The sequence below is a fragment of the Clostridium acetobutylicum ATCC 824 genome (genome assembly GCF_000008765.1).
GTDB classification, from domain to species: domain Bacteria; phylum Bacillota; class Clostridia; order Clostridiales; family Clostridiaceae; genus Clostridium_S; species Clostridium_S acetobutylicum.
In genome coordinates this window covers 1,380,589-1,438,259 of the sequence record NC_003030.1, presented here as the reverse complement: position 1 = coordinate 1,438,259, position 57,671 = coordinate 1,380,589, and the positions used below count along the sequence as shown (strand labels likewise).

The window sequence follows — 57,671 nt, the reverse complement described above, 5'->3', positions numbered from 1 at the left end:
TTCCTTAGCAACCTTCACCATATACTCACCAAGCTTATGCCTTGGGTTATGCATTCCAGGAGTATCTACAAAGACAATTTGATATTCCTCACCTGTAAGTATTGTTTGTATATTATTTCTAGTAGTTTGTGGCTTTGAGGAAACTATAGATAATTTCTCCCCCATAATATGATTAAGTAAAGTAGATTTTCCAACATTCGGTCTTCCAATTATTGTTACAAATCCTGATTTAAACATAAGTCCTCCTTAATTTGAGTGTTTTAACTCTCCTGTATTCTATTAATTAATATTATTTCCATACACCTTTAACTAAATTCGCCCATAAAAGACTTTTTACTTTTTTTCCTAGTGAAACAGTTTGAATAACAAAAGTGTAGCTAAAAATCCAAAAACCGCACCACATACAACTTCAAGTGAAGAGTGTACTTTTGAATCCACCCTGCTCTGTGCAACTATTACAGCTAAAAAGTAGCTTAGTATTATAACTACAGGCTGAGGTGATATCAATGTTATTATTGTTGCTAATGAAAAAGCTATGGTGCTATGACCACTTGGCATTCCTCCTCTTAAAGGAGTTCCTTCTCCAAAAATAGCCTTTATTATAAGAGTAAGTATACATACTATCACCAAAATAACAAATATCATATACGGATTTGAATTTTTTATCTTATATATAACATGGTTTGTAACTGGCTCAAGCTTATCCCAAAATACAATAAATCCAACTATAACAGCATTAATAGCTGTTACCACAACAGCTCCTGCCGCTACATCCTTTGCAATTTTAGCCAGAGGATGGTAATAGTTGGATGTTAAATCTATCGTGGCTTCTATAGCCGTATTCATGAGTTCAGCACTTATTACCATTGTTATTGTTATTGTTATAATTAAAAGTTCTACTCTTGTCAAATTTGTAAAAAAACACATAGTAAGTATTACAAGAGCCGCAATCAAATCAATTCTAACATTTTGTTGTGTCCTAACTGCATAAATTATACCCTCAAGTGCATGATTGAAACTATCTACTAATTTTTTAGGTTTCATACTCATCATCCTATATTATTAATTTTTATCTATTTATATCAAAATGACTCAATATTTCTTCTTCTCTTTTTCTCATTTTTATTTTATCTTCATCAACCATGTGATCATATCCCATAAGGTGAAGAACGGAATGAACTGTTAAGTATGCAGCTTCTCTTAAAAACGAATGTCCATACTCTTTACTCTGCTCCTCAGCTCTTTCAAGAGATAGCGCAATATCTCCTAACACAAGATTGCCTTCATCAAAATATTCGTCTTCAAAATCACACTCTTCGTATATATCTTTAAAAACCTTCCCTTCACCATACTCAAGCATAGGAAACGAAAGCACATCTGTAACCTTATCAACTTCTCTGTTCTCTCTATTTATTTCTCTTATAGTTTCATTATCTACAAATATTACCGAAACCTCATAAGATATTTTCATACCTTCTTCTTTGAGTGCATAGTCTATAACTTCTCTTATAGTATTTTGCAAATTTTCATCTACAGTAATACTGTTCTGCCTATTATCTATGTAAATCATACTTAACTCCCTTTACTTTATTTCCTTTTTTCTTTGCTAGACTCAATTTTTTTTTGTCTCATTACACTCTTATCTGTAGGATACTCAATTCTTTGATGATATATTCCAAGAAGAGACTTTAAAAACGCTCTTCTAATTTTCTCTATATCATGAAGTGTAAGTTCACATTGATTTAATTGACCGTCACTTAATCTAGCTTCTATTATATTGTTTATCATTTCTTCTATCTTTCCTTGTGTAGGTTCCTGTATAGAACGAACAGCAGCTTCTACACTATCTGCAAGCATTATAATTGCTGTCTCCTTACTGCTAGGAATCGGACCTGGATATCTAAAATTCTCCTCTTTTATATCTTCTGGATTATCACTTGCATTTTTAAGCGTCACATAAAAATATTTTACAAGAGTTGTCCCATGATGCTGTTGTATTGTATCCTGTATAATTTGAGGTATATTATACTCCTTAGCAATATCAACGCCGTCCTTAACATGTGAAATTATTACTAGCGCGCTTAAATTAGGATTTATTTTATTATGCGGATTATTTCCTCCCACCTGATTTTCCTTAAAGAAATATGGCCTTTTTAATTTTCCTATATCATGATAATAAGCTGCCACCCTAGCTAAAAGAGCATTTCCACCTACCTCTTCAACTGCGGCCTCAGCAATATTAGCTACAATTATACTGTGGTGATAAGTTCCAGGTGCCTCCATAAGAAGCTTTTTAATTAATGGATGATTTGGATCCGATAATTCTAAAAGCTTGACATCTGTCACCACATCAAATATACTTTCAAAAATAGGAAGAAACCCTATTGTTAATATTGCAGATAATATACCAGCTATAAATGCGAAACTTGCCTTCTGTACATTATCTACCAAATTACTGCTTACAAGAAATCCAATGGAAAAAGACATCAAAGCATTCATTATAGCTATAAAAAGTGCTGCATATATAGTATCATTCCTTTGCTTCATTTTTCTAAAGCTCATGAAAGCTATAACTGAACTCATAAGTGCTAATATAGTAACTTCAATATTAAATTTACATATCAAAGATATAAAAATACAATTGAGTATGCTTTCAAACAAAGAAATTCTGCTATCCATTAATAAGATCATAAGCATAGGGGCGCACGCAAGAGGAATCAAAAATGGTGAAATTATTCCTACTGATCTTGCTAGTATAATTGATATTATATTAAGTACGCAGAGCATTATAATCTTTTTATTATCCCTATATATCTCTTTATAATATCTGTATATATAGTATATTTGTAAAAATAAAACTATTAAAACTGCCACGGCCAATGCAACATATATGTACCAACTTTGTCCATTTGAATTACTTAAAAGACCTAAATCTTCTAAAACAGAAATTTCATTTGCCGTTACAGGCTCCCCTTCTTTAACTATTATTTGATCCTTTTTTATTACCACATTTTCTACCTTTTTTGATATATCCTTTTTTATCTCCTCTGTCTTTTTAGAGTCAATAAACATATTAGGCTTTACATAGGAATTTGATATAGCTATACCAAGTTCTGTAGCATCCTTTGAAAACTTCTCTTTAGAAAATTCAGCTGCAATACTGCTCTGAGCTTTTTTTATATCTGATGATTCATCTTCCCTTATTTCTCCATTATAAGCATCTTTCAGTGTTTTAATTATAAATTGCTGAAGATCCTTTAAATCTTCTTTGTTCATAGATAATATCACACTTAAATTAGAATCATCTAAATCAGTTTTTAGAGAACTTTTAAGCTGGCTTAGTTTTGTCTTATCATCAGAATTTTCATCTTTAACTTTATTCATGATAGTAAAATCATTGTTAATATTATCTATAATATTGTTTATAATTTCTGTATTTTTGTCGTACTGTATTCCAACAGAGTTAACTGCCTGTTTCCTTCTTTCCTCTGTAGCCGCTTCATCATTTACATCTCTGGTTGCCTTAATATCATTTTTAGCAATATCGCCTTCTTTAAGCGAATACTTTCTCGTATCTACAGAAGTAAGCAATATGACGTATATTATAATAAAAGCAAACAAAAATGTCATTACCTTTATAGATTTATCCTTCTTCATCAATTGAACTATTTTCATTATAATTCACCCTTTTGCTGTGCATAGTTTAAACATTATAAATAGTATTTTAATTATCTGCTATATCTTCTTCACAGACTACTACAAGTCTTACTGTACATATATTCCCTTCTACATTTGAATCAACTATTTTATCCAATACTTTAATATTCATATCATAATTTTCCTTCATTTTATCATACATTTTGTTGGCTGTCTCTTTTACGATAGCATCTTTATCTTTTTTAACAACCTTATCATCAACTTCGTAATATGTTTCCCTTCCACCGAAGCATTTGTCATCTACTATTTTATCATATTTATTAAATTTATTTTCACTTTTTTTCAAATAAAATTTCTTATTTCCTATTCGCACATAATAATTTTGAACCTTTTTGCCTGTCCTCTTCCTTATATGTGTTGTTAGCATTACCTTAGCTATGTTCTCATTAAAAGTTTTAGCTATTATACTTCCGTCTGCATGAACCTTATATACCTTATCATCTTGTCCTGCTTCTCCCTTTATAAGAACTTGACCCTTTTTAACAACATCTCCGGCCTTGACGATTGCAGTACCTGAGGTTGTATATACTCTAAGTATTTGCCCTGATTTTTTTGCTAATACATCTCTAGCTTCATTATTGGGTTTTACATCAGGAATTTCTTGTCTTTCAACAATCTTTACCTTGAGTTTAGATCCGTAAACCCTAACTCTAGCCCACATTATATTGTTGTTTTTCTGCATCAATTTTTCTTCAATCTTGTACACATCTAGGCTGCTCTTTTTCATCCCTGGTTGTACCCCTATTTCTCTTAAATCCTGTCTAACATCATAAGGTGCTATATTCTTTTCTGTAACTATATCTATTTGCCATATAAATGTAGATAAATAAAATACACAAGCTATAAATGCAGCTATTCCAACTAAAATAGAAAGTCTATTCCTTATTCTAAAAAACAAAAAACCAGTACCATGTCTTTCTATTACTTTTATTTTTCCTTTAACCGCTTTAACTAATTTTATCGTTTTTCTATAGTTTTTTAATGCAACCTTAAACCTAATAAGGTTTGCATTAACTCTTATCATACTCATAACTTCTATTTTATTTCTCCAAAGCAAGTTTATAAATTTTTCAATGTTAGCTGTTCTCACTTCAACCACAACATAAGTATTTTTAAAGCTCTCAAATTTAAGCTTCATTTTTATCACCCCCATAAGCAATGGTTTTAAATTTTCCTCCTAAAATTATAGTGCTCCCACTTATAAAAACTATTTCAAAATTTTTGCCATCTATAGATATAGTGCCAACCTCAGTATTTACTTTTATATTTTCATCTGAAAATTCAACAATTCCTCTGTAGTTTTCAATAGTTATTTCCTCATCTCCAGTTACAGATATGTTTATTCTAGGAGTATACATTACAGCATCACTTGGAAAATCAAGCTTTCTTGCCAAAAATCTTCTAAATTTATATATTCTTTTTTTATTCATCCTCTCACCCTCAAACGCACACTTTCATACTAATTTATGAATGGAAAAAGGATTTAATTACAACAAAAAAGACCTGGATAAACCAGGTCCTTCATTTTCTTATTTATTATTTAAAAACTCTTTTACAAGTTTACTTACCAAGGAACCATCTGCGCGCCCTTTAACTTTTGACATTAAAGCCGACATGACTTTTCCCATGTCCTTCATGTTACTAGCACCAACGCTATCTGCTGCATCCTTAACTATAATTCTAATTTCATCTTCAGTCAACTGCTGAGGAAGGTAACTCATTAAAATATTAATTTCGGCATTAGCACTTTCAACTAAATCCTGCCTATTACCTTTTTCAAACTCAACTAAAGCTTCGCGTCTTTGTTTAACTTCTTTTGCTAAAACTCCAATAATATCTTCATCATTAAGTTTTACGCCATCAGTTTTTTCTACCTGCAAAATAGCAGCTTTAGCCATACTGATTACATTAGCTTTAAATTTATCTTTGCTCTTAAGAGCACATTTCCAGTCCTCTTGAAGTTTTTCTTTAAGGGACATTTACGTACCTTCTTTCAAAACTATTTAAACTTTCTTTTTCTAGCAGCCTCAGATTTTTTCTTTCTTTTTACACTAGGTTTTTCGTAATGTTCTCTCTTTCTTACTTCTGAAAGAACTCCTGCTCTAGCGCATTTTCTTTTAAATCTTCTTAAAGCACTTTCTAAGGATTCATTTTCTCCAACTTTTATTTCTGACATCTTATATCCCTCCCTCCGCTAGCACAATTCAAATTTGAAACTCAAATGCAGCTAATTGGGCTAAATAACACACCAATTATTATACACTATAAAAAGCTCTAATGTCAATATTTTCACAATAATATAAGCTTATAAAAGTGTTTTATTTTAGCCTGGTGGCCATGTAAATTTTTTCTTGCCCAATAAATGAAAATGTACGTGATGAACTGTTTGACCTGCGGCTTCACCACAGTTAGAAACAACCCTGAATCCATCTTCATCAATGCCAAGTTCTTTAGCTAATTTTGATATAACCACAAATACATGTGCTATTACTTTACTATTTTCTTCATTTATATCATTTAAACTAGATATATGTTTTTTAGGTATTACAAGTACATGCACAGGAGCGGCTGGACTTATATCGTTAAAAGCAAGCACATCTTCATCCTCATAAACTTTAGAGGATGGTATTTCACCTTTTATTATTTTGCAAAATATGCACTCATCCATGTTTTCACCCCCCTCTTACATATATTCAACATTTTGTACTTATTTCCTTTATTTATATAAAATCAACTCTCCTAATAAATGTTCATCCTGAATTTCTGTGAGCTTAACCTTAAGTATTTTTCTTGAGATGTCCTCACTTGATTTTACTACTACTTTTATATAATTAGGAGTATATCCTTCATACAAATCTTCATTTTCTTCAAGCTTTTTCTCAAATAAAACGTCCATTTCTCTGTCTAAAAATTTAGACATGAATTTTTTCTCATTTATTTTATCCAATTCAATAAGTTCTGCACTTCTTTTATCTTTTACATTTCCATTTATCTGATTTTTCATAGCTGCAGCTTTAGTTCCTTCTCTAGGAGAATACTTAAACACATGCATCTTAGCAAGCTCAATTTCTTTAAGGAAATCGTAAGTTTTTTCAAACTCTTCATCAGTTTCTCCCGGAAACCCTACTATTACATCTGTAGTTATAGATACATCACTTATGTTTTCTCTAAGTTTATAAACTATTTCCTTATATTCTTCTGCTGTGTACTTTCTGTTCATTCTTTCCAGTGTTTCTGTGCATCCACTTTGAAGTGAGAGGTGAAAATGAGGGCACATTTTTTTCATGTTTTTTATTTTACTTATTGTATCCTCGTCAAAAAAACGTGGTTCTATGGAACCTATTCTTATTCTTTCAATTCCATCAATTTGCTCTGCTTTCTCTATTATACTGATTAAGTTCCAATCACCTTTTAAATCATCCCCATAAGAGGCTATATGTATACCTGACAATATAATTTCCTTAAAACCATGCTCCGCAAGCCTTTTAATTTCTCCTATAACCTTTTCTGGATTTTTACTACATACTCCACCCCTTGCATATGGGATTAAGCAGTAGGAGCAAAATCTATTGCATCCATCTTGTATCTTAAGAAAAGCTCTAGTCTTATCTTGATATTCATCTATATTTAAATCCTCAAATTTCTTATCTGTAAATACATCTTTTACATTAACTATTTGATTTCTTTCTTCTATAAATTTATTTACATAGTGTATTATATCACCTTTGTTTTTTGTTCCTAGAACAATATCTACACCTTCAATTTCAGCAACCTTTTCTGGCTCTACTTGAGAATAGCAACCTACAGCAGCTATAACAGCATCCTTATTAGCCTTTCTGGCTCTACTTATCATCTGACGGGATTTTCTGTCACCCATATTTGTAACAGTACATGTATTTATTACGTAGGCATCTGCCTTTTCATCATTATCTACAATTTCCCATCCGGATTTTATAAACTTTTCAGCCATAGCCTCGCTTTCATAAGAGTTAACTCTGCATCCTAAAGTAATAAAAGCAACTTTCATTATATTATTCCTCCAATATCGGACAATTCATACATAACTAAGGATGTACATACAAGACCTGCAGTCTCAGTCCTTAAAATTCTAGGACCAAGAGTAATTATGTAAGCTCCAATTTTTTTCAATTCTTCTATCTCTGTTTCTTCAAATCCACCTTCAGGACCTATTACTATGGCTACATTTTTAATTTTATTTTTTTCAATGGCAGCAGCAACTTTTTTCATCCCTACTTTTTCTTGATTTTCATAGGGCACAAGTACTAAATCCATCTCCTTTAATTCCTCAATGGCAGAGTTGAAACTAGCTATGTCTTTAACTTTAGGAATTACGCTTCTCTTACTTTGCTTGGCAGCCTCAAAAGCTATTCTATTCCATCTATCAACCTTTTTTAATTCACTTTTTTCATTTTTCACAACTACTCTTTGTGTAATTAAAGGTATAATTTCCCTTATTCCAAGCTCAGTATTCTTTTGTACTATTATATCCATTTTCGCCGCTTTAGGAAATCCTTGATAAAGGTACACATTTAGCGGACTCTCATTATTTATATCAAGGTTTTCTATTATTTTAACCTTTACGTTTTCTTTATTTATTTGTTCTATTTCTCCAAGAAATTCATGACTATTACAGTCATTTATGCTAACCTTTTCTCCAACCTTAAGTCTTAGTACTTTATATATATGTTTAACGTCGTCACCATATATGTACGCAGTATTATCACATATATTCTCTGCTCCCACGAAAAATTTATGCATTAAAAAATACACTCCTTTATAATTTTGCCACTATACAAATCCATTCTCCTTGATTGTTAACTTCAATTATCTCAAATTTATTTTTCTTTAAATTTTCTATAACATCTTCCGCTCTATCTTTTATTATACCAGAAGATATAAAATATCCATCAGTCTTTAAAAATTTATTTATATCTGGTATTAAAATATTTATTACATCTGCAATAATATTGGCAACAATTATATCAGCTTTTCCTTGTACAACCTCCATTAAGTTACCATGTAATATTTCAATATTGTTTACATTGTTATACTGAATATTCTCTTTTGCTGCCTTTACTGCAACTGAATCCAAATCAACACCAAGTACTTTCTTTGCATTTAACTTTGCTGCTGCTATTGCAAGTATCCCAGATCCTGTTCCTATATCAAATACCTCTGCATCTTCATTTACATATCTTTCAAGCGCCTGAATACACATTCTTGTTGTTTCATGTGTACCAGTCCCAAATGCCATTCCTGGGTCCATATTAAGCATCAATTCATAATCTTTTGGAGTATACTCTTCCCACAAAGGCTTAACTACAATTCTAGCGCCTATTTTGGTAGGTTTATAATATTTCTTCCAGTTGTTTTCCCAATCTGTTTCATTAACTTTATTTACAAAAACCTTACCTTCGCCCTTATTTATTCCAAACTCAGAGAGTTTATCTATACTTTCTTCTATGTATTTTACGCTCTCGTCAAAGTTATGATCATCCTTATAATAAGCTTTTATAACAGCACCATCTTTAACATTGAGTAATGATTCATCAAAATAGTCCCAATCACCAGGATGCTTCTTCTTAAATTCAACGTCCTTAGAATCCTCTATAGCCACACCTTTAACAGGAGTATTATACAATATACCTGTTACAGCTTCTACAGCTTCACTGCTAGTTATAACACTGACCTCAAACCAATCTTTATCCATGAATTAAATTCCTCCAATAGAATATTTGAGAATAAATATAGGGAAACCAGGATAAACTTTAATTTACTCAAATACAATTTTTATTATAAATCATTGCACCTTAATAAATTATAATTTACCTAATTTCCCTATATAGGATTCCCATAAATAATTAAAATCCTATATATTATTCAAAAAATCTTTTAAAACCCGATTTTTTTTCTGACTTTGCTTCTCCACTTGCTTCCATAAACATCTTCAAGGCTTCCCTTTGTTTATCATTTAAAGCCTTAGGTGTATCTACTATTACCTTGACGTACTGATTTCCTCTTCCGCCGCCATTGACTCTTTGAACACCTTTTCCTTTTAATCTAAATACAGTTCCCGATTGAGTTCCTGCTGGAATAGTATATTTTACATCACCATCTATAGTAGGAACTGTCATATCAGTCCCAAGTGCGGCCTTAGGAAAGCTTATATGAGTATCGATATAAATATCAAAACCCTCTCTCTTAAACTTTTTATGAGGAGTAACCTTTATACTTATATAAAGATCCCCTGCTGGTCCTCCATTTTTTCCATGTTCACCTTGACCTCTTAAAGGAATTACATTACCTGTATCTACACCTGCTGGAATTTTAACGCTTATCTTTCTCTTCTTCCTAACATGGCCTGCACCATGACACTCATGACATGGATCAGAAATTATAGTTCCGCGTCCTCCGCATTTATCACAACTTGATTGAGTAACAAAGCTTCCGAGAGGAGTATTCCTCTGAACTCTTATAGTACCTGTTCCTCCACACTTATCACAAGTTTTAGGAGATGTGCCTTTCTTTGCGCCTGTACCACCGCATGTTTCACAGTTTTCACTTCTAGTTATATTAATAGATTTCTCTACGCCAAAAACAGCCTCTTCAAAGGTTAAACTTATGGAATATTCCATATCATTTCCTCTTTGAGGAGCATCTTTTCTAGCTCTCGAGGAGCCACCTGAAAAACCACCACCGAAAAATGAGTTAAATATATCACCTAAATCTCCAAAGTCTCCGAAACCTCCAGAGAAGTCTCCAAAACCTCCACCACCATTAAAGTCTGCAGTTCCAAATCTATCATAATTAGCCTTTTTATCAGGATCAGATAATACCTGATAAGCTTCATTTATTTCTTTAAATTTTTCTTCTGCCTCTTTATTTCCGCGGTTTTTATCAGGATGATATTTTATAGCGAGCTTTCTAAAAGCTTTCTTTATCTCATCATCACTCGCACCCTTTTCTAATCCAAGCACTTCATAATAATCTTTGTTTGCCATCCCTTTCACCACCTAAATATTCCACATAAACTTTATTAAAGCTTAAAATTAAGGGAAGGGTTAACACCCTTTCCCTTAATTTTGTACTATATATATTATAATCATAATTTATATATTTTCAAATACTATTTATCATTATCTACTTTAAAGTCAGCATCTACTACATTATCATCAGCGCCGCCATTTGTTTTCTGTGAAGCTCCTGCATTTGGATCTGCTCCTGGTGCACCTTGAGCTCCGCTTTGCTCATACATTTTAGTTGTTATAGCATATAACGCTTGAGTTAAATCTTCTGTTGCTTTTTTAATCGCTTCGATATCGTCTCCATCTTTTACCTTGCTTAGCGCTTCTTTTTTAGCTTCGATATTTGACTTATCTTCAGCTGATACTTTGTCTCCAAGATCCTTTAAAGCTTTATCTGTTTGGAATACTATCTGATCAGCATTGTTTTTAACTTCAATATTTTCTTTTTTCTTCTTATCTTCTTCTGCAAACTTTTCTGCATCTTTAACAGCCTTATCTATTTCTTCATCACTTAAGTTTGTTGAAGCTGTTATTGTAATATGAGATTCTTTTCCTGTTCCCTTATCTTTAGCTGATACATTTACTATACCATTAGCATCTATATCAAATGTAACTTCGATTTGTGGAACTCCTCTTGGTGCTGGTGCTATACCATCAAGAGTAAATCTTCCAAGGCTCTTATTATCAGCAGCCATTTTTCTTTCACCTTGAACTATATTTATTTCAACTGATGGTTGATTATCTGCTGCAGTTGAGAATACTTGACTCTTCCTAGTTGGTATTGTAGTATTTCTTTCTATTAGAGGAGTAGCAACTCCGCCTAAAGTCTCAATTCCAAGTGTTAATGGACTAACATCAAGAAGTAATACGTCTTTTACATCTCCTGTTAAAACTCCTGCTTGAATAGCTGCACCAATAGCAACACATTCATCAGGGTTAACACCCTTTGATGGATCTTTTCCTGTATAGTTTTTAACTGCTTCTTGAACTGCAGGAATTCTTGTTGAACCACCTACTAAAACTATTTTATCTATATCATTTATTGAAAGTCCTGCATCACTAAGTGCTTTTTTCATTGGCTCTATAGTATCTTGAACTAAGCCTTCTGTCAATTCATTAAATTTTGCTCTTGTAAGATTCATATCTATATGCTTTGGACCTGTTGCATCAGCTGTTATAAATGGAAGATTTATATTAGTCTGAGTTGAAGATGATAATTCAATTTTTGCTTTTTCAGCAGCTTCTTTTAATCTTTGAAGTGCCATCTTATCATTTCTTAAATCAATTCCATTATCTTTTTTAAATTCTTCTGCAATGTAATCCATTATTTTCTCATCAAAATCGTCTCCACCTAAGTGAGTGTTTCCGTTTGTTGACTTAACTTCAAAAACACCATCACCAAGTTCTAGTACTGATACATCAAAAGTACCACCACCTAAATCATAAACAAGAATTTTTTGATTAGTATCCATTTTATCAAGACCATAAGCAAGTGATGCTGCTGTAGGTTCGTTTATTATTCTAAGAACCTCAAGTCCCGCAATTTTTCCTGCATCCTTTGTTGCCTGTCTTTGGCTATCATTAAAGTAAGCTGGTACTGTTATAACCGCTTGTGTAACAGTTTCTCCAAGATAAGCTTCTGCATCTGCCTTCAATTTTTGAAGAATCATAGCTGAAATTTCTTGTGGTGTATAATTTTTATCATCTATGGCTACTTTTTCAGCAGTTCCCATTTTTCTTTTTATTGATATTATAGTTTTATCTGGATTTGTGATTGACTGTCTTTTTGCAACCTGTCCAACTAATCTTTCTCCATTCTTCTGAAAAGATACAACTGAAGGAGTTGTTCTTGCACCTTCTGAATTTGCTATAACTGCTGGATCTCCACCTTCCATAACAGCTACACATGAATTTGTTGTTCCTAAATCAATTCCAATTACTTTTGACATTATAAAAACCTCCTATATATTTAGTTGGCAACTTTAACCATACTATGTCTTAATACTTTATCTCCTCTTTTATATCCTTTTTGTAGGACTTCCACAACTTCATTTTCTCCATAACCTTCATCTTCTATATGCATAACCGCATTGTGAAGATTAGGATCAAATTTTCCTTCACTAGGTATTTCTTCAATACCTAATTTTGAAAGAGAATTCTTAAACTGTTTTACAACCATTTCTACACCTTTTTTTATATCTTCTGCACTACCTTCTGTTGAAGCTGCTCTTTCAAGATTATCAAGTGTAGGAAGCATTTCATTTATTACATCGCTACAAGCATCTGTATAAATGCCTTCCTTTTCCTTTGCAGTTCTATTTCTATAATTTTCATACTCTGCACTTAATCTCAAAAGTCTATCTTTAGCAGCATCCAATTCATTTTTCAATTTTTCATTTTCATCCTTTAATTTTAAATTTTCTTCACTAAGATTTTCATCTGAAATCTCAGAATTATTGGATTCCTCTTCTTTAGAAGATTCTTCACTATTTCCTTCAACCTCGATTTCCTCTTGGGAAGCTATAGTTTCTTCATCTTCCATTGTAACATCTTTACTATCTTTTTCTTGCATAAGCTCACCTCTTACTCTACTAGCTATTATTCATTTTATCTAAATTATTATTAATCTGGTCTACTACTTCCATAATGACCTTGATTACTTTTGAATAAGGTATCCTTGTCGGTCCTATAATTCCTATAGTTCCCAATGGTCTCCCATTGTATTTATATACTGAAGATACAACGCTAAAATCTCTAGCTTCTTTTATACTATTTTCATTACCAATATTCACGGTAACTCCACCAGAAGCATTAAATAAAGTATCTAGTATCCTTCTATCATCAATTACAGACAAAAATTCCTTGGCTTTTTCAATATCCTTAAATTCAGGATAGTTAAAAATATTCATAGTACCTTCTTTATAAACTTCAGTAGAATCAGCTTCTCTTAAAATATCATAAAGATTTGGCATTATGCAATCAAATATATGGCCATACTCACGTAGATCCTTTTTAATATTATTTATTACCTCAAGATTTATTTGTTCTATGGTAAGTCCCTTGAGTTTAGAGTTTAATATATTAGCTATTCTCTCAAGTGAACTATTCTCTATGTTACTCTTTACTCTAATGATACTGTTTTTAATCATACCACTATCTGTAATAAATACACATAGAATCATATTTGGCTCTATATTAATTAAACTTATTGATTTAATATAACTTTTTCTAGCTGACAATGATTTTACTACACATGTAAGCTTAGTCATCTCAGACACTAAAGACATTGCCTGTTTTACAAGTTTATCTATCTCATAAAGTGCACTATCTATTATCTTTGCTTTTATAAGCATCTCTTCTTCAACTGACATACTTGGTATTTCCATAAGTCTATCAACATATAATCTATATCCTTTATCAGAAGGTTTTCTTCCAGAAGAGGTATGGAGTTGTTCAATATAACCCATTTCCTCTAAGTCTGCCATTTCATTCCTTATAGTAGCAGAACTTATTCCTAGATTATACTTCTTCGCAATGGTCCTTGAACCAACAGGCTCACCATTATTTATATAATCGTTTATTATAGCCTGAAGAATCTTAAGTTTTCTTTCCTCCATTTCCATATTATCACCTCTTTATTAGCACTCACTCTCTTTGAGTGCTAATGACTATGTTTATAAAATATCACCTGACATTATCTTTGTCAACTTTTCTTATTTTCATAAAATTAGTCTATTTCTCCTCAGATGCTATTTAGCCATGTTTTATACTAATTTTCTAAGAATTTTTCGTCATTATTCCATATATCGCTATAATAGAAAATCACACATTATAGAATTAGATATCTGCATGCCTCTCTCAGTCAAGAATACTCGGTGTTCATTCAAAATTATCATACCAATTGTTTCATATTTTTTTATAACATCTCCATAAACCTCTTGTATATCCTTATTAAATTTCAACTTAAATTCCTCAATTGATACTCCCCGAGTTTTTCTAAGTCCTAAAAACATGAATTCTTCCATATCTTCTTTAAGTAAATTCCTATGATTCTCTTCTACTACGCTATTACCCTTTGAAATTTGTTCTATATATTTTTTCACATTATTTATATTTCTATACCTTACTCCATTAAAATACGAATGCGCTGATGCCCCACAACCTATATAGTTATCAAGCTCCCAGTAAATAAGATTGTGTCTACACTCTTTATCTTTAACCGCAAAGTTAGAAATTTCATATTGATTATATCCTTTTTCTTCAAGAAAAGTACGCGCAAAAGAATACATATCTCTTTCTTCATCCTCATTTGGAAGCTTTAACTTACCACCCTCATTCATTTTAAAATAAGGTGTTCCTTCCTCAACTATTAGACTATATGAAGAAATATGTTCAGGCTTTAATTTTGTTATAAACTCCAATGACTCCTTAAAATCTTCTAAAGTCTGATCTGGAATTCCAAACATTAAATCCACATTTATATTATTAAAACCTAAATTTCTAGCTCTTTTAAAAGCAACTGTAAACTCCTTTAACGTATGTATTCTACCAAGCTTTTTTAAAAGTCTATCTTGACACGCTTGAAGACCTATACTTAATCTATTTACTCCCATATCCTTAAATACCATGAGCTTTTTTTCTGTAAATGAATTAGGATTACCTTCTACTGTAAACTCAACATCTTTAGTTTTTCTAACCTTCTTTAAGGCATCACATAATATATTTAAAGCTTCTATTGATAGAAAACTAGGAGTACCTCCTCCAATAAAAATACTGCTAAAAACTTTATTTATGCTAGCCTTTTCAATTTCTGTACATAATGCTTTTGCATATGGTATCATGTAATCTTCTATACATGCATAGGATGGAAAATCACAATAAAGGCATTTGCTCTTACAAAATGGGATATGTATATAAAGACCTAATTTGTTCATAAAATCATCTCAATTCAATTAAAAAGATAAGTAAATTTTTTGTAAAACTTAAATACTATATGCACCACAATCTTAACATGATTATGAACATATAGTATTTTTAATTCAGCTGATTTCACTTTGGTTTTGTAAAAATTAAATTTAACCTAATACCAAATCTAATCATTCTTGAGTATTGACATAAAGGCTTCTTGCGGAACTTCAACACTTCCTACCTGTCTCATTCTCTTCTTACCTTCCTTTTGTTTCTCAAGAAGTTTTCTCTTTCTTGAAATATCTCCTCCATAGCATTTTGCAAGTACATCTTTTCTTAATGCTTTAACTGTTTCTCTAGCTATTATTTTACTTCCAACTGCTGCTTGTATTGGTATTTCAAATAGCTGTCTTGGGATTATTTCTTTTAATTTTTCTGCCATAGTTCTTCCTTTTGCATAAGCTCTATCCTTAGGTACAATCATAGATAACGCATCCACAACCTCTGAATTTAAGATTATATCCAATTTTACAAGCTCTGTTCTCATATAACCATCTAATTCATAATCAAAAGAAGCATATCCCTTAGTTCTAGATTTAAGCGAATCAAAAAAATCATATATAATTTCATTAAGAGGCACCCTATAATTAAGCATTACTCTTGTTGTTTCTATATATTCCATATCTATAAAGGTTCCCCTTTTATTTTGACAAAGCTCCATTACAGCTCCAACAAAATCAGATGGCGTTATTATCTGTGCTTTTACAACGGGTTCTTCCATATAATCTATTTCTGTAGGTTCTGGAAGATTTGTAGGATTAGTTATTTCAATTAGAGTTCCATCTGTCTTTTTAACTTTATATATAACAGATGGTGCTGTCATTATTACATCTAAATTGAATTCCTTTTCTATTCTCTCCTGCATTATCTCCATGTGAAGTAGTCCTAGAAATCCACATCTAAAACCAAATCCAAGCGCTATTGACGTTTCAGGTTCAAAATTAAGTGCAGCATCATTTACTTGAAGTTTCTCAAGTGCTTCCTTAAGCTCCTCATACTTTGAACTATCTATAGGATAAATACCACTATAAACCATAGATATAGCCGGTCTATATCCAAGAAGAGGCTCCTTTGCTGGATTATTTACTTCCGTTATTGTATCTCCAACTCTAGCATCTCTTACATTTTTAATAGATGCAGTTATATATCCAACATCTCCAGCCTTAAGTTCTTCTACCTTTAAGTAGTTGGGTACAAATACACCAACCTCAATAACCTCATATTCCTTATTAGCTGCCATAAGCTTTATTCTCGTACCTGCCTTTACCGTTCCATCTTTAATTCTTATATGGCATACAACACCTTTATAGCTATCATAGTATGAATCAAAAATAAGAGCCTTCAGTGGACCTTTTTCATCTCCACTAGGTGCTGGAACTTTTTGTACTACAGCTTCAAGTACATCTTCAATATTAAGACCAGTTTTAGCAGATATAAGAGGAGCATCACTGGATTCTATTCCTATTACATCTTCAATCTCATTTTTTATCTCATCCGGTCTAGCACTTGGAAGATCTATTTTATTGATTACTGGAACCACCTCAAGTCCATGATCTACTGCCATATAGCAATTCGCAAGAGTTTGTGCCTGTATTCCTTGCGTTGCATCTACAACTAATACAGCACCCTCACAGGCTGCTAAACTTCTTGAAACCTCATAGTTAAAATCTACATGACCTGGGGTATCTATAAGATTTAGTATATACTCCTGCCCGTCTTCTGGCCTCTTATATATTAATCTTGCCGCTTGAGATTTTATTGTTATTCCTCTTTCTCTCTCAATCTCCATATTATCAAGAACTTGCTCTTCCATCTCTCTGTGTGTTAAGGTTCCTGTATGTTCAAGCAATCTATCAGCAAGCGTTGATTTACCATGATCTATGTGCGCAACTATGCAAAAGTTTCTTATATGTTTTTGTCTTTCACTTTGCATTTTGTTATCCCTCCAAATGTACGAATCAATTTAAATTATAGCATAAATAAAAGGGTTTTTGTCAACAAAAACCCTTTTATAGGATTTTAGCTTTGTTTCACTAGTAAACCCTATGAATAAAGCCTAGTAACTTTATTTTAAATATTCCTATATATGCTGTAATATCATCCATATAGTTATTTATATCTTTATAATATTCATCCAGCTTACAGAACAAAATACTTTTCTCACGTTCAGCATAATCCTCTATACTTTTATTTATATAGATTTTATAATGCAAGGTTTCAAATCTTATATCAAATGGGTTTTCACTATAGAGTATTCTAAATTTAGGTACATAAACTCTAGATAACATATCGAAATTGTCCTTGCTAGAATTTTTACTTTTACTTTTATTTTCAAGATTATCTAAATGTTTTTCCATATCATCTAGATTGTAATCATTGCTTTCATTTCTAGATCTCTCTTCACTTACCTTTATGTGAACATCATTACAATATATACTTCTATTAAGTTCAATATTGTTTAATATAATAAATATAATAACACCAAAAAAAACCATCATACAAAATATAATTTTATATCTTTTTATCATATATAAAAAAGCACCTCCTTTTTAAGGATGTACTTTTTTACAGTATTTTATTCATTTTTTGCCATTTAAGTATTCTGCAATAATTCTTGCTAAATATTTAGAAGTTCCCTTAGCCTCATCAATTGTGTTTATATCTGAGCCTACCTCTAACAAAAATGCATTATTACTTTTTTGTTGATTGTAATAATTTATTCCATAATCATAATAATATATCCCATTAAATATACCAGGAAAATCCTTATTGCATATTGATACAAGTCCATTAACAAGAGCCATATTCTTATCAAAATGCGGATTTTTTCTTGTCATGACAAACATAAATTTAGCTACATCTTCACCATTTATTCTAGCAGTAACTTTACTTTTAGGCACATCAGAATCTCTATGCATATCTATTATCATTTTAAAATCGCCATACTGCTTTAAATACTTATCAAGTGTTTCACCTGAACGCGTATAACTTTTATTATAATCAACCACATTATGAACTGTTTTATCATTTATAGCATATATACCATATTTCTCTCCCAGTTCCTTAACAAGTTCATCGCCCACCGCACATACATTTTGAGTTGAATTCAAAGAATCTGCTGGATATGGCTTATATGCTTCTGTTGTATGTGAATGATATATTAAAATTTCAGGCTTTGATTTATCAAGTGCCTTTTTTAATTTAGGATCATAAATATTTTCATTTATATTTTTTAAGGGTTCATTTTGAACAGAACCACTTGTACTCTTAACCACATCTTTATCATCTAAAGTAAAGCTTTCATTAGGGCATTCACTTTTTATAGACTTAGGCAATGCCTCACCTAAAAATGATACTTCTTTAGATATTACATTTTCAGGCTTATTTATATCAAGTCCTGCTGCTGATAAAATAATGTTTTTTATGGAATATGTATTTTCACTTGTATTCTTATTATTAGCTACTTTAACCCAAGGTAAACTATAATCTACTATATGAGCATACATACCATTTCCATTCTCATATGTTTTATCTACATTTATTCCAATAATATTTAATAAACTTACACCTAAAATTAAAAATATTAAAATAAACATTCCTAATTTAAAATAAAATTTATCTTGTTTTTTGTTTATCACTTTAACAACCATTATATCCCCTCCGTTAATAAATATATTAAGAGGAATGGATGTTTATTACTTAGAAATTAATTAACATATTTGTTTATTTCACTTAATTCAAGTGCTGGTTGAAGTGCAATATTTATACCTGATGCTATAATTTTTGAAAGCGTCTCCATAATCATATCCACTTCTTTAGGTGTAACAAGTAAATCCCCAACATATGGATTAAGTACTTCATATATAAGTTGAGACTTTTCTTCTGTATCTATTGCCTTTAACAAACTATAAAATTTACTATCTTCACTAACTTCGCCTTTCATTTTTTCAATAACTATATCAATAGTATCATTTGCCATAGTTGCAGCATCAACTACAGTAGGAACACCAACTGCTATAACTGGAACTCCAAGAGTCTTTTGGCTTAATTCCATCCTCATATTTCCTACACCTGATCCAGGAGATATTCCAGTGTTGCCAATTTGAATAGTAGAATTTACTCTTCCCATCTTTCTCGCGGCTAGTGCATCTATGCATACAATAAGATCGGGTTTTATATTTTGAACTATTCCTCGTATTATTTCCCCTGTCTCCATACCAGTAATTCCAAGAACTCCAGGTGCTACAGCGCAAACCGGACGTATTCCCTCATCAATACTATCTGGTATATATTTTTTTAAATGTCTTGTCACCATAAGTTTTCCTATAACCTTTGGTCCTAAAGAATCTGGTGTTATGTTCCAATTACCAAGTCCCACTACTAAAACAGTCATACTGCTATCAAGCTTTGCTTTACTTATTATCTTCGAAAGTTCATCAGCAAACACCTTACTTATCTCTTCTATATCTTCAGAATCATACAAGGTAACCTTTGGTATATCTAGTGTTATATATGTACCTTTTTGCTTCCTTATTCTTTCTTCGCCTTTATCATTTAAAACATCGACTGTAGTAATCTCTATATCTTCTATTCTTTTTGTATCTACTCTTACTCCATTATCACCATTTTCGGTTTTCTCACAGTACATCTCTCTTGCCTCTACTGCAAGGTCAGTTCTAACACTATTCATATTCTCTCCTCCTTTTTCATTATTTTTACCTCATTTATATATAACTATTCCATTTTTAAAACAAATTCCACTTGAAGATTATGTACTTTAATGTTATAATATCATTTGTTAATGTTTAGTGTGGCTTAATGCAGATTTCCCCAAAACTGCTAGCATATACAAAATTGCAAGGTGGTGAAAAAAATGGCAAATATTAAATCAGCAAAAAAGAGAATAAAGGTAATCGAAACTAAAACTCTTAGAAATAAAATGATTAAATCAGCTTTAAAAACTTACATAAAGAAATTTGAGGCTGCTTTTGAAGCAAAGAATGTTGAAGAATCAAAAACTGCATTTGCTACTGTATCTAAAGCTTTAGATATGGCTGCTTCAAAAGGTATAATTCACAAAAATAAAGCTGCTAGAAAAAAATCAAGATTAGCTTTAAAATTAAATTCTTTAAATGCATAAAAAAAACCGGTTATACCGGCTTTTTTTTATTTCTAAACTTTCTTCAAATTTATATTATTGCCAAATTTATAATCAAAACTTCCATCTTAAATTTAGGATCTCCCGAAACACTTTTAAGCTCTTTTTCAGTTCTGAGACATATATCTAAAGATTTAAGTATTTTTTTCATAGTAAATCTCTTACACTCATTTATCATCTTATCGCATACGTATGGATTTAATTTTAACTCCTTAACAAGCGCTTCCTTACTTTGCTTATTTTCAATACCTATTTTTATACTTAGCATTAGTTTAAATTGTCTTTCTACCATATATAATATACTATTTGCTTTTACACCCTTGTACATTATTTCATTTAAAACAGTTATAGCCATCTCTGGTTTTGATTGAGAAATGTAATCTACTAAATTGAAAATATCGTCTGTTTCATTAGGTTGAAGAAGGTTATCTATACTTTCTTTTGTTATCTCTTTTTCAAGAGTGTAGCAGCATAACTTTTCAATCTCGTTATAAACTATATCCATGTTATTTTCTACCCTGCTGCAAAAATAATTGAGCTCAGTTTTTCCTATTTGTTTTCCTTTCTCAGCAAATACGTCTTTAACCTTTTTCTGAAACTGCATTCCTCTAAGTTTTGAAAATTCTACCACACATACCTTTTTATCAAATTTCTTAACCCTGTAAGAAGGCTTTTCTCTAGTATTATCAAATACATAATACATAACCAATATGCAGTGCTTAGGTACGTTAGGTACATACTTTTCTATGTCCTTTATTAACTTATCCGAATTTTTATTAGAACCACTTGAATTATCGTTTAAGAAACCAGCTCTATATACAACTACCATCCTTTTTTCGCTCATAAACGGAACAGTTTCGCAAGCATTTAAAATATCCTCAAACTCAACTTCATTTCCATCAAACACACTGTAATTTAGACTTTCAAAATCCTGGCTTATTGATTTTTTTAGTATTTTATTTATACTTTCCTTCATAAGTTTTTCATTAAAACCGCACATTATGTATACATTTTCTATATTGTTTTTCTTAATATTTTCTTCAAGTTCAGTATAGTTAATCATTTTTCACACCCTTTTAAAACTAAAACTTTCCCATCTATAAGTTCCGCTGTTGCCCTTACACCAAGAAAAGAATATTTATCTGAATCATCTAATTTTATTATACCATACTGGTGAGTATAAAATTTACTATAATATATATTATCACCCCTTATATCTGCAATTTTACTACCCTTGTCATATATTTTCACACTATCATCAAAATATATAGTATACTGGTTTTTTATTCTTAAAGTGTATTTATCCTTTATATTTACTAGCTTTTTTACTCCTAAACTATTTAATATACTTTCCTTTTGGCTTGAATCCTTTATCTTATAATTTGTAATAAGTGCAGAGTACTCTCTATATTTAACAACAAACGCTTTTTTATTATTGATATTAATACACTCTATACAAGGAATTGCATTATAAGAATTGATTATTATACCTATTGAAAATATTATTGGCAAATATTTAAATTTCTTATATCCCTTTTTAATGAGGATAAAGCTAAAAAATATAAAGGCAAGAGAAACACTAGTAATCTCAGACATATAAATTATTTGCGGTGTTATTTTTAAAGCTAATTTGATGAGCCCATCACAGCTTATTAAAAGTATATACACTAAATCACATATATGCTGAAATATTGGTTTTACATTATAAAAAATACCACCCAGATTACCTAGTATTATAAGAACTGAGTATATTGGTACTATTATTAAATTTCCTAATATAAAACCTCCACTAAAGTTTTTTAATACAAAACCAGCATAAGGAACAGAAAAAATTTGAGCACTTAAGGTCAAACTTAAACTTTCATTTAATTTTTGCGGTAATTTATAAAACATTCGAGATATTTTCTTATAGTACAACATTATTCCCATTGTTGCAAGATAAGATAAAACTGCTCAAATATTAAAGATGTAATAAGGCTTAAAAATAAGCATTAAGATTCCTGATAAAGCAAGAGAGGAAAGGCCATCATAGTTTTTATATACTTTTATTGAAAGCTTTAACACAAAAATCATAATGAATGCTCTCATAGTAGCTGGAAGACATCCTGTAAAAATAACATAAAACAATGATACAATTATAGCCGAAGCTAATCCTAATGTTTTCTCTAGAATTTCATAAATTACTGCCATATGCATTCCTGATACACTAACAGCATGTATTATTCCAAGCTTTTTTAAATCATTTTTATCTTTCTTACTTAAATTTGAAGTGTCTCCAAAACACAGAGACATTATTACTCCTGCTCTATCCTTACCGATATTTGAAGCATAGTTTTCATATATTTCATTTCTAATACTGTACATCTTGGTTATAATATCTGATCTACATCCATAATCTTTTTCTACATCAATAATTCCAACAATACCATTACCATAATCAACATCTCTCTTATACGTACCCTTTACTTTAACTATCTCGCCAAATTTAAACTTAGCGTTTTTCTCATTGATAGTGACTTTTCTACCCTTATAGTTTCCTATATAAAGAAGTCCACTTTTATCCGATATCCTTAAATTTATACTCTTATTATTATTTATATTAATACCGAAATAGTATATAAGGCAAAGAAAACCCATTAGGAAGAATGCTAGGTTGATAATCACAAAAGATTTTTTTAATGTAAAAAACATACTACAAAAAAAAGATGCAGCTATAACTGCACCTATCAATATATCAATTTTCAGAAGAGCAGCGGTTAAAATTCCTAGTATAATAGATACAAAATAGAAAACAAGAGGTCTCTTCATCTTGTTCTATTGTGATCATATCCACGCATATTGAGTGAGTCTGGAACATTCATAGGCTTTTGACTTTCGCTGTAATCAATCTTAATATATAGCCTTATTACATCACTCTCAATGGACACATCTGTAACATTAGGTATTCCTTCTCTTCCTTTTTCTCTAAAATAGTTATTTACAAAATCCTTTGCTGTATCTTTTGTTATATCTTCATAGCTAAACAAAAAATCATTCTTAGGAATATCTAAACATACACGATTATCATCTTTAGAAATAAAAGTTTCATATACACTATCAAACATACCAATGCACCTCCATTGGTATTTTAACCAAATTGAAATAACAATAATCAGTATATTTCTATTCCGTAAACATTTTTTTCAAAAATATTGCTGCCATCTGTACTACTGCAACTAAACCTATAATTTTCATATCATATAAACTCAATCTATCAATTCCGAAAATATAAGTGCCTAAACTACTCAACGCTATACCTGCCTCTAAAACTAAATTCAAAATTATCACAACAAAAAAATAAATATTTTTCTCGAACTTATCAAACAATCCATAAATTATTTGTTCAAATATAATAGCCCAAAATACAAACACCTGAATATTTAAATTACTAAAAAATGCACTGCTTGCTAAAATTATCACTGCAGGAATTATTCCATTAAAAATTATGGAAGCTGCACTTATATGCCATATTTCTTCTTCTAAATTGAAATCGTATTGTGTTATAACTTTTTTATAGTTAGAAAAAATTGCAATACCATTTATCAAAACATTAAAAAATAGAATCCATAATATCTGTTCTATATTAAACTTTAAATTTAAGTTATTCATATAAAGCAATAAGATTACTGCTACAAGATTAAAGCTCCAAATAAAAACATAATTAATTAAATTTTTAAGTGCTATAATCAATTTTCTACTATTTATAATCATATTTGCAATCATGCCCATATCATTTTTTTCAAAATCTATATCACTTAATCTTTTCACTATCTTATTGGAGTTTTCACCATAGGATATAAATAAATCAGCTTCATTAAGTGCAGGCAGTTCTGTTAATTTTGATCCTGAGCTTAAAACATTGTAGCCTAACTCCTTGAAATTTTTTATGACATCCCGCTTATTTTCTTCCGAAACTCTTGAATAAACACTAATTTTCTCAATGTTATTCTTTATTTCTTCCTCAGACATATTATCCATTTCTACACCTGATAAAACTTCTGTAGCGTCTTTAACAACTTTTATCTTTCTGCCCATAGATATAGCTGTAAGTTTTCCATCTTCTGTGAATATAATCGGTTTTACAGAATTCACAAAGCATTTTTCCACTGCATTTTCTACATCTTCTTTAAAAATACTTTCAAACCCGATTAACCCTACAAATACCAGATTGCTTTCTATATTTTCGTCCGAACTAGGTTTATAACTAAAGTTCCTATAGGCAAAAGCCATTACATATAAGCTCTCATTACTCATTTGTATGTCTGCCATTTTTATACTATTAATTGCTTCTTGAGTAAGTTCTCTTTCAACACCATCCACCATGAAATGAGTACAGTTTTTAAGTATGGAATCCACTGGTCCCTTAACATTAGCTCTGTACCTTTTTCTCATTTTATTTACTGTAGTTTTAATCCTCTTATTACCATTGTATGGGATTTCAAAAACTCTTTTAGCTATCTCTAAATCTACATCTCCACCTTCAACAAACTCCACTATAGCCTTTTCTGCCGCATTTAGAGTTTTGTTTAAATTTCTCTTTGAAGCAAAATCATTACATAAAAAACCGATTTCAAGTATTCTTTTAATATTTGCATTTACAAAAAATTTAGAATCAAAATTTTTTATAGATTCATTATCATAAAACTTTCTAACAAACATATTACTTTTTGTTAAAGCCTCTTCTTTTTCTGTTACAATAACATTTATTTTAGATAAGTTTTCAATTATTGATAAGAACTTCAAGTCAATATTCTTTGATTTAAAGTATGCTCTTATAACTACATACATAGCATATAATAAAAATAATATATTTATTGGTATACCTGCGATAATTAAAAATGATGTTTGCCGCAAAGATTCATTTAATGCCTTTCCGTTTGAATTCATAAAAAACGTAAGTCCAAACCAAGAAATAAAAGAAAAAATAGCTAAGTAGTTCATCCCAACTCTTACTTTCCTTATTAAGAAGTTTCTATTTTTATCATAATTCAATATTGGGGCTACTATTTTACCGAATTCAGTATTATCTCCAACAGCTACCACTATACCTTGACCTTCTCCAGCATACACTACAGACGACTTAAAAAGCATATTTCCCATCTCTGATACTTCTAAAGTCTCCAAGTATATTTTAGCTGAAAACTTTTCCATTATGCTTTCGTCTCCTGTTACACTTACCTCACTTACCTTTAGTCCACTGCATTCTATTATTCTTATATCACCTGGAATAGTATTTCCTTTAGAAAAGATAACTATATCACCAACAACTAAGTCCTCAGAGTTAATATTCATAAGCTTTCCATTTCTGAGAACGCTTACTTTGCTTAGATTAATTTTTTCAATATTCTTGATTGTTTTATAGCTTCTATAATAAGGAAGTATACTTATTATTAGAGCAAATATATCTAAAAGTAGCACTACAAAAAAATAATTAAACTTTCCTATATAAAAAAATGCACATGAACAAAAAATCAAAAAAATAAACCATGGATTAACTATTTCTTTGATCATGCTTAACATTAAATTTTTATTTTTTGTACTGACTATTTTATTGCTCCCATATAATTTTCTGTTTTGTAAAACTTCCTCATCACTTAGTCCCGTTGTATAATTACTCCTAAAGAGGTTAACAACGTCTACAGCTGCTAAACCATACCAATCTGCCATTTTCATCACCCCACCACAGTAGAAATAAAACTTTTGTCCGCTTAAATTTCTAATATAGTATTATATTAACCCCATATTAAAAACTTTACAATTATTATATTTATATCATTTTTTATCGTTTTAATTTGATTTTTCTTTAATTTATATTTACATAATCCATTAAATCCTGTCCTCTTTTTTTACCTATAGCTTTTTGTAAATCTTCTACCGAACTTATTCTACCACCATTTTTTTCTCTATAATCCACTATCCTCTGAGCTAACCCCTTCCCTATACCTTTTATTTTTTTGCTTACAATATCATCTACTGTAGCTGTATTTATATCCAATTTATCTTCTCCTGAAGAATTTTGCTGTGGTTGAGTATTTTCTTGTGATGATGAAGTATTTGTTACTTTACTATCTTTTTCTCCTTGAGCTTTAACATATATATTTGCACCATCAACTAATTTTGCAGCACCATTTATACTAAACTTGTCTGCATTATCTAAAAATCCTCCTGCTTGATCAATCAAATCTTTAACTCTACTATTGGATTTTAGAGAATACACGCCTGGATTTTTCACCGCACCAAAAATTTGCGCACTAACTTCTTTTGTTTCATTTTCATTAGATTTCTTGCTTTTCTTATTATTCATGACTTCAGAAACAGAAACATTACTAGAATTATCCTCCCCCCTACTTTCCACTTCATATCCAATAAAAATCAACACTACAAATATAAAAATTATAGTTATAGATCCCACAACAGCTTTCTTATTTTTCACTATTCACACCACCAAATCTATTTTATATTACAGCTTAATTCTCATATATAAATAAACAAATATTTTAAAAATTAACCATTTACATATATATTTTTTAACTTTCTACTTTTTGAACCTTTAATTGGTATTTTTGACATAACAGTTTTTTTTAAACATTATTTTTTGCCACCTTCATTTTTTTTTGGTATACTGTTATTATCAATTTTTTAGGAGGGTGACATGAGAAAACTAATAATATTCACACTGACTGTAATGTTTTTATTTTCAACGATAAATATTAATATATATGCCAAAGTACCAGATCCACCAAATGTCTCCGCTGATGGCGCAGTTCTAATGGATGGTAATAGTGGACAAATTTTATACGAAAAAAATATGAATGCTTCTTATCCCCCAGCATCAACTACTAAAATAATGACAGCACTTTTAACTCTAGAAAAGTGCAAATTAGATGATAAGGTTAAGGTGAGCAACGACTTTACAACAAAGTACCTTGCTCTTAGGGATGGAAATTCTATAGGAATAACAAATGGAGAAGAGCTTACTGTTCGTGATCTTTTACATGCCCTTTTATTAATTTCAGCAAATGATGCTGCTGTAGCACTTGCTGAGCACATAAGTGGTTCACCTCAGGCATTTGCTACTTTGATGAATAAAAAGGCTGCTGAACTAGGATGTACTAACACCAATTTCAAAAATCCAAATGGTTTATACGATAAGGATCATAAGACTTCAGCTAAGGATCTTGCTTTAATAATGAAGGAACTTTCTAAATATCCTGAATATCAAAAAATTTCAACAACACTTAACTATCAAATGTCTCCAACTAACAATATGGATGCAGAAAAGACAAAGAAATCCAGAAACTTTTGGAACGAGGATAAGTTAGTCTACAAAAATTCAAAAAACTATTATGATAAATGTATTGGTGGAAAAGCTGGTTATACTATTTTATCACTTCATTCCTTTGTTTCTGTTGCTAATAACAATGGAAGAAAGCTTGTTGTTGCACTTGTACACAGTAAAGAGAAAACTTTTTATGATGATTCAAAAGCGTTATTTGAGTATGGTTTTAATAATTTTCAACAGAAAAAGCTATTTTCAAAGGGTGATATAGTTGAAAACTATTATTTAGACGGAACTAAAATCCCTCTTTTAGCCTCTGAAGATTATTACTATTGTACAGAAAATGGTTCAAAAAGTGTTCCAAAGGTTCAGGTTGACAAAAATTCTCTAAAGAAAAAGTATTTTTCAAAGGGAACACAAATTATGGCAGCTAAAATTTCTATAGATGGTAAACAAATTGGAACTTTAAAGCTGAACAGCGCTGTAACTGTTAAATCTAATAAACTTTCTAATGCAAACTCAATTTCAGGTTACTTTGAAGATAACAAAGCGATTATCGGATGTATTCTAGCTGCAATATTATTAATATTAGCTTTACAGTTTTTAAGAATAAAAGTAAGACAAAACAAAGATAAAAGTTCATATTTCTAATTTTCTACATAAATAAAAGGTGAGTTATAAGAATTGCTTCTTTACTCACCTTTTACTTTACTTATAAGATTTTCAATATCTTCTGGCAGTTTAACTTCTATATTCACTATTCTTCCATCCCTAGGATGTGGAAACTGAAGTTTAAAAGCATGAAGTGCCTGCCTTTTAATTAGTTCGCTTTCTTCACCATAAAGACTATCCCCTATTATAGGATTTCCTATGCTGCTTAAATGAACTCTTATTTGATGAGTTCTTCCTGTCTCAAGAACTAATTTTACCTTATCAGCATTTTTATATCTTTCTACTACTTCAAAATGCGTTATACTTTCTTGCCCTCTATCATCTATAGTCCTTCTTATGGGCTCTTCCTCTTCCTTATAGATAGGTTTATCTATAGTTCCCTTAAGGGATGATAAATTTCCTCTTACTACTGCTATATATTCCTTCTTAAAGGTATCTAATTTCATATCTCTAGCTAAGGCCATATGTGAAAATTGGTTTTTAGCCACTAGCACTAAACCTGAAGTATCCATATCCAACCTATTAACTAACCTTACAATGCAATTTTCTCCCTTTTCCCTAAAATAATATAGCAATCCATTAGAAAGAGTTCCATGCTGATAATTTTTCGTAGGGTGTACAATCATATTAGCTGGTTTATTAAGCACTATTATATCAGAGTCTTCATAAACTATATTTAAATCCATTTTTTCAGGATCAACATTTTGACTTTCAGGTTTATTGACGTCTACTTCAATTTTATCGCCTTCTAGTACTCTGTATGATAGTCTTACGGTTTTTCCATTTACAAACAATCTTTCACCAAAAGCTGCCCCTCTTATCAGTCTTGTAGAAAATCCATGAACCTGCTTTAAGTAGTCCCTTATCTTAAAATTTTCATATTTTTTTTCTACTAAATATACAAGCTTATTATCCATCATAACTTAACCTTCCACTACTGCAACAACTTCTATTTCTACAAGAGCATCCTTAGGAAGCTTTGCTTGAACGCAAGATCTTGCTGGCTCATTCTTGCTGAAATATTTGGCATAAATTTCATTAACACTAGAGAAATCATTCATATCCTTAACAAAAACTACAGTTTTAACTACGTTTTCAAAAGATGTACCTGCCTCTTCTAATATTGCTCCTATATTTTTGAAAACCCTATCTGTTGCTTCCTTTATGTCCTTTGAAACAAGCTCACCCGTCTTTGGATCTATAGGCACTTGCCCTGATGTAAACAACAAATTTCCAACTTTAACTGCTTGAGAATAAGGACCTATTGCTCCTGGCGCTTTATCTGTTTTTATTATTTCTTTTCTCATCGTATTCTTCCTTTACTATTTAAAATCTTCACCCTGCAGTATTATTATATCAAATTTCTCTGTTTTTTTGCTTATAAGTTCTACATTACTAAGGCTTAATTTACTCTTTATATAAGGTACATCCTCTTCATCTATTCCGTACAAAGTTACTTTAGTATTCTTAACAGGCTTTTTAGGATAATTTCCTGTAGTAAAGTCATTTTGGAATCCTTTTGCTACAAGTATATCCTTATACTGTTTTGCAAGTCCATTTTTATCTGTACCATTCAAAATTTCAATCTTATAATTTAAACTTGGCTTACTTACTTTTACCTTGTTCCCTGTAGTTAATATATTTTTATTTTCTTTATGATTATACACAAAATACGTATTTCCACCAATGTATACATTTGTTCCATTTATAGATGTAATCTTTAAATTTTCACTTTTTACAGAGGCCAAAGCCTTTCCATACTTGTATATATCAGACGCAGTCATATTAGTCTGTACATTTTTTGCAACCACTTTTAATAAAGATGGCATTTTAAATATCATGCTTTTTCTTTTCATGTTTTGAACTACAGCTGCTACAAACTCATGTTGATTTCTTATTCTAGCTAAATCACTATCAATGTTTTCTTCTGAATTATTATTTTTTTCCCATCTTACAAATTCTTCAGCAGTTTTTCCATCAAGCTTTTGATTTTCTCCTTTATTGAGATGTATATGAATGTTACCATTAGGATCATCATAGTTCATTTTATTATTTATAGTTACATTTACACCACCAATTGAATCAACCATGTTTCTAAAGCCTTTATAATCAAGCTGTAAATAGTAGTTTATATTTATTCCAAAATTACTTTTTATAGCACTTACCAAATACTTAGGACCGTTTATAGAACTCAATTCATTTATTTTTTTTGTGTTACCATCAATAGTTACCTTTGTATCTCTTGGTATTGACACAAGGTTAGCGCTTTTATTTTTCGAATCATAATGCAGAACCATTATAGCATCATTTCTTTTTGAGTAATCTCCAAATTCACTTTCCTTACGTCCTGTGTCTACTCCTGTAATCAGTATATTAACTGCTTCATTATTTTTAGGAGTTACAGCAGCTACATTTATATTTTTAGAATTAGTACTAGTAGAAAATAAGGATACATAAAAAAAGCTTCCAAGACCGATTGCTATGCATAATAAAACAAAACAGCAAACTATTATTACCCTCTTCTTATTAAAATACATTAGCCTACCTACCCCTTTCTAGAAATCAAATAATTTCTTGCTTCTATAGTATTATGATGTAAAAAACCACCCTTATCAATTACAAACTTAATTGTATTATCAAAAGACATTAAAAGAGCTTTATTCAAGTCTTCATCTGCTGCTTTTCTAAGCTCATCAACACCTTTAAATTCTCTACCTGGTTCAATATAATCCGCTATATATATTATTTTCTCCAAGAGAGACATATTGGGTCTTCCTGTAGTGTGAAACTCTATAGCATTAAGTACATCTTCATCATCAATTCCTATAACTTTTTTAGCTAAAATTCTTCCAGCAAGACCATGGAGAAGATAAGAATTTCTTATATCCTCATCTCCTAATTCATAGCCTTCGTTGGTACATATTTCAATAATCTTCTCACCAGGTAGTTTTTTTGCACAATCATGTACAAGTCCTGCTATTCTGGCCTTTTCTGTGTCCTCATTATAAATTCCAGCAAGTCTAACTGCAGTATCCATAACACCTAAGCTATGTTTATATCTCTTTTCACCTAAATTATTCATTAAGTAATCTGTAATTTTATCATATGACCACATATTAAAATATACACCTTCAAACATATAGTTTATTTTTTTTAATTATATCGTAAATTTTCTCAGGAACCAAATCTCCTATATATTCATTTTCTCTAATTTTTTGCCTTATTATGGTAGAAGAAATATCTATTGGCTTAATATCTAAAAATACTATATTATTTATGTATTTTTTTTCCAAATACTCTTTTTGTTCTAAAACTTGACTTTTATTGTATCCACTCCTATTAAAAACTATAAACTTACATAAGCTTAATATAGTATTTACATTTCTCCATTTGTCTAAATCCATAAGACTATCCAATCCGGCAATAAAAAACCAATCTACATCTTTTTGAGAACGAGAAAAATGCTCAAGTGTTTCATAGGTATAGCTAATTCCTTTTTTTTTAATTTCGTAATCATCTATCCTAAACTTACAATTATCTTTAATAGCCTCTTTTACCATTTCATATCTTAATTCTGCCGGTGCTATTCCCTTTTCACTTTTATGTGGAGGATTCCCTGATGGCACAAATATTAACTCATCCAGCTGAAGTTTCTCTATACTCTTAGCTGCTATATTTAAATGTGCATTATGAATAGGATTAAAGGTTCCTCCAAAAATAGCTTTTTTTTTCATTATATCACTCTTTTGCACTTCTAATTAATTAATTTTATTTTAGGCTTTTTCCTTGATTGCCTATATATAACAAGTTTTTTACCTATTGCCTGTATTCCCTCGCAATTAAGTTTTTCACATAAAACATCACTAGCTTCTCTTGGTGTCATTCCGCTGCTTTCAAGCACGTTTATCTTTATAAGTTCTCTAGCCTCAAGTGCATCGTCTAATTGCTTTAAAATAGCCTCATCAATGCCATTCTTACCTATTTGGAATATAACCTCCATAGTATTTGCCATACTTCTTAAATAAGCCCTCTGTTTCCCAGTCAATATAAATCTCCTCCTACTTTAAGAATTCAAATTCAAAATCATTAAGTCTTACCATATCTCCATCTTTTATTCCCATTTCTTCAAGCTCTGCCATTACACCTTTATTTCTTAAAACCTTGTGAAAATATCTAAAAGAATCTGGTTCATTTACATTTACACTTGCAAGAAGTCTATCAACAAAAGTTCCCTCAACAATATAAGTATCGCCTTCTTTTCTAATTGTGTAAGTAAAGTGTTTATCTTCTGGTACAAACCTCTCCTCTTCTGGTATTTCCATATCTGTAACTGGGATAGTACTTAAAACTCTAGCACATTCCTTTAAAAGATCCTCAACTCCCATTCTAGTTGCAGCAGATATTTTAAATACGTTCTTGTATCCTAGCTTATTAAGCTCTTCTCTAAACTTATTAAATTGATCATCATCATATACCATATCAGCTTTATTAGCTGCTACAATCTGAGGTCTATCCCACAACTTTATATTATATTTTTTAAGCTCTTCATTTATTTTAAGAAAATCTTCTAAGGGATCTCTGCCTTCTGATCCAGATATATCTACTACATGCACTAAAAGTCGTGTTCTTTCAATGTGTCTTAAGAATTCAAATCCAAGCCCAACACCTTCTGATGCACCTTCTATTATTCCTGGTATATCTGCCATTACAAAGCTGCTAATTCCACTAACATCAACAACGCCAAGATTTGGAGTTATAGTCGTAAAGTGATAGTTAGCGATCTTAGGTCTTGCCTTAGATGCCACTGAAAGAAGTGTGGATTTACCAACATTAGGGAAACCAATTAATCCTACATCTGCAAGCAATTTCAACTCTAAACTTATCCATCTTTCTTCTCCTGGCATGCCCGGTTGTGCAAAGTTAGGCGCCTGTCTTGTTGGAGTGCAGAACTTTACATTTCCCTTTCCTCCTCTTCCACCTTTTACAATTACAAATTTATCATCTTTATGTGCTAAATCTGCCATTATTTTATCTGTTTCTACATCTCTAATTATAGTACCCATTGGAACTTTTATGTAAAGATCTTTTCCATCTCTTCCATAACATTTAGCTCCTTGACCATTTTGTCCTCTCTCCGACACATACTTTCTTTTATACTTAAAGTCAAGTAGAGTTGTCATGTTAGGATCTACAACAAGTATTACATCTCCACCTTCTCCTCCGTCTCCTCCGTCAGGACCTCCAAGCGGAATATATTTTTCACGTCTAAATGACACAGCTCCATCGCCGCCATCTCCTGATTTAACAAAAATCCTAGCCTTATCTACAAACATTTATCTCACCTTTACCTTCAACTTTATTTACAAAGTTCTATAATAAATTTTTATAAAAACTATATATATTATTCCTATATTTAATTGTTTTTATAATTTAAACTTTAAAAAAGCACCCTTAGTAAAGGGTGCTTAATACTATTCAGCTACGCTTTGTTCAATTTCAACTGGATAAACGCTTGCGAATTTCTTATCTTTTCCGCGTTTCTCGAATTTAACTAATCCATCAGCTTTAGCAAAGAGTGTATCATCTTTACCTCTACCTACATTAACACCTGGATGAATTTTTGTTCCCCTCTGTCTAACAATTATGTTTCCAGCTAAAACAAATTCACCATCAGAAGCTTTAACTCCAAGTCTCTTAGACTCACTGTCTCTTCCGTTTTTGGAACTACCCATTCCTTTTTTGTGCGCACACAAACTAAGATTAATTGAAAGCATAAATTACACCTCCTCAACGCTAACTTTTATATACTCATCATAGCTTTCCGCTAAATTTTCAAATCCTAACAATGTAGTTTTCATAAGAACCTGTGCTCTTTCAAGATCATTTAAATCTAAATTTTCAAGATTTAAAGCTATGTATCCTTCCTTTGCAGAATAATTCACTTTAATATGTAAAACTTCTTCAATTCCTAGTATACATACTTGACCTAAAAGAGATACTGCACTACAAACTGCATTGTCATATAGCATATCTGTTTCCTCATCATAATTTTCAAGATGCCTCTCGGAATCCTTTGCCATACGATCAGCATGACCTGTTATAACATAAGAAACAACCACATTATTTTTTTTCTTAAAAACTACATCAATCATAATTAAGCTTGTATCTTTTCAATTACAAGTTTAGTATAAGCCTGTCTGTGTCCTCTTTTTCTTCTGTAGTCTTTCTTTCTCTTATACTTAAATACGATGATTTTCTTACTTTTACCCTGAGCTTCAACTTTTGCTACAACTTTTGCTCCTTCAACTACAGGTTTTCCTAAAACTAAACCATCTTCCTTTGAAACTGCAAGAACCTCATTAAGTTCAATTGTTGAATCAACTTCAGCTGCAATTTTCTCAACGTAAATTGCATCTCCCTCTTGAACTTTGTACTGTTTTCCTCCAGTAGCTATAACTGCGTACATTAACAAACACCTCCTCATTTACGGCCTCGCCAATAGGGGTACACAATAAATTGTGTTTAATAAAAACCCGTTTTGTGCGGTCTACATGTGCCATTGTACCATATCACTTAAACTTTGTAAAGAATTTTTCATCCATAAATTTTATATTGCTGCATTTTCTCCATATCACTGGAAAGTTCTCTAAAATTTATCTTGAAAACATCTGGCTTGCTTTTATATTCAATGTATACAGATAAATTATCCGCACCTATATCTTTTATGAACCCTTCAACATCTAAAGATATTTTATTTTCATATCTCTTATCCATCTCGATGTATATACTCTTTGCCTTTTCGTGCTCCTCTAAAAATCTTATAACCTTATTTCTCATAAGATTCTTCATGTATTCAAAGTTCAATTTACGCCCGCTTCCAATGCAACTATCACATTTTTCTTCGAGATAGTCATAGATAGATTTTCCTCTTCTTCTTCTTGCAATTTGCACTATATTTAACTCAGTAAAAGGATATACTATGGTCTTATTTTTATCCTTTAAAAATCCTTGTTTGAGTACATTTACTATCTTACTCTTAGCTTCCTCATCAGTTATATCTATAAAATCAATTACTATTATACCACTTAAATTTCTAAGTATAATCTGTCGTGCAGCCTCTTTTGCCGCTTCCATATTAGTTAGAAATGCTGTTCTAGCTAGATTGGAATTCTTTATGTTCTTTCCAGAATTTACATCAATCACATGCATTGCTTCTGTGTTATCTATTATAAGATATCCACCGCATTTTAACATAACTTTTCTATCTATAAGCTTTACTATTTCTCTTTCAAAACCATAATACTCCATAAGACTTATATTGCTGTCATGAAGTTTCAAATTACATTTCATATCCTTCTTTGTTAGTATATAATTTTGAATATTATCGAAATCTTTTTTGTCATTAACTACAACAGTTAAATCTGCTACATCTTCATTGTCTCTCATGATTCTTTCTATTGTGCCGCCTGCATTATAAACAATTCCAACTTTATTTGAATATTTAGCTTTTTTTCTTATACCTACATAGGTTTCATATAGGTTCTCTATTTCATTATTTATATCCTCTAAACTAACATTTTGTGCATTAGTTCTAATCATTACCCCTACATCTTCTGGCTTTTTAACGTTTTCCTTTAGCATTTTTATGTATTTAGAATCCGATATTTTTTTTGAAATATTTATGTCTGTATTTAAAGTAATTATAACCGAATATCTTCCAGGTATAGTTATTGCATTACTTACCTTTGGTCCTTTACTTCCTATGCTTTCTTTTACTATTTCAACAAGCATTTCATCGCCTTTTTTAATATTCACATTATTAAACTTACTGTCCATATAAAGATATCCATTTTTACCATTGCCTATGTCTACAAATGCACATTTAATAGCTGGTACTATATTTTTAACAACGCCTTTATATATTGCTCCTGAGTAAATTTCTTCCTTTTCATCCTCTATAAAGCATTCTTTGAATTCACCATTATCCAATACAGCTACCTTTAAAAAATCTGTACATCTTTCTATAAAAATCTTTTTCAATAAAAACACCTCTTACTAGACTTTTCATGGATGCTAAACAAAATATCTATAAAGTTCAACTAGTTTCTTATTCTTAAGTGCATACATCTCAATTCTTTTTATATCCGAAAAGGAATTTTCAAGCACATTACTAGTATGTTTTTTTATATATTCACATAAAAGATCTGGTGAAAGATTTTCACGACTTCCACATGCTACAAGAGTATCTATTTCTAATATTCCCTCACTTATTTTGTATGAAAATCTTTTTACCATTCCCTTAATATTGACTATTTTTTCACTCTTCTTAGTCTTCTTGAGTATTGACCAATTTTCATCCTTAATGATTTTTTCAATTTCTTCTTTAAGGCTTTCCGTACTTTTATACTTTATTTTTATAAAATATCTAGCAGCCTCAATTACTGCCATAGAACTTTCTACTTTTTTACCAGAGTCATAGTATTCTTTTTCTATTTTTATTACATCTAAAGCTTTTAAATCATTAGTTGCTGCCTTATTAAAAGTCTCTTTTATTTTATCTTCACTGACTTCTTCTTTAAGATTGAGGTCAAAGTACTCACCATCTGAGTAAATTCCAACCGAAAGTGGCTGAGCTATTGACATTGACATATGAGGATTAAATCCCTTTGAGTACTCAGCAGGAATTCCTGCTCTTTTTACCGTTCTTTGAATAGCCCTCATTATATCTAAATGTGAAACAAATTTTATGTTAGAGCCCTTACTGTACTTTATTAAATAGCGCACCTTCAAAGCACTTCCCTTCTTTGAAATTTACATTAACACCGCAGTTTGTGCAGCCTCCCCTACAATCTGGCGTAACTACCTCTTCCTTGGCCTTTTCGTTTTCACTTATTAAAAACTTTTTAGAAACTCCTATGTCTATAAAATCCCATGGAAGAACTTCATCGTAGCTTCTATTTCTATAAACATAAAAATCAGGATCAACATTGCATTCTTTAAAGGCCTCCATCCATACATCATTGTTGAAGTATTCAGACCAGCCGTCAAATTTTTCTCCTTTTTCAAATGCTTTTATAAGAACATCGCAGACTCTTCTATCTCCTCTTGCAAAAACTGCCTCAAGATAACTTACTGGTGTCTCATGCCAGTTATAATTTATTACACGTGTTCCATTTAATTCATCTCTTAACTCGCTTATTTTTTCTCTTACAGATTCTATATTATCCATAGGTGACCACTGGAATGGTGTAAAAGGTTTTGGTACAAATATTGATGTGCTAAGAGTAACCTTAAGACCTTTCTTTCTTTCTTCCTTTGGTACCTTATAATATTCCTCAACAACTTTTTTACCTAGCTCTCCTATGCCTCTTACATCCTTTATAGTTTCATATGGAAGTCCTATCATGAAGTATAACTTTATAGTAGTCCAACCATTCTTAAAGGCACTGCTTACTGAATCAATTAAATTTTGCTCAGTTACTCCCTTATTTATAACATCTCTCATTCTTTGACTTCCAGCCTCTGGTGCAAAAGTAAGACCTGACTTTCTAACTTTTTGAAGCTCTTTTATAAGATCAACCGAAAAGGAATCTATTCTAAGTGATGGAAGTGATACACTTACATTATTCTCCTTATACTTCTCAATTAAACTGTATACAAGATTTTTAATATCTGAATAATCGCATATACTAAGTGATGTCAACGACATCTCCTCATAACCTGTATTTTTTATTATTTTATCTGCAAGCTCCATAAGTCTGTCTGTTTTCTTCTCTCTAACCGGTCTATATATCATTCCAGCCTGACAGAATCTGCAGCCCCTTGTACAACCTCTGAAGGTCTCAAGCATGATTCTATCATGTACTATTTCGCTATAAGGTACTATAAAATCATCTGGGTATACAACATCGTTAAAATTAGTTATTATTCTTTTTTTAACCTTCGTTGGAACATCATCATATAAAGGTTTAAACTCCTTTATAGTATTATCCTCATTGTATGACACCTCATAAAGAGAAGGTACATAAGTTCCCTCTATATGTGATGCCATTCTTAAAAACTCTTTTCTAGTTAATTTATCTTTCTTGCACTTCTTATACAAATCAACTAACTCACTTAAATGCTCCTCACCCTCACCTAAAGAAAAAATATCGGCAATGTCATAAAGAGGCTCAGGATTATATGCACATGGTCCACCACATACAATAATAGGATCATCTTCTCCTCTTTCAGATGCTCTTACTTTAACCTTTGCAAGATCAAGCATATTAAGTATATTAGTATAGCTCATTTCATATTGAAGAGTAAAAGCTATAAAATCAAAATTAGTTATAGGATCCTTTGTTTCAAGTGCATAAAGAGGCATGTCATTTTCTCTCATTAATTTTTCCATATCTGGCCATGGAGCAAATACTCTTTCACAGTACGTATCTTCTCTCTTATTTAAAACATTATACAATATCTTCATTCCTAAATGAGACATTCCAACTTCATATACATCTGGGAAACAAAAGGCAAATCTCACATCCACCTTATCCTTATCTTTAATAACAGAGTTAAATTCTCCGCCTATATACCTTGCTGGCTTTTCTACCCTAAATAAAACATCATCAATAATGTTATTCATCTATTTTCCTCCTAAAAATCGCTCATTTTTATATTCTAACACATACTTAAAAAAATGTTCAACAGTTAAAATTTATCTCAGTCATTACTTTCTCTTAATTCTACCAATTTTCCAAAAGTAATATTTCCATAGTTCTTTAAAGCCTCGAGCATTTCTTCTTCATAAATTAAATCTATAACCTTCATCTCTTTATTTAAAACCGTAACTACTGTGTATTTGTTTTTATCAATAACTTTAAGAGCATTTAAAAGGTTATTCTCAGCGGATACTGAAATCATTCTATTTTCAATATACCCTTTCCTTAGAAATATTATTTTTTTTCTTATTATATCACCCATAACAATATAGACCATCCTTCCTTTTTCTTTAAAAGAGCAGAATAGTATAAAAAAAGCTACCACTAGCATATTAATGCTTTTTACACTAAAGAAAAGTCCTACAATTGAAAAAATGCAAAATATTATTCCTATAACTATACTTATATATATACTTACTTCATTTGCCTTTCTATAAGGGATTTTCTCAGAAAGCACCTCTTTCATAATTCTCCCCCCATCTAAAGGATAAGCAGGTATTAAATTAAATAAGCCAAGGGACAGATTTGTAAAGTATAGTGAATAATATATATGCCTGCCGCTGTTTTTAAATATAACATAAAAAATAACCGCCAGAATTAAATTTAAAATGGGTCCAGATAAAGAAATAATAATATCCTCCTTTTGAGTTGCGTAATCAATTTTTTTAAGTCTCAAAACAGCACCAAAAGGCAGTATTTCTATATCAAAACCACTGAACCCGAACATTCTGGCAGTTAAATAATGTGTAAACTCATGAATAATAACTAAAATAACGACACTAAAAATTTCACCTCTAAATCCTATAAAAAATAAAATTATCATATATGGAATAAAATATTTGCTTAATTTAAACAATTAATCACTCCGAAACATTGCTTAGTCTTATTTGAAAGTAAAATAATTTTCAGGGTCTTGATTCTCACCCATATACATTATTTCAAAATGTAAGTACGATTTTGAAGCATCATCATTCTTCTTAACCTTACCTAAAACTTCTCCTTTTGTAACTCCATCTCCTCTTTGAACCTCAAAAGAATCCATATTAGAGTATTTGCTTTCAACTCCATCACCATTATCTACCATAACATATTTACCAAAGTCTTTATCTTCCCCTACTTTTTCCACTGTACCATCGTATATTGCCTTCACATCCAAATCACTATTAGCTTTAATATCCACACCATTATTTAAATACTGATTTCCTAAAACATCCTTATCCTTTTGCTTAAAATGTGAAGCAATCTTTCCATTAATGGGCAAACAATATTCTTGCTTTATTTTGGCACCAAAGGTCTTTTCTCCTGTTACCCTGGCTTTTAAATTTTCAATATAATCCACAGACTGATTTTTAAGTGAATCCATATCTATTTTACTTGCATAGGTCTCCACATCATTTAAATTAAACCCTTCAATATAAGAAAGTATCTGCGAATAGTCATAATTATATGAAACAGTATATTTTATATAATTACAGGCTGCTTTAGTTTCAGGTGTTATAACTTCTCTTAAAGAGAATACAGCTAAAAACAATACTAAAGTACCTATTAGCTGAAATTCAATCTTCTTTATTATTTTTTCACCAAGGTTTTTTCTGTTAAAACCACTACTCTTATAGTAACTGCTTGTTCTAATGCTTCTATTCTGTAAGTTCCTATAGTAATTTTCGTACTGAGAATTGTAATTTCCCATGCTATCCTCCTATTGATACGTTAATAATAAAAGTAAAAGGCTGCTTCAAAATGAGCTTAGATTTTTAAGTATAAAAAAGTCACAATTAAATTTTTTACTTTAAAAGTGATTAAAAATCATTTCTCAGAAACAACCTCTTAAATTAATTTCCTTATATATATATTTCACTTTTCTACTTTTATTACTAATTATGGAGTATATTAAAAAATTGATTTATGCATACAGCTAATTTAAATAAACCAGCATTTTCAAGTATGCATAAATCAATTCTAAATTTAAAAGTTAATTTTATTTTTTCTTACACCTATGCTAAGTATAATTCCAATAGCTATAAATGCCGTAAACATGGAACTTCCTCCATAACTCATAAATGGAAGAGTAAGTCCAGATATAGGCGCTATTCCTATTGTCATTCCCATGTTTTGATACACGGAAAATAAGAATGTAGATGCCATTCCAACACAGAATATTTTTCCAAAGGCATCCTTTGAATTCTTGGACATCTTGATAATTCTATATATGAGTATAATATATAGAAGCATTAAAACAATTGCTCCAATAAGTCCCCATTCCTCTCCGACTACAGAAAATATAAAATCGGTATAGTTTTCAGGAATATATCCTCCTTGGATTTGCGTCCCCTTTAAGAAGCCTTTTCCAAATATGCCACCAGAACCTATAGCTATTTTAGACTGAATGAGCTGAAGTCCTGTTGAAGAACTATACTTTTCAGGATTTAAAAAAGACGTAAGCCTTGCTTTCCAATACTGCTGCATCAATGAAGTATTCCAAATACCTACAACCGCAACTATAATACCGAATATTCCTCCAAATATAACTCTCAAATCAAGTCCAGCCGCAAAAACAATCCCTAGTACTGTGAAGAAATATACCATGGCCATTCCCATATCTGGTTGAATTAAAACAAGAGCAGTTGGTATTGCAGCATATATTAAGATTATAAAGAAGTTTTTAACGTTATTTATTCCATCCTTCATTGCATCTACTTTTTTTGCAAGAATAATTACTAGAGCAATTTTAGCAAATTCCGAAGGCTGAATAGCTCTTTGTCCTATAGCAATCCAACCTGTAGCACCGTTTCTCGTACTTCCAAAAATATCATTAATCACAAGAAGCACAACAGCTAAACCGTATATAATTTCTGCATAATTCTTAAGAAAATCATAGTCCATCTTAATTATTATGTATATAGCAATTATTCCCATCAAGCACCATATTAATTGAAGCTTCCATGTACTTGCAAGCGCACTATTTCTATGAACCGCACTGTAAATGTTTAGTGAGCTAAAAATAGCAATTACTATGGGGATTAGAAATATTAAAAAATCTATCTGCTTTAATGTTCTTTTATCAATTTTTAGTTTATTTAATATCATGTCTCTTCCCTCCACTTTTATGATTATACCACAAAAAAAAGAAAAAGCCATGCACTCATATTAGAGTTCTATATGCAAATAATTAATTTACTGTAAACATTATTTACATATATATACACAGCTTTATAATGATATTTTTTTATTGGTTTTCTACTTTTCATAGATCTAATTGGTATATTCGCAATTAGTGCTGGGGAGTTTCCTTCCTCAATATCAGTTCTCGTAAGTTTAACCTCAACATCAGAGTTATCTATTTCCACATACTTTGTAATTACATTTAAAATTTCTCCTTTAATGAGATCCAAAAGTTCGGGAGATAAGTCTGCTCTGTCATGTATAAGTATTAACTTTAATCTTTCCTTAGCTACCTGGTTTCGAGGAATTTCTTCCAGAAAAAAAACTGAACAAATCCATATTACCTACCTCCTACTTACTAAATATTTTTTTTATTGCTGCAATAAATCCAGTTTGAGTTTCATATTTTTCAAAAGGTACTTCTTCTCCCAAAACTCTTCTAGCTATATCTCTAAATGCCTTTCCTGCATTAGCATTTTGATTTAAAACTATAGGCTCTCCTTTATTTGTAGAAACCGTTATTTGTTTATCGTTTGGAACAACTCCTATAAGCTTTATAGCAAGATTATCTATAACATCCTCAATTCCAAGCATGTCTCCACGTTTAACCATCTCATAATCAATTCTGTTCACAATAACCTGATGATCTTCAATTCCTTTTGCATCTATTTTTCCTATAACTCTGTCTGCATCTCTAACAGATGTAACTTCAGGATTCACAACAACTATAGCCCTATCAGCTCCAATTACTGCATTTTCAAATCCCTGCTCAATTCCTGCTGGACAATCTATAATAACATAATCAAATTCTTCTTTAAGCTCATTCACTAATTTAAGCATTTGCTCTGGCTTAACATCATTTTTGTCTCTTGTTTGTGCTGTTGGAAGCAGTGCTAAGTTTTCATAATGCTTGTCCTTAATTAGTGCTTGTTTTAATCTACAATTTCCCTCTACCACATCAAGAAGCGTAAATACTATCCTATTTTCAAGACCCATAAGTACATCTAAATTTCTCAGTCCTGTATCTCCATCAACTAGCACAACCTTTTTTTTCATAGCTGCAAGTGCTGTACCAATATTCGCAGTAGTTGTAGTCTTTCCAACTCCGCCCTTTCCAGATGTTATTACTATAGCTTCTCCCATTAATATTACCTCCATTAAATATATTTATTAGGCGAATATATGTATATAAATATTTTTAATAATTACATAGTTAGTTATTACCTTAGTAACCATTATAACAAATATAAACTTTGTAGTGAACTGATTGCGGAACTTAATCTATATGCTTTTCCATCCCATTTTATCCCACTTTTATAGTATTCGCAAGAATTTCTTCTACACAATAAACTATTCTACATAAATCAAAAAAACCCTTTTAAATATACTCTAATATTCTATTTTAACCATAAATATCACTTATAAATCTCTAAAATAAAAGTAAATTTAACCCATAGTTGAACTTACCCTTATTTGATTATAAAAAAAAGGGGTACTCCCCCAAGCAGTTATATATTAAATTTGTTAGGGGAATACGGCTCTACTATTATAGCATCACCTTTAAGTCTTGCAACCTCTGGATAATCAGGCTTATCATCATCTTCTGGCGCTCTAGAAATTCTATTGGCAATTTGTAGTATTTTAGGTTGAAGTCTCAAAGCTGCAATTATTGCTTTATCATTTCCTGTAGACCCAGCATGAACATCTCCTCTTAAAATACCAAAAACAATTACATTTCCTCCAGCATAAATCTCAGAACCTGGATTAACATCTCCCACAATGACAACATTTCCTGAGTACTTAATAATTTGGCCACTTCTTACGGTTCTTCTTAAAAATTTAGTTCTACCTTCATAAATCCCGCTAAACACCTTGCTCTTATTCTCATCACTATCTTCAAAAATACAATCCTTTATTAAAAATTCATCAAAAAGAATATCTTTAAGCTTCCTTGTATTTCTCTCATTTATCTCTTTAAGCTGTGTAGTGATTCTAAGTGTACATCCCTTATAAAATCTTTTCCCTTTAGATAACTTTGCGATAAAAGCATCTAACATCTCATCAAAATCTTTAAAACTATTTATATTTATTATTACATTTAAACCTTCTTTATTTCCCTTAATCGTTATTCCGTCCCTAAACATACTAAACCTCCACACATCCTAATATAGGGAAAATACAGTAGAACCCTTAAATCTAAAGTATTTGGCTCCTTTAATATAATATAATTCAACATTATTTTGTAAAATCCTTCTTTTATTATTCATTTTCCGCACATTGAATATCATAAAAAATCATATTATATATATCATTTTTCAGCAGCATCACTGATTGGAGTATCTACCTCTGGTTTTGCATCCACATCTATATCAAAATTAAAGTTATCCTTTCTAAGTTCATCTTTAAAATACGCTTCATATATATTCTTTGCAATATTAGTAATACCACTTCCAAATCCACCATCAAACACCACAGTTGCTACTGCTATTCTCGGATTTTGTCTAGGTGCAAACCCAACATAAACAGCATAGGAGGTTCTATTTATTGCTTTTTCAGTTTCCTCACTGTAGGGATCCGCTGTACCTGTCTTTCCTGCCGCAGGTATTAAAAAATCATTAAAGGTATCCTTTGCAGTACCTCTATCATTAACTGCATTCATCCCCTCTTTTACTGCATCTATTGTAGACTGTTTAATTGCTGCATCCTCAATAACTTCTGGTCTATTTTCATATACAACCTTTCCATCTGCGTTCATAATTTTATCTACAAGATGTATCTTGTGTCTCTTACCATTACTAGCTATAGTAGCAACATAATTTGCAAGCTGAAGGGGTGTAAATTCATTTAATCCCTGCCCAATAGCCGCACTATAAATATTAGTTGGTGTTGTAGCCTGACTATACTCATCTGCTTCAACATTTACTATACAATTTGCAATAATTTTTATATCTGATTTTGAAATTGCCTTTTCTTTATACAATTTATCTGTGTCTACAAGCTTTGTTATAAGATTTTCTATATCATCTCTATTAAACCTTCCTAGTGCTATAGACTTTCTTATATTTTCTTTTATCTCTGATTTTAAAATAGAAACTTCTTTTGAATCATCATCATTAGTATATAAATTTATATGTATTCCCTTTAAGTATCTACCTTTTAAAAGATCCTCCATTACAATCCACTGTCCTTGCTGACCAAAACTATTTTTTGAACTGTAAGTGTTATATACTTGACCGAAGTTCTCTTGGATTTCTATTCCCGTTGTAGGCGTTACGTTAGAATCAGGCGGAACCCCAAGTCCAAACTTCCACGCATACTTTGCCAGTATATCACTTCCGTATTTTTGTCTCAGATATTTTCCCACAGTCATAAAATACACATTACTTGATTTTGCTATAGCCCCTGTTAAGTTGTTCGTACCCTGTGGTCCATCTGCTTTAAATTCAGGCTTAAAATTTCCATCTATAAAGTACCCAGGGTCCTCTATTGTAGTATCTGGTGTTATAACCCCAGTTTCAAGACCTGCTATTGCAGTAAGTGGTTTAAAAGTTGAGCCTGGCGGTATTAATGAAAGTGTTGCATAATTATAAAGTGGCTTTGCAAGATAATCATATTTATCAATTCTTGAATTTCTGTCACTCTTACTTACTGGAAATAAAGTATCATAAAGACTTTCTGGAACCCCAGCTTCCTTTGCCTTAGATAAAATATCTGTTGAAAAGTATTTTTCTACAGCCTCTTTTGAAAGACCACTCGGACCTGAAAAATCATTAGGATTAAAATTTGGAACTGAGGCTAAAGCCAAAACTCCTCCTGTTTTTACGTCTATTGCAACTGCTGCTCCTCTTGTTGCATTTCCTAAATATGTTGAACCTGCATGTGTAACAGCATACTTTTGTTGTCTTAATCTTGCCATAGTATTTATTAGTGCCTGCTCTGCTGCATACTGTACATCCTTATTTATAGTTAACTGAACATTTTGTCCTGGATATGGATCTTTTCTAGCAAGCTCATCTCTTATTTTTCCCTGCTTATTAACTTTAACAATCCTTCCACCGGATGTACCCCTAAGCCTATTTTCTAGTGCCCCTTCTATTCCTGATGTACCCATTAAATCTCCATTCACATCATAACCCTTTTCTCTATAATTTTCTGCCTGTTTAGAATTTGCAGGAGTTATCTTACTTATGTAGCCTAAGACGTTGGATGCTAATTTACCATAAGGATAGTATCTTATAGGATCTACTGCTATGTCTATTCCTGGAAGATCATTTGCCTTTTGAAGTATTTTAAAGGATGTGCTTTGTTTTACATTCCTTGCTATAACAATTGGTTTATATCCCAAGAAGCTATTCATCTTAACGGCATCCTTTACTACCATAAATCTTCTAATATCATTCAAGTCACAATTTTTACTTACTTTTTGTCCATCAATGGTTATTTTATATGATTTAGGTATTTTGTAATATTTAACAAGGGTTTGAAAGGCTTCTTTTGGTGATATCTTAATAAGCTCATTATTTACAGCTTCCTTTTGAGAATTGTTAAGCTCATCCTCTTTGTTTTTTCCCTTATATAACCTTTTTATGATTTCTTCTTCGAACCCCCTATCCTTTAAAAATCTAAGCTTCATTTTTCTTAGCTCATCTGGATTTGTGGTATTAAAATCAAACCTATACTCATTATCAACCTTAAGTTCAAAATTATCACTTTGTTTTTCAGCATTTTTGTCTAAAATATAAAATACCTTAGCAACAGTATTGTAAAAATCACATCTATTATCATCAGTTTGAATATATGTAACATCAAAACTTTGTTTATTCATTGCAAGAACAGTTCCAGTACAATCAGTTATCTGTCCCCTTGGAGCAACCTCTTTTATAAATCTATGTGCTGTGCTATTTGCTCTTGCTTTATAATCTGAATTTTTAAATACTTGAAGATTTACAAGTTGGGCCGTTACTCCAAAAAAAACTATAAGCACCGTGACCCTCAAAACATTAAGTCTATTAAATATATTTTTAATTTTAACCTTTTTCTTCATAAACTCTACTACCTTCTTTATAATCTCATTTTATTATCTTTTAATTATAAACAACCTTATTATTGCTCCCTTAGTACATATATAAAGTTCACTATATTGTATCCATTTCCATCTATAAAGATACATAGAATATAAAGAAGCTATATTAGAGTGTATTACTATACCCTAATATAGCTTCTTTATATTTTTATATTTTAATTACTATTATTACTCGCCTGAGTAATCGCATCTGTTTCAGGCTTTGCATTAACATCTGTATCAAAGTTAAAATTATACTTTTGTTTCAGAACATCTTTAAAATATGCCTCGTACATGCTCTTTCCAATTTGAGTAATTCCATTACCAAAACCTCCATCAAATACTACTGTTGCTATTGCTATCTCAGGATTATCCCTAGGTGCAAACCCAACATAAACAGCATAAGAAGATCTCATTATACTTCTTTCAACATCTGAAGTATAAGGATCCGCTGTACCTGTCTTTCCTGCTGCTGGTATTGGAAACTCACTGAAGGTACCCGCTGCTGTACCCCTATCATTAACTGCATTCATTCCTTCTTTTACTGCTTCTATATTTGCCTTACTAACACCTGTATCTTCAACTACCTCAGGTTTATTTTCATATACAACCTTTCCACTTGAATCTGTAACCTTATCCACAAGATGAACTTTATATCTTTTACCTCCATTTGCTATGGTAGCAACATAATTTGCAAGTTGAAGAGGTGTAAACTCATTTATACCTTGACCAATAGAAGCATTATATATATTACCTGGAACCGTTGCTTGAGTGTATTCATCTGCTTCATCATATACTATACCACTAGCAAGAGCTGATACATCTGATTTTGAAAATGTCTTTCCCTTATATAAAGGGTCTGTACTTATAAGATCTGTTACAAGCTCCTCCGTTTTATTTCTATCGGTTTTTCCTGTAGATATAGCTGTTCTTATATTTTCTTTTATTGATGCCTTTAAAGTAGACAGCTTCTTTGAATCACTGTCCTCTGTATACAAGTTTACAGAAGAACCTTTAAGATATTTTCCCTCTTGAAGCTTTTCAGCTATGGACCACTGCCCTTCATCAGCAAAACTATTTTTAATAGTATACGTATTATATACCTGACCAAAGTTTTCCTGGACTTCTATTCCTGTTGTACGAGTTATATTTGAATTAGGAGGTACTCCAAGACCAAACTTCCAAGCATATTTTGCAAGAATATCACTTCCATAGGCATCTCTTAGTCGTTTTCCAACTGTCATAAAATATGCATTACTTGATTTTGCTATAGCTCCTATTAAATTATTATTTCCTTGAGGTCCGTCTGCCTTAAACGGAGTTCTATATCCCTTTCCGTCATCAAAAAAGCCTTCATCATCAATTGTTGTATCCTTTGTTATAACTCCTGTCTCAAGACCTGCTATAGCGGTTAGTGGTTTAAAAGTTGAACCTGGCGGTATTAATGAAAGCGTGGCATAATTATAAAGTGGCTTTGCAAGATAATCATACTTATCAATTCTTGTACGGTTATCACTCTTACTTACAGGAAATAAAGTATCATATAAACTTTCTGGCACTCCAACTTGCTTTGCCTTAGAAATAATATCTGTTGAAAAATATTTTTCAGTAGCTTCTTTTGAAAGCCCATTGGGATCCGAAAAATCATTAGGGTTAAAATTAGGAACAGAGGCAAGTGCTAAAACTCCACCTGTTTTTACATCTATTGCAACTGCTGCTCCTCTTGTAGCATTTCCCAAATATGAAGATCCACTATTACTATCAGAATAACCTTTTGCTCTTAAGCTTGCCATAGTATTTATAAGAGACTGCTCTGCCGCATATTGTACATCCTTATTTATAGTAAGTTTAACATTTTGTCCTGGATATGGATCCTTTTTTGCAAGCTCATCTGTTATTTTTCCCTGCTTATTCACCTCAACAATTCTTCCTCCTGATGTACCTCTAAGTCTATCTTCAAGAGCTGCTTCTATTCCTGAAGCCCCTATTAAATCACTGTTTACATCATAACCCTTTTCAGTGTAATTCTCAGACTGCTTAGAACTTGAAGGAGTTATTTTGCTTATATACCCTAGAACATTTGATGCCAGTTTTCCATAAGGATAATCCCTTATAGGATCAACCGATATATCTATCCCTGGAAGTTCATTGGATTTTTGAAGAATGGTAAAAGAGGTTTCTTGCTTCACATTACTTGCAATAGCAACTGGTTTATATCCTGAATATCCATTCACTATTAGAACAGCATCCTTTACCACCATAAATCTTCTAATATCATTCACATCACAGTTCTTACTTATGGTTTGTCCATCTATGGATATCTTATAAGCTTTAGGTATTTCATATTTTTTAGTAAGAGTTTCAAAAACCTCTTTAGGTGAAATTTTAAGAAGTTCATTATTTACTCTAACTACTTCAGAATCTGTTAAATCACTTTCCTTTGATTTTCCTTTATACAGTTTTTTTATAATAGGTTCTTCAAATCCTCTATCCTTTAAGAATCTAATCTGCATTTTTTTTATTTCATCACAATTATCAGTATTAAAATCAAATCTATACCCATTAGAATCAGCCTTAAGTGCAAAGCTGTCATTTTGTTTTTCTCCATTCTTATCCAGAATATAAAACACTTTTGCAATTATATCGTAAAAATCATCCTTATTATCATCAGTTTGAGTATAAGTAACATCAAAGCTTTGTTTATTAGTTGCAAGTATTGCCCCCTCAGAATCTGTTATCTCTCCTCTTGGTGCAACCTCTTTTATGAATCTGTGAGCTGTATTATTGGCTTTTGCTTTATAATTAGCATTTTGTAATATTTGAAGATTTACAAGTTGAACTGTGATACCTATAAATACTATCAATACTACCACTTTTAAAACATTTACCCTATTAAATATTTTTTTAAATTTTGCACTTTTTTTCATAACCTTTACTACCCTCTTTACAATCTTATTTTTATTATCTCTCTCAGCTAAAATCCACATATATAAAATAAAATTATAAATTGAAGTACGTAAATAAATACTAAATTAATACACCATATGGAGCGTTAAGCGAGATTCCTGAACTAATACTTTTCTTTAAATTAAATGTCATTTATAAACATTTTTAAGTATCATAAAAAATTATACTTTTAATTAAATATTATGTCAATATTTAACTATATAGTTTTATTTAGTTATTCGTTATAATTTCCGCCTTTTAATAAAAAGAGCCCTCATATAGTAATCTAAAAATTACTATATGAAGACTCTTTTCAATTAGTTTTGTGTTTGCTCAGCTACATTTCCTGTAGTATTAGCATCATTTTCTGTCTTTGCATCCACATCTGTATCAAATTTAAAGTTAAGCTGTTTAAGCTGATTTTTGAAATACGCTTCATATATGTCCTTAGCAATTTGTGCAGTACCACTTCCAAATCCACCATCAAATACCACTGTTGCTACTGCAATTTCTGGATTATCTCTAGGTGCGAATCCAACATAAACAGCATAGGAAGATCTCATTATGCTTCTTTCAACCTCTGAAGTATACGGATCAGCTGTACCTGTCTTTCCTGCTGCTGGTATTGGAAAGTTATTAAAGGTATCTGCAGCAGTACCACTATCATTAACCGCACTCATTCCAGCTTTTACTGCATCTATAGTAGACTGCTTAACTTGTGTATCCTCAACTACTTCAGGCTTATTTTCGTATACAACCTTTCCGCTTGCATCCGTCACTTTATCTACAAGATGAGCTTTATATCTTTTTCCACCATTTGCTATAGTTGCAACATAATTTGCAAGTTGAAGAGGTGTAAATTCATCTATACCTTGACCAATAGCTGCATTGTATATGTTATAAGGAAGTGTTGCCTGTGTATAATCATTTGTTTCCTCAGTTACTATTCCACTAACAAGCGTACTTATATCTGATTTTGAAAATGTTTTTCCTTTGTATAAAGGATCAGTGCTTACAAGCTTTGTAACTAAATCTTCTGTTTTGTCTCTATCAAATTTTCCACTTGAAATAGAGTTCTTTATATTTTCCTTTACAGCTGCCTTTATTGTAGAAAGCTCTTTTGAATCATTGTCACCTGTATATAGGTTTATGGAAACTCCCTTTAAATATTTTCCACCTTGAAGGTTTTCCATTATGCTCCATTGACCTTGTTGAGCAAAATTATTTTTATTAGTATATGAATTATATACTTGTCCAAAATTCTCTTGAATTTCTATTCCTGTAGTAGGTGTAACATTTGAATTAGGCTGAACTCCAAGTCCAAATTTCCAAGCATACTTTGCAAGAATATCACTGCCACCTTTTTGTCTTAAAAGCTTACCAACTGTCATAAAGTATCCATTACTTGATTTTTCTATGGCACCTTTTAAATCCTTGTATCCAAGATAACCATCAGATTTAAATTCAGTTTTAAAACCCATTCCATCATCAAAGCTACCAGGATCATAAATAGTTGTTTCCGGCGTTATAGCCCCTGTCTCAAGACCAGCTATAGCTGTAAGAGGCTTAAATGTTGAACCTGGAGGTATTAATGAAAGCGTTGCATAGTTATAAAGTGGCTTTGCAAGATAGTCATATTTATCAACTCTTGTATTGCTATTGCTCTTACTTACGGGAAATAAAGTGTCATAAAGACTTTCAGGAACTCCTGCAGCCTTTGCTTTTGCAATAAGATCCGTTGAAAAATACTTTTCGGTAGCAGCCTCAGAAAGACCATTTGGATCCGAAAAATCATTAGGATCAAAGTTAGGAACAGAAGCCAGCGCCAAAACTCCACCTGTCTTTACATCTATTACAACAGCAGCTCCTCTTGTAGCATTTCCTAAATATGAAGATCCGCCACCACTATCAGAATATCCTTTTTTCCTTAATCCTGCCATAGTATTTATAAGCGCCTGCTCTGCTGCATACTGTACATCCTTGTTTATAGTTAATTGTACATTCTGCCCTGGATAAGGGTCTTTTTTAGCAAGCTCGTCAGTTATTTTCCCCTGCTTATTTACCTCAACTATTCTTCCTCCTGAAGTTCCTCTAAGCCTGTCCTCAAGTGCAGCCTCTAATCCAGAAACACCTATTAAATCGCTATTAACATCGTAGCCCTTTTGTGTATAACTTTCAGACTGCTGAGTACTTGAAGGCGTTATTTTGCTTATATATCCCATAACATTAGATGCTAGTTTTCCATAAGGATAATATCTTATAGGATCTACTGATACATCTATTCCTGGAAGCTCATTTGCCTTTTGAAGAATAGTAAATGAGGTCTCCTGCTTTACGTTACTTGCTATAGCAACTGGTTTATAACCTGAAAAACTATTCATCTTAACTGCATCTTCTACTACCATAAATCTTCTAATATCATTTACATCACAATTTTTGCTTATAGTTTGTCCATCAATGGTTATTTTATATGATTTAGGTATTTTATAATTTTTAGCTAGAGTTTCAAAAACCTTCTTAGGAGAAATCTTAAGGAGTTCATTATTAACATTGTTCTTTTGATCTTTTGTCAGATCATCTTCCTTTGATCTTCCCTTATACATTTTTTTAATAATAGGCTCTTCAAAACCTCTGTCTTTTAAAAATCTAAGCTGCATCTTATTTATTTCATCTGGATTTGTTGTATTAAAGTCAAATCTATATTCATTAGAATCAACCTTAAGTGCAAAGCTGTCATTTTGCTTTTCACCACTCTTGTCCAAAATATAGAACACCTTAGCCACTGTATTATAAAAATTTCCTTTATTACTATCTGTTTGAAGATAAGTGACATCAAAACTCTGTTTATTGGTTGCGAGAAGTGTTCCTGTAGAATCTGTTATCTCTCCTCTTGGTGCAACTTCCTTTATAAATCTATGAGCTGTACTATTAGCTTTTGCCTTATAAGAATCGGTTTGTAGTATCTGAAGATTTATAAGTTGAGCAATAATACCCGAAAAGACCAATAGTACAACTACCATTAAAGCATTAAATCTATTAAATATTTTCTTTAGTTTCGCTTTTTTCATTAGCTTTACTACCTTTCTTTATAATCTCCATTTTGTTATCATGTACCTCTTTTGACATAGCTTATATACCCAAATATACATTGGTATAGCAATAATAAAATCATAGATAGATGCATAAAAGCTAGAACCTATATCGCTATAACTACCACATAAGTATAGAATAACAAACATCAAAATACCTCGCGCAACGGACATGAAGAATATAATTACAGTTGGAATAAAAGCTTTTTCTTTAAATAAGCTTCTTCCTATAACCCCAGCTGCATAACATAGTATTAAGTTTATAAACAAATTCACTCCAATACCATTAAAAAGATAAATATCTTGAAGAAATCCGGCTGCTAGAGCAATAATAATCCCCTGCCAGCCTTCATTTATTATAGCGTAGCTTATTATAAAAACGAAGAGAAAACTTGGATAATATCCTCTAATAGCTATAAACGGAGCTATACAGTTATCTACAAATGTGAAACCTAATATACATAATAATAGTGTTAAAATTTTTCTCATAAAACATCACCTAATATTTAATTTCGCTTGTATCTTTTGGAACTACTATGAATACATTTTGAAGTCTTGTAAAGTCAACCGCAGGTTCAATTATAGCTTCTTTTTCCATTTTACCCTTGTTGTCTTCAACACTTTTAACTTTTCCTATTATTATATCCTGAGGATAATCTCCACCAATTCCAGAAGTTGTTATAGTATCTCCTTCTTTAATATCTGAATTTAAAGGAAGCATAGTTAATATTGATAAGTTTTTCTCTTTATCTTCATTATCAGTATATCCCCTAACAATACAATCATTAACCTGAGTTCTTTGAATTAACGCTGCAACAGATATATTTTCACTTGAAATAGTTTCTATTTTACAATAATTACTTGCTACTGAAGTAACCTGACCTATAAGCCCTTCATCGTTAATAACTGCCATTCCAACCTTTATTCCATCATTTGACCCTTTGTTTATCACGTAGCCTTTTAAGGCATCAGCTCCACTTTTAAGTATGATATTTCCACCAACATAATTATATTCAGATTTAGATTGTTTAAAATCAAACATCTTTTTCAACTTGGTGTTCTCTCTTTTAAGAGAATCATATGAAGCTGCCTTTTGCTTAAGCTCACTGTTTTTCTTTTTTAATTCTTGGTTTTCAGCCTTAACTTCTGAAAAGTTTGATACAAAACCTACAAACCCTTTAATATCACTATTAATGTTATAAAAGAAACCTTGAACAGAATTAAGCACTGTACCAACACCATTTTCTACGAAAGAAACCTTTTTCCTCTTAGCACTGTATGAAATCAATAACAAAAAGCTAACTGACAGAACAATAACTGTTACTGTCAGCCTGTTTTTAAATAGCTTCATCCTACCACCTAGTCGCTAACCAATTTTTCAAAATGGTCTAGAGCTTTTCCTGCTCCAAGTGCTACACAGTCAAGAGGGGATTCCGCTATATGTACAGATATATTGGTTTCTTTGCTAATAAGCATATCAAGTCCTTTAAGAAGTGCTCCTCCACCAGCAAGCATTATTCCTTTATCCATTATATCTGCCGCAAGCTCTGGTGGTGTTTTTTCAAGGGCTAATTTTATGGAATCTACTATTGATGCTACAGGTTCTCTTAGTGCTTCTCTTACTTCCTCTTCACTAATTTCTATATTTTTAGGCAATCCTGTTACAAGATTTCTTCCTTTTATAACTATATTCTCTAAAGACTCTTCTGTTTTGAAGGCTGATCCCATTTTCATCTTTATTATTTCTGAAGTTCTCTCACCTATCATTAGATTGTATTCCTTCTTTATGTAGCTGATTATAGCCTGATCAAGCTCATCTCCTGCAACTCTAAGTGACTTACTTGTTACGATTCCGCCCAAGGATACTACGGCTACTTCTGTGGTACCTCCACCTATATCTACAATCATACTTCCTCTTGGTTCCTCAACAGGTAGACCTGCTCCTATAGCTGCTGCCATAGGCTCTTCCATAACCTTTACTTCTCTTGCTCCCGCTCTTTTAGTAGCTTCCTTTATAGCTCTTCTTTCTACCTCTGTTACTCCTGACGGATGGCAAACAAGAATTCTTGGACTTGCAAATGCACTCTTAGAACTTATCTTGCTTATAAAGTTCTTAAGCATGCTTTCTGTAATATCAAAATCTGCAATTACACCATCTTTTAAAGGTCTTATTGCTATTATATTTCCAGGTGTTCTACCTATCATTTGCTTTGCTTCATTTCCTACTGCAAGAACCTCTTTATTGTTAGTATTAATAGCAACAACTGAAGGCTCTCTTAATACTATACCCTTGCCTTTCACATAAACTAAAGTGTTAGCTGTTCCAAGATCTATTCCCATATCTCTTGATATTCCAAAAAATCCCATTAATTTATCTCCTTTCACAATCTTCGTTATAATAATCCTTCTTCTTTTAAACTTATATATATACCGTCCCCAATTATTATATGATCCAAGAGTTCTATCCCTATGAACTTACTACACTCATAAAGTCTTTTGGTTATATTTAGGTCTTCATTACTCGGCTTTGGATCTCCTGACGGATGATTATGACATAATATAATTGATGCCGCATGCTTTAATATTGGCTCTACATATACTTCTCTAGGATGAACTATAGAAGAATTCAAACTTCCTACAGAAACATCAGATATCTTTATAACTATATTTTTAGTATTGAGCATTATGACATATAAATGCTCCTTATTAAAACTTCTTAATTGTTCCATAACAAGATTAGCAGCTTCTTTAGGCGATGTTATTTTTACACTTTCAAAAGACTTATATGCTTTAAATCTCTTAAAAAGCTCTCCTAAAGCTAAGATTTGAACTGCTTTAGCATTTCCTATCCCTTTAACCTTTTTAAGTTCTTCGAAGCTTAAATTTAATACTCCATTTAAGCCTCCGCTTTCCTTTAAAATTCTGCTGCTCAAGTTAATTATATTCTCATGTAATGTTCCTGTTCTAAGTATAATAGCTAGAAGTTCGCTATTTGAAAGCACTTCACTCCCGTATCTTAAGAGTCTTTCCCTTGGTCTTTCATTATTAGGTAAATCTGTAATCTTTAGACTGTTATTTATCAAAATACATCAATCTCCTGTTTATAGATTTACCCCCATCCCCAAAAGAATTTTATATAATTTATTTATGGGCAGTCCTACAACATTATAGTACGAACCCTTAATCTCTTCAACAAAAACCGAAGCCTTTCCTTGAATTCCATATGCTCCAGCCTTATCCGCATACTCACCACATGCTATGTATTTTAATATAGTTTCATATGATATCTCTGAAAACTTAACCTCAGTACACTGAAAATCTTTTATAATTTTATTTTTCTTAGCATCTAAAACCGCTAACCCTGAATAGACTTCATGTGTTCTGCCGCTAAGTTCACTTAACATATCTAAAGCCTCTTTCTCATCCTTTGGCTTACCGAGTATTTTGCCATCAATTGAAACTACAGTATCACAGCCAATTATAAAAACCTCATCTTCGTCTTTATAGAAATCTTCACTTTCAATTCTGCAAAGTGTACTTTTCGCCTTTGATTCGGCCAAAACCATAACGTAACTTTGAATGTCTCTTGAAATCTCAATCAGACTTTCATCAAAGTCACTTGCCACAACGATAAAATCCTCAGTAATATTCTTTAAAATTTCCCTTCTTCTAGGGGAAGCTGAAGCTAAAACTAATTTCATATTTTCACTTCCTAATTTTACTGTATATTATTATTGCCACTATTATGCCCAATATAGACATTAAATTGACATTAAAATTTAATCCTAAAGTAAAGTTTAAAACCTTAAGGTCAATTACAAGGGGCTTTA

At 31.3% G+C, this 57,671-nt stretch carries 55 protein-coding genes and 3 pseudogenes (2 of these 58 only partly in view); 4 read left to right on the top strand and 54 right to left on the bottom strand.

All coding sequences use genetic code 11. The features are described 5' to 3' along the window. The 3 genes from era to ybeY form a co-directional block, all read right to left on the bottom strand. Nucleotides 1-237: the start of a GTPase Era gene (gene era, locus CA_RS06820; RefSeq protein WP_010964607.1), read on the bottom strand. It extends 654 nt beyond the left edge of the window; the window shows 237 of its 891 coding nt (coding positions 1-237); it begins with the start codon at nt 235-237; its stop codon lies beyond the left edge, outside the window. Nucleotides 238-345: 108 nt separating this feature from the next. Continuing rightward, complete coding sequence (locus CA_RS06815; protein WP_010964606.1) at nt 346-1,044, bottom strand: diacylglycerol kinase; 699 nt, start codon at nt 1,042-1,044, stop codon at nt 346-348. A gap of 25 nt (nt 1,045-1,069) precedes the next feature. After that, entirely contained in the window at nt 1,070-1,570 is a 501-nt protein-coding gene (ybeY, locus tag CA_RS06810) for an rRNA maturation RNase YbeY (protein WP_010964605.1), read from the bottom strand. A gap of 33 nt (nt 1,571-1,603) precedes the next feature. Between ybeY and CA_RS20465 the strand changes: the two genes are divergently transcribed. Then, nucleotides 1,604-1,666, top strand: a complete 63-nt coding sequence (locus tag CA_RS20465) for a hypothetical protein (protein WP_373886724.1) — start codon at nt 1,604-1,606, stop codon at nt 1,664-1,666. A 179-nt stretch (nt 1,667-1,845) separates the two neighbouring features. Here CA_RS20465 and CA_RS06805 read toward each other — a convergent pair. From CA_RS06805 to gpr, 18 genes and pseudogenes are all read right to left on the bottom strand, one after another. Continuing rightward, nucleotides 1,846-3,630, bottom strand: a pseudogene (locus CA_RS06805) (HD family phosphohydrolase); the annotation flags it as partial. A 94-nt stretch (nt 3,631-3,724) separates the two neighbouring features. After that, entirely contained in the window at nt 3,725-4,855 is a 1,131-nt protein-coding gene (gene yqfD, locus CA_RS06800) for a sporulation protein YqfD (protein WP_010964603.1), read from the bottom strand. After that, on the bottom strand, nt 4,845-5,147 hold the full coding sequence (gene yqfC, locus CA_RS06795; RefSeq protein WP_010964602.1) for a sporulation protein YqfC: 303 nt from the start codon (nt 5,145-5,147) through the stop codon (nt 4,845-4,847). The genes yqfD and yqfC overlap by 11 nt, the downstream gene beginning before the upstream one ends. Nucleotides 5,148-5,246: 99 nt before the next feature. Further along, nucleotides 5,247-5,696 carry a GatB/YqeY domain-containing protein gene (locus tag CA_RS06790; RefSeq protein ID WP_010964601.1) on the bottom strand — a complete coding sequence of 150 codons (450 nt, stop codon included), beginning with the start codon at nt 5,694-5,696 and terminating at the stop codon, nt 5,247-5,249. A gap of 20 nt (nt 5,697-5,716) precedes the next feature. Continuing rightward, nucleotides 5,717-5,893, bottom strand: a complete 177-nt coding sequence (rpsU, locus tag CA_RS06785; RefSeq protein ID WP_010964600.1) for a 30S ribosomal protein S21 — start codon at nt 5,891-5,893, stop codon at nt 5,717-5,719. A 147-nt stretch (nt 5,894-6,040) separates the two neighbouring features. Further along, nucleotides 6,041-6,385: a histidine triad nucleotide-binding protein gene (locus tag CA_RS06780; protein WP_010964599.1), complete on the bottom strand. Its 345-nt coding sequence runs from the start codon at nt 6,383-6,385 to the stop codon at nt 6,041-6,043. A 48-nt stretch (nt 6,386-6,433) separates the two neighbouring features. Beyond that, the gene (mtaB, locus tag CA_RS06775) at nt 6,434-7,744 is read right to left on the bottom strand and encodes a tRNA (N(6)-L-threonylcarbamoyladenosine(37)-C(2))-methylthiotransferase MtaB (protein ID WP_010964598.1); all 1,311 of its coding nucleotides are present in this window, start codon (nt 7,742-7,744) and stop codon (nt 6,434-6,436) included. After that, the gene (locus CA_RS06770) at nt 7,744-8,496 is read right to left on the bottom strand and encodes a 16S rRNA (uracil(1498)-N(3))-methyltransferase (RefSeq protein ID WP_010964597.1); all 753 of its coding nucleotides are present in this window, start codon (nt 8,494-8,496) and stop codon (nt 7,744-7,746) included. Before CA_RS06770 ends, mtaB begins: the two co-directional genes overlap by 1 nt. A gap of 16 nt (nt 8,497-8,512) precedes the next feature. Then, the gene (gene prmA / locus CA_RS06765) at nt 8,513-9,448 is read right to left on the bottom strand and encodes a 50S ribosomal protein L11 methyltransferase (RefSeq protein WP_010964596.1); all 936 of its coding nucleotides are present in this window, start codon (nt 9,446-9,448) and stop codon (nt 8,513-8,515) included. A gap of 166 nt (nt 9,449-9,614) precedes the next feature. After that, nucleotides 9,615-10,739: a molecular chaperone DnaJ gene (gene dnaJ, locus CA_RS06760; RefSeq protein ID WP_010964595.1), complete on the bottom strand. Its 1,125-nt coding sequence runs from the start codon at nt 10,737-10,739 to the stop codon at nt 9,615-9,617. A 125-nt stretch (nt 10,740-10,864) separates the two neighbouring features. Further along, nucleotides 10,865-12,712, bottom strand: a complete 1,848-nt coding sequence (dnaK, locus tag CA_RS06755) for a molecular chaperone DnaK (protein ID WP_010964594.1) — start codon at nt 12,710-12,712, stop codon at nt 10,865-10,867. A 20-nt stretch (nt 12,713-12,732) separates the two neighbouring features. Beyond that, nucleotides 12,733-13,335, bottom strand: coding sequence for a nucleotide exchange factor GrpE (grpE, locus tag CA_RS06750; protein ID WP_010964593.1), 603 nt, complete (start codon nt 13,333-13,335; stop codon nt 12,733-12,735). A 19-nt stretch (nt 13,336-13,354) separates the two neighbouring features. Then, the gene (gene hrcA, locus CA_RS06745) at nt 13,355-14,386 is read right to left on the bottom strand and encodes a heat-inducible transcriptional repressor HrcA (RefSeq protein WP_010964592.1); all 1,032 of its coding nucleotides are present in this window, start codon (nt 14,384-14,386) and stop codon (nt 13,355-13,357) included. A 186-nt stretch (nt 14,387-14,572) separates the two neighbouring features. Then, nucleotides 14,573-15,697 (bottom strand): radical SAM family heme chaperone HemW, encoded by a 1,125-nt coding sequence (gene hemW, locus CA_RS06740; RefSeq protein WP_010964591.1) that lies wholly within the window; start codon nt 15,695-15,697, stop codon nt 14,573-14,575. Between the two features lie 158 nt (nt 15,698-15,855). Continuing rightward, the gene (lepA, locus tag CA_RS06735; protein ID WP_010964590.1) at nt 15,856-17,664 is read right to left on the bottom strand and encodes a translation elongation factor 4; all 1,809 of its coding nucleotides are present in this window, start codon (nt 17,662-17,664) and stop codon (nt 15,856-15,858) included. 100 nt (nt 17,665-17,764) lie between these two features. After that, on the bottom strand, nt 17,765-18,259 hold the full coding sequence (locus CA_RS06730; RefSeq protein WP_010964589.1) for a hypothetical protein: 495 nt from the start codon (nt 18,257-18,259) through the stop codon (nt 17,765-17,767). Nucleotides 18,260-18,310: 51 nt separating this feature from the next. Continuing rightward, on the bottom strand, nt 18,311-19,381 hold the full coding sequence (locus CA_RS06725) for a stage II sporulation protein P (RefSeq protein ID WP_010964588.1): 1,071 nt from the start codon (nt 19,379-19,381) through the stop codon (nt 18,311-18,313). 56 nt (nt 19,382-19,437) lie between these two features. Then, nucleotides 19,438-20,421 (bottom strand): GPR endopeptidase, encoded by a 984-nt coding sequence (gpr, locus tag CA_RS06720; RefSeq protein WP_010964587.1) that lies wholly within the window; start codon nt 20,419-20,421, stop codon nt 19,438-19,440. Nucleotides 20,422-20,604: 183 nt separating this feature from the next. Between gpr and rpsT the strand changes: the two genes are divergently transcribed. Continuing rightward, entirely contained in the window at nt 20,605-20,871 is a 267-nt protein-coding gene (gene rpsT / locus CA_RS06715) for a 30S ribosomal protein S20 (RefSeq protein WP_010964586.1), read from the top strand. Nucleotides 20,872-20,920: 49 nt separating this feature from the next. Here rpsT and holA read toward each other — a convergent pair whose 3' ends face one another. Beyond that, nucleotides 20,921-21,952: a DNA polymerase III subunit delta gene (gene holA / locus CA_RS06710; protein WP_010964585.1), complete on the bottom strand. Its 1,032-nt coding sequence runs from the start codon at nt 21,950-21,952 to the stop codon at nt 20,921-20,923. Then, nucleotides 21,949-23,181, bottom strand: a pseudogene (locus CA_RS06705) (ComEC/Rec2 family competence protein). The gene holA and the pseudogene CA_RS06705 overlap by 4 nt, the downstream one beginning before the upstream one ends. A gap of 361 nt (nt 23,182-23,542) precedes the next feature. Between CA_RS06705 and CA_RS20330 the strand changes: the two are divergent. After that, a complete protein-coding gene (locus CA_RS20330) occupies nt 23,543-23,677 on the top strand; it encodes a hypothetical protein (protein ID WP_275541668.1) in 135 nt (44 codons plus the stop codon). A gap of 16 nt (nt 23,678-23,693) precedes the next feature. Here the strand turns inward: CA_RS20330 and CA_RS06700 are convergent, their stop codons facing one another. From CA_RS06700 to CA_RS06690, 3 genes are all read right to left on the bottom strand, one after another. Further along, nucleotides 23,694-23,993: a hypothetical protein gene (locus CA_RS06700; RefSeq protein ID WP_010964582.1), complete on the bottom strand. Its 300-nt coding sequence runs from the start codon at nt 23,991-23,993 to the stop codon at nt 23,694-23,696. 58 nt (nt 23,994-24,051) lie between these two features. Next, nucleotides 24,052-26,595, bottom strand: a complete 2,544-nt coding sequence (locus CA_RS06695) for a cation-transporting P-type ATPase (protein ID WP_010964581.1) — start codon at nt 26,593-26,595, stop codon at nt 24,052-24,054. 136 nt (nt 26,596-26,731) lie between these two features. Next, the gene (locus CA_RS06690) at nt 26,732-27,361 is read right to left on the bottom strand and encodes a ComEA family DNA-binding protein (RefSeq protein WP_010964580.1); all 630 of its coding nucleotides are present in this window, start codon (nt 27,359-27,361) and stop codon (nt 26,732-26,734) included. A 219-nt stretch (nt 27,362-27,580) separates the two neighbouring features. Between CA_RS06690 and CA_RS06685 the strand changes: the two genes are divergently transcribed. After that, nucleotides 27,581-28,858 (top strand): D-alanyl-D-alanine carboxypeptidase family protein, encoded by a 1,278-nt coding sequence (locus tag CA_RS06685; RefSeq protein ID WP_010964579.1) that lies wholly within the window; start codon nt 27,581-27,583, stop codon nt 28,856-28,858. 41 nt (nt 28,859-28,899) lie between these two features. On the opposite strand, the gene CA_RS06680 is transcribed toward CA_RS06685, so the two are convergent. From CA_RS06680 to CA_RS06545, 28 genes and pseudogenes are all read right to left on the bottom strand, one after another. Continuing rightward, nucleotides 28,900-29,799, bottom strand: a complete 900-nt coding sequence (locus CA_RS06680) for an RluA family pseudouridine synthase (RefSeq protein ID WP_010964578.1) — start codon at nt 29,797-29,799, stop codon at nt 28,900-28,902. Nucleotides 29,800-29,802: 3 nt separating this feature from the next. Further along, a complete protein-coding gene (locus tag CA_RS06675) occupies nt 29,803-30,186 on the bottom strand; it encodes a RidA family protein (RefSeq protein ID WP_010964577.1) in 384 nt (127 codons plus the stop codon). A gap of 15 nt (nt 30,187-30,201) precedes the next feature. Then, complete coding sequence (locus CA_RS06670; protein WP_010964576.1) at nt 30,202-31,416, bottom strand: LCP family protein; 1,215 nt, start codon at nt 31,414-31,416, stop codon at nt 30,202-30,204. 8 nt (nt 31,417-31,424) lie between these two features. Next, a complete protein-coding gene (gene yqeK, locus CA_RS06665; RefSeq protein ID WP_010964575.1) occupies nt 31,425-31,994 on the bottom strand; it encodes a bis(5'-nucleosyl)-tetraphosphatase (symmetrical) YqeK in 570 nt (189 codons plus the stop codon). Between the two features lie 16 nt (nt 31,995-32,010). Then, nucleotides 32,011-32,613, bottom strand: coding sequence for a nicotinate-nucleotide adenylyltransferase (gene nadD / locus CA_RS06660; RefSeq protein WP_010964574.1), 603 nt, complete (start codon nt 32,611-32,613; stop codon nt 32,011-32,013). A gap of 20 nt (nt 32,614-32,633) precedes the next feature. Beyond that, a complete protein-coding gene (locus CA_RS06655; protein WP_034585320.1) occupies nt 32,634-32,927 on the bottom strand; it encodes a YhbY family RNA-binding protein in 294 nt (97 codons plus the stop codon). 10 nt (nt 32,928-32,937) lie between these two features. Beyond that, the gene (obgE, locus tag CA_RS06650) at nt 32,938-34,212 is read right to left on the bottom strand and encodes a GTPase ObgE (RefSeq protein WP_010964572.1); all 1,275 of its coding nucleotides are present in this window, start codon (nt 34,210-34,212) and stop codon (nt 32,938-32,940) included. A 138-nt stretch (nt 34,213-34,350) separates the two neighbouring features. After that, nucleotides 34,351-34,653 carry a 50S ribosomal protein L27 gene (gene rpmA, locus CA_RS06645; RefSeq protein WP_010964571.1) on the bottom strand — a complete coding sequence of 101 codons (303 nt, stop codon included), beginning with the start codon at nt 34,651-34,653 and terminating at the stop codon, nt 34,351-34,353. 3 nt (nt 34,654-34,656) lie between these two features. Continuing rightward, nucleotides 34,657-35,031: a ribosomal-processing cysteine protease Prp gene (locus CA_RS06640; protein ID WP_010964570.1), complete on the bottom strand. Its 375-nt coding sequence runs from the start codon at nt 35,029-35,031 to the stop codon at nt 34,657-34,659. Between the two features lie 2 nt (nt 35,032-35,033). Beyond that, entirely contained in the window at nt 35,034-35,345 is a 312-nt protein-coding gene (gene rplU, locus CA_RS06635) for a 50S ribosomal protein L21 (RefSeq protein WP_010964569.1), read from the bottom strand. Between the two features lie 128 nt (nt 35,346-35,473). Further along, a complete protein-coding gene (locus tag CA_RS06630) occupies nt 35,474-36,928 on the bottom strand; it encodes a ribonuclease E/G (protein ID WP_242663049.1) in 1,455 nt (484 codons plus the stop codon). A gap of 24 nt (nt 36,929-36,952) precedes the next feature. Continuing rightward, nucleotides 36,953-37,669, bottom strand: coding sequence for a TIGR03936 family radical SAM-associated protein (locus CA_RS06625; protein WP_010964567.1), 717 nt, complete (start codon nt 37,667-37,669; stop codon nt 36,953-36,955). Further along, a complete protein-coding gene (locus CA_RS06620) occupies nt 37,638-39,506 on the bottom strand; it encodes a TIGR03960 family B12-binding radical SAM protein (protein ID WP_010964566.1) in 1,869 nt (622 codons plus the stop codon). Before CA_RS06620 ends, CA_RS06625 begins: the two co-directional genes overlap by 32 nt. Nucleotides 39,507-39,583: 77 nt before the next feature. Next, entirely contained in the window at nt 39,584-40,405 is an 822-nt protein-coding gene (locus CA_RS06615; RefSeq protein WP_278046029.1) for a site-2 protease family protein, read from the bottom strand. A 60-nt stretch (nt 40,406-40,465) separates the two neighbouring features. Further along, a complete protein-coding gene (locus CA_RS06610; RefSeq protein ID WP_010964564.1) occupies nt 40,466-41,272 on the bottom strand; it encodes a murein hydrolase activator EnvC family protein in 807 nt (268 codons plus the stop codon). 275 nt (nt 41,273-41,547) lie between these two features. After that, the gene (gene rodA / locus CA_RS06605; protein WP_010964563.1) at nt 41,548-42,669 is read right to left on the bottom strand and encodes a rod shape-determining protein RodA; all 1,122 of its coding nucleotides are present in this window, start codon (nt 42,667-42,669) and stop codon (nt 41,548-41,550) included. A gap of 146 nt (nt 42,670-42,815) precedes the next feature. Beyond that, nucleotides 42,816-43,083, bottom strand: a pseudogene (minE, locus tag CA_RS06600) (cell division topological specificity factor MinE); the annotation flags it as partial. Between the two features lie 12 nt (nt 43,084-43,095). Continuing rightward, nucleotides 43,096-43,887: a septum site-determining protein MinD gene (gene minD, locus CA_RS06595; RefSeq protein ID WP_010964562.1), complete on the bottom strand. Its 792-nt coding sequence runs from the start codon at nt 43,885-43,887 to the stop codon at nt 43,096-43,098. Between the two features lie 365 nt (nt 43,888-44,252). Next, nucleotides 44,253-44,888, bottom strand: a complete 636-nt coding sequence (gene minC / locus CA_RS06590) for a septum site-determining protein MinC (RefSeq protein WP_010964561.1) — start codon at nt 44,886-44,888, stop codon at nt 44,253-44,255. Between the two features lie 164 nt (nt 44,889-45,052). After that, nucleotides 45,053-47,788, bottom strand: a complete 2,736-nt coding sequence (locus CA_RS06585; protein WP_010964560.1) for a peptidoglycan D,D-transpeptidase FtsI family protein — start codon at nt 47,786-47,788, stop codon at nt 45,053-45,055. A 194-nt stretch (nt 47,789-47,982) separates the two neighbouring features. Then, nucleotides 47,983-50,733 carry a peptidoglycan D,D-transpeptidase FtsI family protein gene (locus CA_RS06580; protein ID WP_010964559.1) on the bottom strand — a complete coding sequence of 917 codons (2,751 nt, stop codon included), beginning with the start codon at nt 50,731-50,733 and terminating at the stop codon, nt 47,983-47,985. A 336-nt stretch (nt 50,734-51,069) separates the two neighbouring features. Beyond that, entirely contained in the window at nt 51,070-53,820 is a 2,751-nt protein-coding gene (locus CA_RS06575) for a penicillin-binding protein 2 (protein ID WP_010964558.1), read from the bottom strand. Nucleotides 53,821-53,838: 18 nt separating this feature from the next. After that, entirely contained in the window at nt 53,839-54,330 is a 492-nt protein-coding gene (gene mreD, locus CA_RS06570) for a rod shape-determining protein MreD (protein WP_010964557.1), read from the bottom strand. 10 nt (nt 54,331-54,340) lie between these two features. Continuing rightward, the gene (gene mreC, locus CA_RS06565) at nt 54,341-55,192 is read right to left on the bottom strand and encodes a rod shape-determining protein MreC (protein ID WP_010964556.1); all 852 of its coding nucleotides are present in this window, start codon (nt 55,190-55,192) and stop codon (nt 54,341-54,343) included. A gap of 8 nt (nt 55,193-55,200) precedes the next feature. Then, nucleotides 55,201-56,208, bottom strand: a complete 1,008-nt coding sequence (locus CA_RS06560) for a rod shape-determining protein (protein ID WP_010964555.1) — start codon at nt 56,206-56,208, stop codon at nt 55,201-55,203. Nucleotides 56,209-56,234: 26 nt separating this feature from the next. After that, nucleotides 56,235-56,924 (bottom strand): RadC family protein, encoded by a 690-nt coding sequence (gene radC / locus CA_RS06555; RefSeq protein WP_010964554.1) that lies wholly within the window; start codon nt 56,922-56,924, stop codon nt 56,235-56,237. A gap of 18 nt (nt 56,925-56,942) precedes the next feature. After that, nucleotides 56,943-57,542: a Maf-like protein gene (locus tag CA_RS06550; RefSeq protein WP_010964553.1), complete on the bottom strand. Its 600-nt coding sequence runs from the start codon at nt 57,540-57,542 to the stop codon at nt 56,943-56,945. A 4-nt stretch (nt 57,543-57,546) separates the two neighbouring features. Continuing rightward, nucleotides 57,547-57,671, bottom strand: the final stretch of a protein-coding gene (locus tag CA_RS06545) for a DUF4321 domain-containing protein (protein ID WP_010964552.1). 136 nt of this gene lie beyond the right edge of the window; the window shows 125 of its 261 coding nt (coding positions 137-261); its start codon lies off the right edge, out of view; it ends in the stop codon at nt 57,547-57,549.

Bases quoted from the DNA above. Each gene is read 5' to 3' on its own strand.
- CA_RS06780 (WP_010964599.1), bottom strand. From the start codon at position 6,385: ATGGATGAGTGCATATTTTGCAAAATAATAAAAGGTGAAATACCATCC.
- minC (WP_010964561.1), bottom strand. From the start codon at position 44,888: ATGTTTAGGGACGGAATAACGATTAAGGGAAATAAAGAAGGTTTAAAT.
- minD (WP_010964562.1), bottom strand. From the start codon at position 43,887: ATGGGAGAAGCTATAGTAATAACATCTGGAAAGGGCGGAGTTGGAAAG.
- CA_RS06695 (WP_010964581.1), bottom strand. From the start codon at position 26,595: ATGGCAGATTGGTATGGTTTAGCAGCTGTAGACGTTGTTAACCTCTTT.
- CA_RS06725 (WP_010964588.1), bottom strand. From the start codon at position 19,381: ATGGTTGTTAAAGTGATAAACAAAAAACAAGATAAATTTTATTTTAAA.
- yqfC (WP_010964602.1), bottom strand. From the start codon at position 5,147: ATGAATAAAAAAAGAATATATAAATTTAGAAGATTTTTGGCAAGAAAG.
- CA_RS06610 (WP_010964564.1), bottom strand. From the start codon at position 41,272: ATGGGAAATTACAATTCTCAGTACGAAAATTACTATAGGAACTTACAG.
- CA_RS06790 (WP_010964601.1), bottom strand. From the start codon at position 5,696: ATGTCCCTTAAAGAAAAACTTCAAGAGGACTGGAAATGTGCTCTTAAG.
- CA_RS06620 (WP_010964566.1), bottom strand. From the start codon at position 39,506: ATGAATAACATTATTGATGATGTTTTATTTAGGGTAGAAAAGCCAGCA.
- CA_RS06700 (WP_010964582.1), bottom strand. From the start codon at position 23,993: ATGTTTGATAGTGTATATGAAACTTTTATTTCTAAAGATGATAATCGT.
- gpr (WP_010964587.1), bottom strand. From the start codon at position 20,421: ATGAATAGTGTTAGAACTGACCTTGCAGTAGAGGCAAGAGAGATGTAC.
- prmA (WP_010964596.1), bottom strand. From the start codon at position 9,448: ATGGATAAAGATTGGTTTGAGGTCAGTGTTATAACTAGCAGTGAAGCT.
- CA_RS06675 (WP_010964577.1), bottom strand. From the start codon at position 30,186: ATGAGAAAAGAAATAATAAAAACAGATAAAGCGCCAGGAGCAATAGGT.
- mreD (WP_010964557.1), bottom strand. From the start codon at position 54,330: ATGAGAAAAATTTTAACACTATTATTATGTATATTAGGTTTCACATTT.
- CA_RS06815 (WP_010964606.1), bottom strand. From the start codon at position 1,044: ATGAAACCTAAAAAATTAGTAGATAGTTTCAATCATGCACTTGAGGGT.
- CA_RS06640 (WP_010964570.1), bottom strand. From the start codon at position 35,031: ATGATTGATGTAGTTTTTAAGAAAAAAAATAATGTGGTTGTTTCTTAT.
- mreC (WP_010964556.1), bottom strand. From the start codon at position 55,192: ATGAAGCTATTTAAAAACAGGCTGACAGTAACAGTTATTGTTCTGTCA.
- CA_RS06730 (WP_010964589.1), bottom strand. From the start codon at position 18,259: ATGATAAAAAGATATAAAATTATATTTTGTATGATGGTTTTTTTTGGT.
- CA_RS06550 (WP_010964553.1), bottom strand. From the start codon at position 57,542: ATGAAATTAGTTTTAGCTTCAGCTTCCCCTAGAAGAAGGGAAATTTTA.
- CA_RS06770 (WP_010964597.1), bottom strand. From the start codon at position 8,496: ATGCATAAATTTTTCGTGGGAGCAGAGAATATATGTGATAATACTGCG.
- CA_RS06615 (WP_278046029.1), bottom strand. From the start codon at position 40,405: ATGATAATTTTATTTTTTATAGGATTTAGAGGTGAAATTTTTAGTGTC.
- mtaB (WP_010964598.1), bottom strand. From the start codon at position 7,744: ATGAAAGTTGCTTTTATTACTTTAGGATGCAGAGTTAACTCTTATGAA.
- rodA (WP_010964563.1), bottom strand. From the start codon at position 42,669: ATGATATTAAATAAACTAAAAATTGATAAAAGAACATTAAAGCAGATA.
- rpsT (WP_010964586.1), top strand. From the start codon at position 20,605: ATGGCAAATATTAAATCAGCAAAAAAGAGAATAAAGGTAATCGAAACT.
- CA_RS06685 (WP_010964579.1), top strand. From the start codon at position 27,581: ATGAGAAAACTAATAATATTCACACTGACTGTAATGTTTTTATTTTCA.
- ybeY (WP_010964605.1), bottom strand. From the start codon at position 1,570: ATGATTTACATAGATAATAGGCAGAACAGTATTACTGTAGATGAAAAT.
- hrcA (WP_010964592.1), bottom strand. From the start codon at position 14,386: ATGGAAATGGAGGAAAGAAAACTTAAGATTCTTCAGGCTATAATAAAC.
- CA_RS06670 (WP_010964576.1), bottom strand. From the start codon at position 31,416: ATGTATTTTAATAAGAAGAGGGTAATAATAGTTTGCTGTTTTGTTTTA.
- grpE (WP_010964593.1), bottom strand. From the start codon at position 13,335: ATGCAAGAAAAAGATAGTAAAGATGTTACAATGGAAGATGAAGAAACT.
- CA_RS06560 (WP_010964555.1), bottom strand. From the start codon at position 56,208: ATGGGATTTTTTGGAATATCAAGAGATATGGGAATAGATCTTGGAACA.
- obgE (WP_010964572.1), bottom strand. From the start codon at position 34,212: ATGTTTGTAGATAAGGCTAGGATTTTTGTTAAATCAGGAGATGGCGGC.
- rpsU (WP_010964600.1), bottom strand. From the start codon at position 5,893: ATGTCAGAAATAAAAGTTGGAGAAAATGAATCCTTAGAAAGTGCTTTA.
- CA_RS06575 (WP_010964558.1), bottom strand. From the start codon at position 53,820: ATGAAAAAAGCGAAACTAAAGAAAATATTTAATAGATTTAATGCTTTA.
- holA (WP_010964585.1), bottom strand. From the start codon at position 21,952: ATGATTAACTATACTGAACTTGAAGAAAATATTAAGAAAAACAATATA.
- dnaJ (WP_010964595.1), bottom strand. From the start codon at position 10,739: ATGGCAAACAAAGATTATTATGAAGTGCTTGGATTAGAAAAGGGTGCG.
- yqfD (WP_010964603.1), bottom strand. From the start codon at position 4,855: ATGAAGCTTAAATTTGAGAGCTTTAAAAATACTTATGTTGTGGTTGAA.
- CA_RS06585 (WP_010964560.1), bottom strand. From the start codon at position 47,788: ATGAAGAAAAAGGTTAAAATTAAAAATATATTTAATAGACTTAATGTT.
- rpmA (WP_010964571.1), bottom strand. From the start codon at position 34,653: ATGCTTTCAATTAATCTTAGTTTGTGTGCGCACAAAAAAGGAATGGGT.
- lepA (WP_010964590.1), bottom strand. From the start codon at position 17,664: ATGCAAAGTGAAAGACAAAAACATATAAGAAACTTTTGCATAGTTGCG.
- hemW (WP_010964591.1), bottom strand. From the start codon at position 15,697: ATGAACAAATTAGGTCTTTATATACATATCCCATTTTGTAAGAGCAAA.
- dnaK (WP_010964594.1), bottom strand. From the start codon at position 12,712: ATGTCAAAAGTAATTGGAATTGATTTAGGAACAACAAATTCATGTGTA.
- nadD (WP_010964574.1), bottom strand. From the start codon at position 32,613: ATGAAAAAAAAAGCTATTTTTGGAGGAACCTTTAATCCTATTCATAAT.
- yqeK (WP_010964575.1), bottom strand. From the start codon at position 31,994: ATGTGGTCATATGATAAAATTACAGATTACTTAATGAATAATTTAGGT.
- CA_RS06580 (WP_010964559.1), bottom strand. From the start codon at position 50,733: ATGAAAAAAAGTGCAAAATTTAAAAAAATATTTAATAGGGTAAATGTT.
- CA_RS06680 (WP_010964578.1), bottom strand. From the start codon at position 29,799: ATGATGGATAATAAGCTTGTATATTTAGTAGAAAAAAAATATGAAAAT.
- rplU (WP_010964569.1), bottom strand. From the start codon at position 35,345: ATGTACGCAGTTATAGCTACTGGAGGAAAACAGTACAAAGTTCAAGAG.